The organism is Paenibacillus intestini, from assembly GCF_030803945.1.
Classification (GTDB): domain Bacteria; phylum Bacillota; class Bacilli; order Paenibacillales; family Paenibacillaceae; genus Paenibacillus; species Paenibacillus polysaccharolyticus.
Genome location: NZ_JAURUN010000021.1, coordinates 1 through 43,303 on the forward strand (window position 1 = coordinate 1; position 43,303 = coordinate 43,303).

A 43,303-nucleotide genomic window follows, 5' to 3' on the forward strand; every position below is an offset into this window, starting at 1 on the left:
ATCTAAATCGTCTTTTCATGAACACTCTCCTCATTTCATTTAGTGTATCTGAGGTAGCTTCGAGTGTCCAATTGGATTAGGGGGCTTTAAAGCTCATGTTCGTTAGATTTTGATACAGGTGATAATCGCCCAAATAAGCTCCCTGGTGACCGTTAGAGCTGGGAGGTTGAGGTAACTGGCTCTGTCACCTACCCCTGGCTCTTTTTACATCTTGTTGCTACCCGTGTCTGTCATACCTTGACTGTTAATAAGAATGTTTAATGAAAGTGTTTACATATTAGACTGGATAAGCTTTTGCGAGCAAATCGGTCAATCTGGATTTTTTTCATTTTTCTGGATGATAGGGCTTGCATTACTAACAGGGTACAGATAACATAGAGGAAGAGTTTAGGGTATGTGTTGGTTGTTTAACTATGGTGAGGAGGTCTGTCTATCCATGCTGCTTGCAGAGGCTGCCACAGCGAGTACATCGAATTTTAATGCATTTGATATTTTTGTGATCTTGTTTACGATCCTGATTTTTATCGGATTGGTTCGGCTCCTTCGGGCACCGAAGAAAAATTTGTTTGCTATCGGGTTTACAGTTGTCAGTCTGCTGGTATTTTTGATGACAGACTACGCGATGATCACAGGTTGGTTTGGTTAATAGTAATATTAAGATGCATAGAAATAAGACCATGCAATAGTCATTTCGAACACTTTCCATGATGAATATGGAAGGTGTTTTTTCATGTCTGTATTCTCCGAAGGGAGGAAACTGAGAGAGTTTGATTATGTCGAAAAATAGCGAAAATTAAAACGATTGTATAGCCATAATTTGTATGATACATTGAAGGATACCGATATTGCAGATGAGAGAGAAGATAGATTCGGCCAGGAATCGGCTGTCCAGTCGCGCAAGAAGGATGTATAGAGTAGAGAGGGTCAGGTGAAGTCATGAAAAGGTTAGTAAAACGGGCAACAGCCATGATGATGGTTGTTGTGCTCTCCATTGGTGTGATGACGGCGACGGCTGGTGCAGCAGCATCCAAGACAGGCATGCAAGCCAAGGTAATCGACGGCCAGGTGTATGTGAATACGAAAGATTTGGTGAAGATGTTCGGCGGCAGTGGACAATACGATGCCAAATCAGGAACGTATACGTATAAGGGAAGCGAAGCCATTCCCAAAGTGATTGAGAAGGTATCTCCGTCTGTGGTTGGGATTATAGGTAAGACGACGGAAAACCAGAACGGATCGGCAAACGATCGTTATAATCTGGCACATGGCACAGGCGTTATCATTCGCGCTAATGGATGGATTGTGACGAACGCCCACGTGGTTGATCAGTTAGTAGATCCGGTCGTTGTCACGACAGACGGGAATACATATAACATTACAGAATCGTTCAGTGATCCGTTAAGTGACCTTGCGCTGATTAAAATTAACGCTAAAGCACTCAAACCTGCGGTCTTTGCTAAAGCTTCGCAAGCGGCTGTGGGCGAGACGGTAATTGCGATCGGCACGCCGATCTCCTTTTCATTGCGTAACTCAGCTACGGTTGGCGTGATCAGCGGTCTGAACCGTGGGGTGGAAGCGTCCTACCGCTTAATTCAAACAGACACGGCGATTAATCCCGGAAATAGTGGAGGGCCGCTCGTTAACTTAAAGGGAGAAGTCGTCGGTATTAACTCCATGAAATTCTCTGCCGTGGGCATCGAGAGCATGGGTTTCTCTATTCCTGTAGACACCGTGAACTTTGTCATCAATCAATTTTTTAAATATGGAACGATCAAACGGGCAAGTCTCGGATTACAGATGGAAGAGAGCTGGTCGGCCATTGTAGGTCTGCCTGCGGAAGATCCGTTGACGGTTACGAGTGTATTGAGTCCGGAAGCGAAGAAAGCCAAGATCAAGGAAGGGGATGCCATCTACAGCGTTGCGGGCAAACGTGTATCTTCGGTAGTCGATATCAATGAGCTACTCAAAGCCTACTTACCTGGACAAAAGGTAAAGCTGCTGGTGCAAACGGACGGAGACATCGTTACCCGCACATTGACACTTGTGGATCGAGCCTCTCTTGAGGAGCCGTCCGATGATTCGCTTTTAACGGATGAAGAACAATAAGCTTGGCAAGCAACCCGAATTGAGAGAGGACGAATGAACGGAATGAAGAAGTCATGGTTACGCGTGCTGAGCACGGGCGTATTAGCAGGGATGTTGCTGGCAAGCACAGCTCTGCCAGTATGGGCAGCTGATGATTTGATCACCAATGAGCTGCGTGTCAAAGCAGGAAGTACAAGTGCTTTTATGAATGGCAAGAAACAAAACATCACGAAACCCCTCACGATTAAAGGCGTGACATTGGTGCCTGTCGGCGTATTCAAAAAAGCCTTTGGCAGTGAAGTGCGGCTGGAGAAAAATGATGTCATCAAAATCAAGGAAGGTCCACACGTTGTGGCCTTGAGAATAGACAGTTCTATCGCATGGATTGACGGTGCCAAAGTGGAGATGGGGACTGCCCCCAAAATGGTGAATGGTGTGTTAATGGTTCCTCTTCGCCCGGTTGCGGCAGGAATCGGTGCAACGATTGCGCCGAACAGTTCGGGAGAGATCGTCATTCGTTTGCTTCAAAAGGGTGAGGGTGTGGATGAGGAGGGCATCGACCTGGACAAAGGGAAAACGAGAATTGGCAACAGCTATTATGGCTGGTCGATTCATTATCCAGCCGATCTTCTGGTGTTGCAAACGAATGAACAGGAACGCATGATGACCTTTGGCGCTACGGATGAAAGTTATTTTCTCGAAGTGTATGTGAGTGACCAGAATGTGGTACTGGATGCGGATGACTTGCTGACACAACTCGTGCAGGTGGCCAAACAGGCAGGAGATACGGTACTGGACCGTGAAGCGGTATCTAAAGGAAACAATCCTTATGCAAGAGTTGTCGTCAAAGATGCGGATGGCGTGTTGTGGGAGTTACGCCAGTACATTCATGACGGTCGTCAATATGATGTCTACTTGGCGGATTATGAGGCGATTAATTATAAAGATCTGGGCAAACATGCTTCATTGCTCAACTCTTTTGAACCAAGCTATTCTCAGTCAGATCGAACCATTAAGGATCTTTCCACGGTGGAGGACGACATGCGTGCGGCATGGAATGATGATTACGGAATTGAATTAAAGGTTCCAGCGGGCTGGTCCATGGACAATAATAACATGGTTTATAAAGATAAAGACGGTGCTTATTTGCAACTTCGAGTGACTTCAGCCAAGTCCGGTGCAACGGTGAAGGATTGGAGTGATCAGCTCGAGAAGTGGATGCGTGAAACTTTTACAGCCGAGAGTTATCAGCAAATTGGTTCATTTACAACGGAAATCTCTGGCGAAACTGCCGAGGTGAATGAATTCCGTTATAACTTCGGGTCAGGATGGCAGACGGAATATGATGTGCTTTTGCAGAAGAACGGATATCGTTACTACGCGGAGTATACGTTCCCTGAAGGACAGGCCGCAGACCGAGCATGGTTTGAACGAATTATGAAGAGTGTAGAGATTGATTTTGACACGGTAAAAGATAATTTCGGTCAGCTGGATGAAGATCCATATCTGACAGATAAAATGAAAACAATCACGCGTACGTCCAAAAACTATCATTACAGCGTGGATATTCCGCGCTACTGGACGCCGTATAGTGATCGGTTTGAAAGCTCACCAGTCGTTTATACCTTCACGGGTGGCAACTTCTCCATTGCAGCTACAGAGGACAAGTCGATTGAGATGACGGTTAGTCAGCTGAGAGAGGCCTATGCAGAGGCAGCCAAAACGCGAAAAAGCTTCAATCTGATCCGTAGCGAGCAACTGACCTTTGCAGGTGTACCGGCATTCTCCTTCACGTACCATGAAGTGGATAAGGGTGTGCCGTATACAGGTCGTCAGATTGTGTTTGAAAAGGATGGAATTACGTATACGATCACGAGTGGTCTGAACGATGCGAACCGTACGCAAGTGCAGGCAGCCATGCTGGAAAAAGCAGTGAACTCATTTACTTTTATTAAATAACAATATAGATGTGTAGAAATTGCCGGAGGGGTAAAGAACCTTCGGTTTTTCTTTGGCTGCGACTTTACAATGAATGGAATAAGGTATGTAAATATGTTGAGAATGAGTGGAATCTCTATGGAAAAATGATGAAAATGACAAACGGTTTTTTCAGGAAACCGTAGAAGAGTCGGTGCAGAAGTGGTACACTATACTAGTTCAGGAGTTATTACTGCTGATTTGAGAAATAGAGAGACTGTAGGCCTTGATTTCAGGCAATACAGACATAATGTATAGATATAGTGATACTTGACGTTGACAGCAATGCAGGCGTACCGAAATACAGGTACCAAGGGAAGAACACTGGCTGAGGCCGGTATGGGGAGGATCTACATGAAAACAGCAACAATACGAAGAGAAGACGTTGAGCTTCTGGCACCTGCAGGGGACTGGGATTGCATGCGTTCGGCGGTAGCCAACGGGGCGGATGCGATTTTCTTCGGGGTCGAAAAATTCAATGCACGGGCACGAGCGAACAATTTCCGTATGGACGAGCTACCGGAGATTATGGCGTTTTTGCACAGTTACGGCGTAAAAGGGTTCCTGACCTTTAATATATTGATCTTTGAAAATGAGTTGAAAGATGCCAAAGAACTCATCGATGCCTGCGTAGATGCGGGTGTGGATGCTGTGATCGTACAGGATCTGGGTCTGGTCAAAATGATTCGTGAGATTTCGCCGGACTTTCCGATTCACGGTTCCACGCAGATGACGATTACGTCGCCTGAAGCGGTAGAGTTTACCAAGCCGTTTGACATGGAACGTGTCGTACTTGGACGGGAAAACAATTTGAAGCAGATTCAAAAGATTGGTGATCAAGCGAAACTTCCGATGGAAGTATTCGTGCATGGCGCACTTTGCGTATCCTATTCGGGTCAGTGTCTGACTTCCGAAATGTGGGGCGGACGTTCCGCGAACCGTGGAGAATGTGCGCAGGCGTGTCGTCTGCCGTACGATCTGATGGTGGATGGTGTTCACCAGCCGATGGGGGATGTGGCGTATCTGTTGTCTCCCAAAGACCTGGCAGCCATTGATATCATGCCGGAATTGATTGAAGCGGGCGTAACGTCTTTCAAAATTGAAGGTCGACTCAAAACGCCAGAGTACGTGGCGAACGTAGTTAGCAAATATCGCAAAGCGATTGACCGTTATTTTGACGGTGACAATACACGGACAAGCAAAGAAGAGATTCGTGAGTTGCAACAGAGCTTCTCGCGTGGATTCACACATGGTTTTCTGGACGGCACGAACAACAAACAGCTGGTAGACGGGACGTTCCCGAAAAGCCGCGGCGTTTACCTGGGTCGTGTAGATCAAGTGCTGCGTGATGGTGTTGTGCTGAAACTGGATGCACCTGTGAAACGTGGAGACGGCATCGTGTTCGACGCTGGTGATCCAACGAAAAAAGAAGAGGGCGGACGTGTATATGATGTACGCCGCAAAGGTGTGAAGATCGAAGGCGAAGCCGGCGAAGGCTGGATCGTGGACATCGTACCAGGCCGCAGTGATGTAGACTTGCGCCGCGTAAAAGTCGGCGATAAGGTATGGAAAACCAATGACCCTGCGCTCGACAAACGTTTGCGTCAAAGCTTTGAGACCGACAAACCTTACCGTGTCTTCCCGGTCAAAGTGAAAGTCATCGGCAGCCCGGGGCAACCGCTCAGCACGTGGTGGACCGACGTGCAGAAGGGAACGACCGTGCGCGTAGATTCGGAGATGGAACTGGACATTGCCCAGAAACGTCCGATGACCCATGAATTGCTCGAGGAGCAATTCGGACGTCTCGGCGGCACCGTGTTCCAGCTTGAGGATCTGGACGTCAATCTGCACGGTGACGTCATCATTCCGATGCGCGAGTTGAACAATATTCGCCGTCAGGCGGTCGAACAACTCGCGGGCGAGCGCCCGAAACCGCCCGTCTACGTGAAACGGGCGGTGGACGTGTACGGCGATGCGGCACAACCGGCATCGCCAGTAGCTCGCGGTCAAGCAGAGCTGACCGCGCTGTGCCGCAGCCTGCCACAAGTGGAGGCAGCGCTGGAAGCTGGCGTCGGCATGATCTACGCCGACTTCGAGTTCATCAAGCAATTCCCGGCAGCCGTGGATGCTGTACATGCTGCAGGTCGCAAAATCGCGCTGGCTACGCCGCGTATTCATATGCCTGGCGAGAACGGCTATCACAACAATATCTTGCGTTTGGAGCCGGATGCGGTTCTCGTTCGTAATACAGGTGCGCTTTACTTCTACCTGCGTCACCGTAGACTGAACCCGGATGCGAAGCATCCGCAGCTGATCGGGGACTTCTCCTTGAACATCGCCAACCACAAGGCAGTGGAATTGTTTCTGGAAGCAGGTTGCGACTGGATCACCCCGTCATATGACCTGAACATTCAGCAGATGGTTGATCTGCTCGGTAACTCCCGTACAAATCAGACCGAAGTGGTAATTCATCAGCATCTGCCGATGTTCCACACGGAGCACTGCGTGTACTGTACGTTTATGAGTGAAGGCACCGACTATACGAACTGCGGACGTCCTTGCGAAGAAAAGCGGGCTTCCCTGCAAGACCGAATTGGGATGTCTCACCCGGTACGTGTGGATGAAGGCTGCCGTAACACGGTATATAATGCCGTAGAACAGTCTGGTGCAGAGTATCTGACTAACTTTATGGATCTGGGTGTATCCCGTTACCGGGTCGAGTTCCTGGAAGAGACACCGGAGCAGGTGAAGGAAGTTATCGACCTGTACAACCGTGCACTACGCGGCGAGATCAGCGGAACACAAGTATGGAAAACCCTGAAAGCAACGAACCAATTGGGCGTTACACGCGGCCAACTGGTGAAATAATAAGCAACCCCAATCTCTGCTTTACGGAGCTCTTGGGGTTTTTTCTATAAAAGCGGCATCGGCAACCAAGGAGGTGTGAAGCGTGGCTCCATTTACGATGATGGATATCAAATTGCTGTGCGGGGTCACGGCATTCAAACACGGTGAAGAATATCAACAGTCTGGGAGGATTGGCAAGCTCGCTGTGAGTGAAGACCGACGTCATTATCAAGCCGTTGTCCGAGGGACAGAAGTCTACGAAGTAAAGGTAGACCTGGACGATGCGGGAGAGATTGAAGCGCATTGCAACTGCCCTGCATATGGCAACTATTATGACTACTGCAAACATATTGCGGCTGTTCTGCTTGCTATTCATGAACGTGAGGATACACCAGAGCCATCCAGCGGCAGAGGGACACCATCAAAAGTGGGCACACTGGTCGAAGAAGAGAAATGGGAACGGCCTTATTCAGATTTAATATCTACTGCACAAGGTCAGCAATCGCAGCAATTGGAGCAACCACATCAACCGAATCAACCGCAACAGCATAAGCCGCAGTCGTTGTCCCCTTCTCCTTTTGCACAGGCAGGTCGTCCGAGTTCAGCCTCAGGCTGGGGCCGCTCTGCGGACAAACCGTCCTACCGTACGGCAGACCAGATTTTATCCTTGTTTGCGAAGGATCGCAGATTGCCGCATGAACGAGAGTCAAAATACACAGCACCGGTTACCCGCTCTATGCTACGAGAAGAATTACAGATACAGTTCATCTGCAAGCTGGTACATGTGCATAAAGGCGGAGCCAAGCTGGCGCTTGAATTAAAAGTGGGCAACAAACGACTCTATGTCGTGCAGAAGGTCAAGCAGTTCCTGAACTGTATTGAAAAGGGCGAGCCCATGTCCTTCACCAAGCTGTTTCATTATGATCCGCTGCTACATGTGTTTCGGGCGGAAGATCAGGCTATCCTTTCCATGCTCATTCGTATGAGACAGAGTGAAGAGGCATACCGTGAATCGATTTCCGGTTATCTGGGTGCTTCGGACGGTCGCGATATCCTGATCGCTCCAATTGTCTGGAAGCCACTGCTGGAGTTGCTTATGCAAGCGGATAGCCGCATGGAGGGCACCGGACTGGCAAATGGTCCGTTAACCCTAAGCGAGGGAGCATTGCCTCTATTTTACCGGATCGCAGAGGGGGCGAATGAAGGGTATCAGCTGGAGGTGTCAGGACTGCGTGAGTTGATTCTGCTTCCGGCATATGATGCGGCAGTCGTTGAGGGGCAGTTCTATATGTTAGAACCGACGCAGATGAGAAGTCTGGAGGACCTGAACAGTGCGCTCACATCCTACGGCATTAAAGAAAGCATTGATATCTCGTCACAGCAGGTGGATGAGTTTGTGCAGCATGTTGTACCGGAGCTACGGACTTTGGGGCATCTGTCGATTGATTCCCATGTGCGCGAACAGATTGCCGAACCCGAGTTGTCACCGAAGCTGTATATCGACTTTTACCGGGAACGCATTACAGCACGTCTGGAATTCGATTATGGCGTCATGGTCATTAACCCGCTGGCAGAGTATTTGATTAACGAGGAAGAAAAGAAAGTCATCTTGATCCGTGACCGCTTCAAGGAACGCAATCTCATCGAGAGACTGGATCGTTCTTTTCTGGAGCGGGAGGGGAGTGTCTGGGCAAGCGAACGTGAGGACGCCATCTATGATGTGATGTATCACCTGTTGCCTGAGCTCGAGAAGCTGGCCGATATCTATATGCCGAATGCCGTGAAAGCGATGATGCCAACGTATCCGGTACCGCCGAAGGTTCGTGCTGATCTGGGAAAAGGACTGGACTGGCTGGAGATTTCCTTCGAGATGGAGGGAGTCGACGAGCAAGAGTTGCAAGAACTGATGCGCAGCATTGTGGAAAAGAAAGCTTTCTTCCGCCTGCGAAGCGGTGTCTTTCTGTCACTTGAAAATGATGGCGCGAGCAGCTTCGCTCACATGGCTGACGCGCTTGGACTGGAAGCAAAGGATATCCAGAGCAGCCATATCCGGTTGCCTGCCGTGAGAGCGTTGCAGCTTCCGGGCAGAGATGAGGTTTCGGGTCATGTGAAATGGGGAGGCTCGCTCAAACGTTTCCTCGATGATCTGCGTGATCCTGACCGGATGGACTTTCCGTTGCCTCAGACGCTGGCGCCCGTGCTGCGGGATTACCAGGCAAGCGGGTATCAGTGGCTTCGTACGCTCGCACATTACCGATTTGGCGGCATTCTGGCAGATGATATGGGACTGGGTAAAACACTGCAAAGTATCGCCTACATCACAGCTTCATTACAGGAGAGACCCGTGTATGAGCAGGGACAAGAGGCAGGGCTACCAGCTGATAAACACAACTCCATTTCTAATAATTGGACCATGGATGGGTCTAAGCAGGCTTACTTGGCTAACGTCAGTGGAACGATAGATGATGCATGGCACACCTCGCAGCAAGACGGTCTGACCATTCGCACGCGAATGACACATCCGCCGGTATTGGTTGTTGCGCCTGCTTCATTAACGTACAACTGGGCGAATGAGTTTGCACGGTTTGCTCCGCATTTGAATGTCTTAATCGCCGCAGGACAGAAGGATGAACGCGCCAGCATGCTGGCGGATATGGACAAGGCGGATGTGATCGTGACATCGTATCCGTTGCTACGACGTGATCTGGATACGTATTTGGGAAGAACTTTTCATACCCTGATTCTGGACGAGGCACAGGCAGTCAAAAATGCATCGTCCCAGACAGCGCAAGCCGTCAAACAAATTCAGGCGCCGCGCCGTTTTGCCCTGACAGGTACACCCGTCGAGAATTCACTGGATGAACTGTGGTCTATTTTTGAAGCCGTATTTCCGGGTTTATTCCCGAGCTACAGAAGATTTCGTGACTTGCCGCCAGAACGCATCTCGCGTATGGTACGTCCGTTCATTCTCCGTCGTTTGAAGAAAGATGTATTGGAAGAATTGCCGGATCGGATTGAGACGGTGCAACGCTCTGAGCTGACGGTCGAACAGAAAAAGCTTTACGCAGCGTATCTCTCTCAGCTTCAGGATGAGACAACTAAGGACATGGAGGACAACGGTTTCCAGAAAAATCGGATCAAAATTTTGGCCGGTATCACTCGCCTGCGTCAGTTATGTTGTCACCCGGCACTATTTGTGGACGGATATCAAGGGGATTCCGGGAAAATGGAGCAACTGCTGGAGACCGTCCAGGACTGTCTGGCCGCTGGCAAACGCATTCTGATCTTCTCCCAGTTTGCAAGTATGCTTAACCTCATTCGTCAGACTCTTACAGCGCAAGGCAACAGCTTGTTTTATCTGGATGGACAAACCCCTGCCCAGAGTCGTGTAGACATGTGCCGCAGGTTTAATGAGGGAGAAGCTGAACTGTTTCTGATCTCGCTCAAGGCTGGTGGAACCGGACTGAACCTGACGGGAGCCGATACCGTCATATTATATGATCTGTGGTGGAATCCCGCCGTGGAGGAACAGGCGATTGGAAGAGCTCATCGTATGGGGCAGAAACAAGTGGTTCAGGTGATTCGTCTTGTGACGGAGGGCACGATTGAAGAGAAGATTTTGGAGTTGCAACAGCGGAAAAAGGATTTGATTGCTGAGGTCATTGAACCGGGCGATGGAGGATCAACGACATTATCCGAGCAGGATATTCGCGAGTTGTTAATGGTGTAGAGAAAACTCGATTTTTATACAACGATTGTTAATAAATTTGTGGTAATGTATAGAGAAATGCACCGCTTTTACCAACTCATTAATCGTGTTATCCCTATACTATCTTGATCCAGCCAAAGGAGTGTTTCCTATACGTATCCGCAAAGCGATTATTCCAGCCGCCGGACTGGGAACCCGGTTCTTGCCTGCCACCAAGGCCATGCCGAAAGAAATGCTGCCCATTGTGGACAAGCCGACCATTCAATACATTATTGAAGAAGCCGTTGCCTCCGGAATCGAAGATATTATTATCGTGACAGGGAAAGGGAAACGGGCGATCGAGGACCACTTTGATTATTCCTTTGAACTTGAACAGAATCTCGCAGACAAACAGAAGTGGGATCTGCTGAACGAAGTGCGTAAACCTTCCGAGATGGCTGACATCCATTATATCCGGCAAAAGGAACCGAAAGGACTTGGTCACGCGATCTGGTGTGCTCGCAAGTTTATTGGCAATGAACCGTTTGCCGTCCTGCTCGGGGACGACATTGTTGAAGCGGATCACCCATGCTTGCAGCAGATGATTGAAGTCTATGACGAACTGCAGTCCCCGATTGTCGGCGTGCAACCTGTCGATTGGAGTGAAGTATCCCGTTACGGTATTATCGATGGAGAGTTGCTAACTCGTACGGATGAACGTGTTTTCAGAGCGCGACGTTTGATTGAAAAGCCGAGAACGGAGGATTCTCCTTCGAATCTGGCGATTATGGGCCGTTATATTCTTACTCCCGATATTTTTGAAATCTTGGGCAGGCAGTCTGCCGGTGTAGGCGGGGAGATTCAGTTGACCGATGCTTTATCCCGTCTGAATGAGCAAAGACAGATTCTCGCGTATCATTTTGATGGCTTGCGCCATGATGTGGGTGAGAAGTTAGGTTTTATTGAAACATCCATCCACTATGCACTCCAGCGACCTGATCTACGGGAAGATTTGCTGAAGTATTTGAAAGATATCGTGGTATCAGACTGATTAACGAATTTATTCATTACTTAAGTTATCAATCCACTATTTCTTTGGAGCGTTTCTACTATGGACAAGACGAAAAAAGGTTTGCCTTATAAGGCAAACCTTTTTTATATAACACCATAACAACAAGTGTGGATGATTCTAATTAAAAGTTAATTCAGCAATTCGTTTAATTTCGTCTGCTTCACTGGATGAGATGGCAATCAGTTTGTTATATAGAGCCTCGTCCATTTTAAATTCTCGTTTGAGCGAAGCGAGGTACCAACGAGCAATTTCACGATTTGTCGCATCCGTCAGATCTTCGGCAATTCCCGTTTTAAGTACAGCGGTAGCTCCTGGAAGATCGTTGGACATGTACTTCATTTTCCCGGCATTGAGAATCATCGTTGGTGTGACTTGAAATGGCTGACCTTGAAGCTGTCCTTTAGGGAGAGTTTTAAGGTGCTCTACTCCATCTACTACATGCTGATATGCCTCAATTCCCGAAGTGAAATAAGCATTCTTTTTTGTAGTATCCCCTTGTCCAAGTGCCTGATACCCCAGATCGAATGATCGGCTGATCAATTGCTCATACCAGTCCATATCCCAAATATAGTTGTTTGCATATTCTTTTCGTAGTGCATACGCTTGGTCATTTTCGCCTTTCAGTTCATATATGCCAATGAGTTGTTTTACCATACCTTTATTATATGGTTCTGCTTCGAGGCCACGCTGCAACAATTGCACGGCTTCTGTGTAGAATTGCTCATCTTTCGTTTGCGTGTAGCCTTGTTGATAAAGTGACGCTAGAAGCATTAGTGAATCCGGATGTGTGCTACGGATGGACAAATCCTTGTCCAGCGGAGCTTTGATTTGCCGGAAATCTTGACTGCTCCTCGCGAGCTCATTACCTTCAATCGCATAATGATTAGCTTGTAGGAATCGAACAGAAACGATGAGAAGCACAATGATCGCTATTCCAGCAATTATACTGTACACTCCGCGTGCCGCAGCTTCTCCCATTTTTAAACGACGAGTTGGTTGAGGCTCAATCGCGGCACTCATGCCTCCAAGACCAAGGAATACCAGCATTCCAATAAAGACATAACTCATGTTGAAATCAAGAAGACTGAGCACGAGGATGGACATGGAAAGAATAAAGTATACGAAATGTGATTCGCGATCCTCTTCATTCCGTCTGACATACGATCGTACATATTGATAGAAAACATATAGTATAAACGCCATAAATACTAAAAATCCGATGAGGCCAACCTCAACAAGATATTGCATGAAAAAGTTATGTGCTTGGGCACTGACATAAGGATTGTTCTGATACTTTTCATACAATGCAGTCCATGCTCCGCCACCTGCCCCGATTACAGGATAATCGGCAAATAGTTTCGTGGCATCTTTGTAGAATGTGATACGTTCAAGCACACTGTGCTGCTGGAAGTTGATATTCTCAAGTCGTGTGCTAATACTGTCCGGCAAAATGTTACGCACACCCGTACCGAGCAAAAGAACAGCAATCACAACGGTTAGAACTACAGAACCTAGCGGGATCCATACACTGGATGCTTTTCGAGCTGACCAAGATTGAAGCTTAGCTTCCAGCATAGGGGCTACAAGTCGCTGAATCGCCCAACACAACAATGCAACAACAAGCGAGGCTCCAATAAGGATGGCCCAGCTCTTGGCTGCAAGAGAACCTGTGAACTGCTTTTGAAGTTCAATTCCTGCAGTGTTAATCGGGTTTAAAACCAATAGAGTGCCAATTGCCGAAACGGCACAATAGATAAACCATAGAATTTGTTTGGTTGGTTTAAGCAAAAATAATAGGATAACAAATACGATAGGCAACATTACAAGTCCTGTACGAGAGAGCGTCAGAAGCAATGACAGAATAATGGGAACAAGCATGAAGCCATGCAACAGTTGTGTGAATATTCTTTTGGAACGAATCATGCTGAAGATGGAAATAAACAGAAAGGCCATTAGAAATGCTGCGTATGTATTGGGATACTGAAACACGGACGCAAGCCTCGCACCGTTGGAATCATTCCAGATGGCCTGGTTGTATACACCATTAATTACGCCAGCGGAAAACCATCCAACTAACTTACCTGCAAAATTGAAAGCTCCCAGCCAATTTAACATACCAAAACCGACGATAACATATGCAATACCTATTAAGGAAGATTGTATGATATGATTGATTTTGTTGTTTTGAAGCAGGTACATTGTCATCACAAAAATCATGGCATAGATACATTGGATAAGAATCATATTATTCGCCAAGTATTCTGATGCTGCATTAATTAGTGATAGTACATAAGTAAGAGGGAGTAATATAACGGCTACTTTGAGCCAATCTTGCTGTGTTTCTAACTTCATCTGTTTAAAGTAGATTGCCACCCAAAGGATGAACAGGAGGGTCGTAATGGCAACAGCCCAATAAATGGGTGCCTCAAATTGCAACAATTGACCATTAAATAGCGCAACTTGGAAAGCGGACCAGAGTAAAAATAAGATAAGCCCTATGAACAATGACCATAAGAGCACCGATGCCGAATTGGCTGTAACTTTACTCGACGTTTTCAATTGTTTTCCGTATACTGGATTCGACAAAGTTTGATTCTCCTTTTCTGGTAGATACGACATTATTTTAGCATATGTGGATCGAATGTGTTACACCAAAGATCAATATTTTTCATTAGTTAGAAGAGACAGTTATCACATGTAGCCAAATTAAAAAATTGAATATTAGAATCGAATAAACTAAAGATTGAATGGAGACTAAGAATGTTAAGATTTTTGAACTCTTTACAACAAAACAAATATCTCATTAAAAATATGGTTGTTAGAGATATAAGACAAAGGTATTCTGGATCCGCGCTAGGGTTATTATGGTTCTTTATTCAACCAATATCAATGATTCTTATCTATACATTTGTGTTTTCTTTTGTGCTCAAAGCAAAATTAGGACCAGAATTTGGTGGACTCAATTTTTCTGTTTGGCTTGTGAGTGGCCTTGTACCGTGGATGTACTTTAATGAAGTTATTGTTAGATCTACTGGTTCTCTTATTGACAATGCATCTTTAATAAAAAAAACTATATTTAACACAAAGTGGACAGTATTTTCATATTTACTAACAGGATTATTTACTTTTATCGTTTTTTTTCTGGTAGTAATATTGTTGCTGATCATTTTTAGAGTTTCGGTTAGCTGGGGAATATTGTTGATTGCTCCTTATCTAATTTTGCTAAGCGTATTTATGTTCGGTCTGTCTTTAGCTTTAGCTGCACTAAATGTTTACTTGAGGGATATAAATCAGTTTTTATCAGTGTTTCTTAATGTGTGGTTTTATCTTACTCCGATAGTGTACCCGATTAATATAATACCAGAAAAATATAGATTTTTTCTTGAAATAAACCCATTATATCATTTCATTAATAATTTTAGACTGATTGTGCTGGCTACAGGTGAGATGAATGTTTCATCGTTTCTCTATATGTCATGTTGGGCTTTTATTAGTATTTTCTTCGGTCTTAAAATTTTCAATAAGTTAAAGGATGGGTTTGCGGATGTACTTTAAGCATAAGCTAAATAACAAGACGGTATTGATTTTAATAGTATTTTTGGCACTTATTGTTCGCTGTGTATATTTTTATATGACTCCACTACCATTGAACCCAGAGGGACTATTGAGCTTTTATCCTGATGAAAATGTATACTATAACAATTATTTATTAATAGAACAAAAAGGTTTTTTTTATGCACTATTGGATGAACAATCTTTGTGGACTGCACCTTTAAATCCGATATATATTTACTTACTATCTGGAGTAACAAGTCAACCTATTCTTTTTATTAGGATATTCAATATTTTGGTAGCAGCTTTCAGCATAGTTCCAATCTACAAAATTGCTATTAAATTGTTTAATCATAAAGTTGCAGTTTTTTCTTCATTATTTATGGCTCTCTACTTTCCCTTAATTGAAATTGCTCCAACATTATTAACTGAGCCAATATATATTTTCTTTATACTTATGGCAAGTTACTGGTCGTTGCTAGCTATTAGCCAAGACGGTGTAAAGTTATATGTGTATGCTGGTTTATTCATGGCACTCGCGACATTAACAAGATCAACATTTTTACTGGCCCCATTTTTTCTGCTTCTAGTCATGTATTTAGTATTTAAGAGCAACAGAAAGATAATTAGGGGTTTAGTGGTATTATTAATTTCTTTCGGTGTAGTAGTCGGTCCATTTATTCTTAAAAACTATATTTTGTTTGACCGATTTGCTATAAACAATGGCTCAGGCGCCGTTTTGTTTCTAGGTTCAAGGGCTGATACGGAAGGAGACGAGCCGCCGTATCGGGGCAAGGAGTATTCTACCTATGAGATAACAGCACCGTATACACATCTTCAATCTGAAGGTGATGATCGTTTAAAGGAAGTGGCAATAAACAATATCAGAGATCATCTATTTGGGTATGTTTACTGGGATGTAAAAAAAATAGGACGATTGCTCGTTGGGAATAATCATTATTGGTATTTTCCTTTTAATAATATTGTTGATTATTACCACAATTTGGGTTTTGGGAAATCGGCACTTAGGTTATTAAATATGCTGGGTGTGATAATTATCGTAGTGCTGGGGTTATATGAAATGCTTGTAAGAAATATAAAACAGGTTTTAGTGAACCCTGTGACATTAATATTTATTTATCACACATTAATATATTTACCTTTCTTAGTGAATCATAGATACGGACTTCCTTTGGTGTGTTTGCTCTCTATGTTCTGCGGGATGTTTTTTTTCAGAGAAAAGGTGGGGTCTAGTTCATGAGGAAAATAATGTATTTTATCCTAATTTTGTTGATTTTCATTGTATTCTTCTATAATACAAATGTGTATCCAAAATTGTATGCTTGGTATGCATCAACTCAAATAAACTATGTTGAAAAGAGTATAAAGTTAAATACAGCAAATTATCAAAACATAAGAGACATAAAAGTCAGTGAAAGTTCAATAACGGGTGAGGGAGAGAATAATGATCCCTCAATAATTATACCTTTAGATGACGGGCCTGTAACTACTATTAATTTTGATATAACTGTCTTACAGGATGACACTGTTCAGGTTTTCTATCTCGATAAAGACAACTCTTCTTTTAATGAAATCCATTCTTTAAAAACATTAGTTCATAACGGGGATAACGTGGTGACTTTAAAAATACCGATTGAAGCATCCTTGAAGCCAATGATTTCTATTAGAATTGATCCAGTTCAGACCAATCAAAGGTTTTCAATAAAGAACTTATATATTAACAAATAAACGTATGTAGGAGTAAATAAATGGTGAAATTCGGCTTTGTATTTAGTAAAATTTCTAGATTGATTCACAATAAGGTATTGCATAATTCTATGGAGAATATAGACAGCTATAATGCGTGGAGAAAGAAACATGAAGAAAAAAGAACGATGATAAGCAGTAAGTTCTCTTATCAACCTAAAATTTCTGTATTGATGCCAGTATATAATGTAGATGTTAATTGGCTTATGAAAGCAGTAGAATCTGTAGAGAAACAAAGGTACAGCAATTGGGAGTTGTGCATTGTTGATGATTGTTCGAGTAACAAGCTGATTAGAGAATATCTCCTTATGAAAGAAAGTGAGAAAATAAAAGTTAAATTTTTAGAAAAAAATTCTCATATATCTATTACTTCTAATGAGGCTTTCGAATTGTCGACTGGAGAATTTATTGCACTGTTAGACCACGATGATGAAATTCATGAGAATGCTCTCCTAGAAGTTGTAACAGTGTTGAATCATGATAATATGATAGATTTAATCTATTCTGATGAAGATAAATTATCAATGGAATCTGAAAGGATGCAACCTGCTTTCAAAACACACTGGAATTCTGAACTTTTGTTTTCATTTATGTATGTTGGGCATCTAGGTGTTTACAGAAGGAGAATTGTTGAAGAAATAGGTGGGTTTCGTGTAGGGTTCGAAGGTGCCCAAGATTATGATCTAATACTTAGATTTACTGAGAAGACAAATCGTGTTTATCATATACCTAAAATTCTTTACCATTGGAGAATGATACCGGGTTCAACTGCTGTAGAAGTTAATAGTAAGAGCTATGCTTATGATAGAGGAAGAATAGCGCTCTATCAGTCTCTATTACGAAGAGGTCATAATTGTTCTGGAGTTGAAGAGGATCCATTTATAAGAGGGAATTATCGTCCATTGCTGAGATTAAACAAAAAAAATCCAATCGCGATTTTTTTAATCGCATTATCAAATAATAAAAGTTTGATCCAAGAAAGAATTAGGGATATTGAGTCGTTAAATACGGACATAGAGTATGATATTATTGTTTTTTCTACAGACCCAATTGATTTAATGGGAATAAAAAATATAACTTACAGTTACAATAAGCTTTTTGTTGAAATGTATAAATACCTCATCAATTTTGAACATATAGAGAGCTTTGTGTTTATTAAAGATACTATTGCTGCTCAAAATTCTAACTGGCTAGAAGGACTTCTAGTTTACTCAGAACGAGATGATGTTGGCTGTGTTTCTGGGAAAATAGTGTCACAATCAGGTAAAATAAGTTACTCGGGTTCCTTTATTGAGAATGGTTGTAAGATTTATCCTAACTTCAATGATAATAAGGATGAATTCGGGTATTTGGGGAGGATAAGAAGGGTGCAGAATGTCACATTTGCATCTTCAAACTGTTTTTCTGTAAGATCTACCTTATTTAAGAATTATATGCTTGAAAATTTGTCCCTCCATGATTTTGATGGATTTAATCTTTACTTAATCACAGAAAATATTGGAAATATTTATAATCCTTATTTTGAGTTTGTTACTTCAAACATGGATTATGATAACGATGGACAATTAGCCCCACATGGAAAAGAGTTGCTAGTCGGTTTTGAAGAAGATAGATATTTGAATCCAAACACTAAATTTGAAAATGGAAAAATACTCATTAATATTTAGTTTAATGGAAAGCGGTGTTTTTAAATGATTCGTAGTAACAGTCCAGTTGATATAATCATACCTATATATAATGCGTTTGAAGATTTGGTTGAATGTGTTGATTCGCTATTTTTAAATACAGCCGAGCATGAGTTCAGACTATTTCTTATTAACGATTGCAGCCCAGACAATAGAATAGAACATTATTTAGAGAGTTTGAATTTTTCTAATATAGTGAAAGTTTCTAATGATACGAATCTAGGATTTGTGAAAACAGTTAATAAAGGAATGAGTATTTCTAACAATGATGTGATTTTGCTTAATAGCGACACTATTGTTACAGAAAATTGGCTATCGAAACTTGTCCAATGTGCTTATTCAAATGAAAGAATAGCAACTGTCACTCCTTTCACAAATAATGGTACCATTTGTTCCGTGCCTAATTTCGGTGAAGATAATGAGGTTCCAAATGGATTTACAATTAATAGATTTGCTGAAATGATAGAAGACATATCTATGAGAAAATATCCACAGTTGCCCACTGCTGTTGGTTTTTGTATGTATATTAAACGTTCAGTTCTAGATGAGATTGGACTTTTTGACGATGAATCATATTCAAAAGGTTACGGTGAAGAAAATGATTTTTGTTGCCGAGCAACTGAATACGGCTATATTAACGTGCTTGATGATGCGACCTTTGTGTACCATAAAGGATCAATGTCATTCAAAGATGATAAAGAAACTTTAATCGTTCGAAATTCGGAAGTTTTACGAAAGAAATATCCATACTATTTTGATAGAGTTAATAGTTTTCTGGCGTCAAACATGGTTTTTCCGTTGGTAGAAAATATAAAAAAACAACTACCGGCATATTCAAAGATACCTAAAAAAAGGATTCTATTATTGACTCACAACACTGTTGATGAAGATTGGTTGTTCAAACGCGGTGGGACTGAAATGCATGTTAAAGATATAATAGACGGGTTGGAAGAATATGAGTTTTACACATTGACTACACATGGAACACGGGTGTTGCTTAAAAAATTCAGTAATAACGTCACAATGAATTATAATTTTTTTATTGAATATCCAATCGAGGCACACACTTTTTATCAAGCCGACTATGCAAAGATTCTGAATATTATAATAAAGGGTTTGTCTATAGATTTAATTCATGTACATCATCTACAAAGGCATACGTATGATATTTTTGGTATAGCTAATAATTTAAACATTCCTTTAGTTTACACTGCGCATGATTATCATCTAATTTGTCCGTCTATTCTATTAATGGATCACAATGGTGAATACTGCTACGATGATATTTCAATTGAAAAATGCAATAGTTGCCTGCAATCAAAGATGGGTTACGGCACGGCATTTAGACAACAATGGCGTAACGAGGTATTGAAAAATTTACAATTCATTAGTTTGATGATCTATCCTTCTGAATCGGTAAAAGTATATTTTGAGAAGGAATATCAAATTAATAAACTAAATATTCCCTTCAAAATTACTGAGCATGGAATAGTTGTTACAGAAGAAGAGGACAAAAATAGGGATTCTGTATCGAACAAAAGTTTTACAGATAGAGGGTTTATTAATGTTGCTTTTGTTGGTAATTTCGCGAAACACAAAGGAAGCGATATCATAAGAGAAGTTTTAGCTAAGAATAACCGCGATATCGCGATAAATTGGTTCCTTATAGGCGATATTCAAGATCGTTTGTTGGATGAATATAGTAATGGAACAGTGTATAAAATAGGTGGATACAACCGTAATAATTTATCAATGCTTTTAAAACAATATCAGATTGATATTGTTTGTTTACTGTCTGTGGTACCAGAAACTTTTTCTTATACTCTATCTGAAACTTGGGCAGGAGGGATCCCAGTAATTGTTAATGATCGCGGAGCATTAGGCTCAAGGGTAGAAGATAACAAAAGTGGCTGGCTTGTTAAGAATTTATCGAGTGATAATTTATTTAACAAGTTGTTGGAAATTAGTAAAGACTATGATATGTATTCGAATGTTAAGGATTATGTTTCAAATAATCTTAAAGTAACAACTATAGTGAATATGATCTCGAGTTATAGGAGAATTTATAAAGAGAATATTAATGATGAAGTTAGAGAGATAGCCCAAGTTGAAAAAACAACATTAAATAAGGAATTGTATGAAAGCCTAGTTGTTTTGAATCAAAATAACATTCATCTGGAAAGAGAATTACAATACAAGGATCTGCAACTTCAGGCCATATACAACACATTAGGTTGGAGATTGTTAAATTATCTTAGAAAGAACAAAGGTGTTATGGTTATAGGGAAAAAGGTGCTTACTCATTTAATTCAAATCAAAAGTAGAAAATAAAGGGGCTATATATGAATAATTATGCAGTTGAATTATCTAATGTAGGGAAAGAATTTCAAACTTATGCTAATCCTATAAATAGACTCAAGGAACTTTTATTTGAAGATAGGGAATATTCAGAAAAATTTACAGTTTTAAAAAATGTCAATTTGAGAATTCCTCGAGGTCAAACTATCGGATTAATTGGCGAGAATGGAAGTGGAAAGAGCACATTATTACAACTTATATGTGGCATTCTAAAACCAACTACTGGAGTAGTTAGTGTGGAAGGGAAAATCTCTGCGCTCTTGGAACTTGGGGCGGGCTTTAACCCCGAATTTACTGGGAGAGAAAATGTATACATGAATGGTGCCATCCAAGGCTTCACTAGAGCTGAAATGGATGTTAGAATGCCTATTATAGAGGGATTTGCAGAAATAGGAGAGTTTATTGATAAACCCGTAAAAACTTACTCATCTGGTATGTATGTAAGACTTGCCTTTGCTTCTGCTATCAATGTAAACCCTGACATACTTATTGTCGATGAAGCATTAGCAGTGGGAGATTTATATTTTCAATTAAAATGTATTGAAAAAATAAAAGAATTTAAAGAAAGTGGTAAAACCATAATATATGTATCTCATGACACTTATTCAGTGAAAAATATTTGTGATTATGTAGTTTGGATCAAGGAAGGCAATATATTTGAACAAGGTGATCCTGTACAAGTAGTGCCGCATTTTGAAGACTATATGAAACTGAAAAAAGATATAAATTCAAATGTTTCCAATAAAACCGAATCTACTTCTACGTCTGAAGAATTAATGTTGAAGATTGTTGAAACTAATTGTTATGAATATAAAACTAGAAATGTTAAACAACAGTTTGAAGTCAACGATAGTATGACCATCTCTGTTAATTATGAGCTATTAAAATCTGTCGATGAAATTGTTGCAGGGGTTGCTATTTTCGGGGCAGATGGCTCTAGTATATGCGGACTTAACACAAAACTTGACAGTATAACTATTAAACCAAATTTAGGCGAAAACGAACTATTCATTCACTATAGTGATTTGAATTTATTCCCAGGAACCTATACTATTCACGTTGGCTTCTTTGAAAGAGAGGCAGTTGGTCGTATGGATTATAAAGCAGATACCGGTTCCTTTAATATAATTAGTAGCTCTTACAAAGGTGAAGGGGTCGTACTACTAAAGCATGAATGGGAAGTGAAGTGAATGTCAAAGTATGACTATGAAGTTGATTTAACAAAAGAAACTTCTGCATCAAAAATTATTAAGCTTATTAGTGGTAATTCAAGGGTTCTTGAAATTGGTTGTGCATCCGGTTATATGACCAAAATACTTCGAGAAGAGAAAGGTTGTGTCATTGATTGTGTTGAAATCAATGAAGATGATGCCTTGAAAGCTCAAGTATACTGTAACGAAATGCTAATTGGAGACATTGAGAAAATTGATTTTAGTTTTTTAAAGAGCTGGGGGAAGTATGATTATATATTATTTGCTGACGTGCTGGAGCATCTGAAGCATCCAAAAGTAATATTGGAAAAATGCAAAGATTTGTTGAATATTAATGGCCAGGTAATCGCATCGATCCCCAACATGGCTCATTCTTCGATAGTATTTAATTTACTAAAAGGAGACTATAATTATCAAAATATTGGCTTGCTTGATAATACACATTTAAAATTCTATACGAAAAAATCAATAGTACAACTTTTCGAAGAATCAGGCTATTTTATTAAAATTGTTGATCGTGTAAAGATATATCCTCAATTTTCGGAGTTTTCTATAGATATTGAAAGCTATCCTGATGAGATTATTAATTATGTCTACAGAAATAATTCAGAAGCAGACACTTATCAATTTATTCTTTATTCAAAAGTGTTATCTGAAGAGAATCGCTATGAGGAAATTTTGAAGGAGAAGAGTCAGATAGAAACTAAAGTTTTAGAACTTCAGAATATCATTAATCACCAAAAAGATTCTTTGAAAATGCAAATTGATTACTCTGAGCAACTTGAATCTTTGGTTCATAGGAAAGATTCCGAATTCAAATTATTAGAAAATGAACTCGAAAATTCTCGAAAAAAACTCGAGTCTCAAATAGATGACAATACTAAACTAAAATTAATGATCAAAACAACAGATGAGGATTCCAAAAAGCTAGAGAGTATCGTTTTAGAAAATGAAACTTTGAAAGATCAGATTAATATGTTAAAAGATACTTTACAAAAACAAAATGAAAAATATGAAGATATAACAAGGGAATTTTCAACTTACAAAAACTCAAATTGGTTCAAAAAAATAAGCGGGAAAATATAATATATGAAAGATATTCTAATAATTTCTCCTTCTCCAATAAAAAACAAAATGTCTGGTCCAGCAATTAGGTATTGGGAGATAGCTAAAAACCTTTCACATGAAAAAAGAAGAGTAACAGTGTTAGTTCCAAATAGTGATTTCATACAGGGTGAGGGCTTTGTTGTGAAAAAACTAACAGGAATAAATTTGTGGAACAGTTTGTTGAAGTGTGATGTCGTTTTATTACAAGGGCTTTCCATTTGGAAATATCCTTTCATTAAATATTTTAACAAAGCAGTTGCAATTGACCTGTATGATCCATTTAATCTAGAGAACCTTGAAAGTTTTGAAAAGCATGGATATATAGCGAATCTGAAATATAAAACAACTATGGCAGTTATTGAAGAGCAGATTCAAAGAGGCGACTTTTTTTATTGTGCTTCCGAGAAACAAAAGGATTATTGGTTAGGTATGATTTCTGCTAAACGACTTACTCCTAAATTATATGCAAGTATCAACAAAGACATTAAAGAATTAATAGGAACTGTTCCATTTGGGATACCTAATGAGAAACCGAGAAAAACTCAGCATAAAGTGATCAAAGGGAAATGTCCAATTATAAGTGAAAACGATAAAGTTGTTCTGTGGGGGGGAGGAATTTGGGACTGGTTAGATCCCGAATCTTTAATTCAAGCTATGGCTAGAGTAAAGCGTAGTCGTAATGATATTAAGTGCTTCTTTATGGGGGTTAAACCTCCGAGTGGAGGAACACCAAGAAAGTTGAGCCAATTGATAAACCTTACAAAAGATTTAAATTTAGAAGATACTGTTTATTTCAATGATTGGGTTGATTACGATCAGCGGAGTGACTATCTCCTCGAAGCGGACATTGGGGTCTCTCTTCACGAGAATCATTTGGAAACTAGGTTTTCTTATAGAACTAGATTGCTTGATTATGTGTGGTGCGAGCTCCCAATTCTTGCTTCCGAAGGCGATGTCTTTGCAGAAACTATAAAAAAATATAATCTAGGATCAGTTGTATCTGAAAAGAATATAGATGAGATATCTAAAAGAATTATTGAAATGATTAACATAGGGAAACAGAGAGTCTATCCAGAAGAGAATCTTGAAGTTTTTACATGGTCCTCGGCAGTGTCTAATTTAATTAAGTTTTGTGACGCTCCAGTTAGAAGATCACAACGATTTAACATCATTAGTGAAGTGAAGTTTATGGTTTGGAGAGTTATGTATGTTATTATAAGACTCCAAGAAAGATATCTTAATAAATTGTGATCTTCTCATTTGAATAGCAATAATTATTTGTAATATTTTTCCGATGGGCTATTCAAAATTACGCCATTTTTATTATATATGACGCATTAGAAGGAATTAACAATTGGGAATTATAATTTTTTGAAAATTAAGTTGGTGTAAATTTAAACCCATAATCATGCGCTTTACTAGAATATATGCCACACTGCATTTCAAAATATAGTTGACTATACCTTTTAAGAATTGACTTCTGAGTTCGCAAATGTTTGATGAATCATATCTAAAGGAGGAAATACTTTGAGAATTATCGTTACTGGAGGATGTGGATTCATCGGATCGCATTTGGTAGACAGATTAATTAGTGAGAACCATGATGTTCTAGTAATAGATGCGTTATTCTATCCTGAGAGTGAAGAAAATTTGAATAAAAGTGCCGAATTGATGAAAATTGATATAAGGGATAAAAATCTAGAAAAAGTATTTATGAACTTTAGACCAGAAGTTGTATACCATTTAGCTGCACAAATCGATGTACAAACTTCACTTAATAATCCATACTTGGATGCTGAAATAAATATATTAGGCTCTATAAATGTTCTTCAAGCATGTAAAAATTCTGGTGTAACAAAAATAATATATTCTTCTTCTGCTGCTATATATGGCGAAAATTATGATCTTCCAATAAAAGAAGTTTCCCCAAGTATACCTATTTCCTTCTATGGGATTTCCAAATTTACTCCAGAATATTATATAAAAATGTTTTCTGATTCTTGTGATCTTGATTACTCAATACTCAGATATTCTAATGTTTATGGTGAACGACAAGTTACCCATGGTGAAGGGGGGGTGGTTTCAATATTTATTGATAACTTCCTCAGAGGAATTCCTTCTAAAATATTTGGTGATGGTAGTCAAACCAGAGATTTTATATATGTTAAAGATGTTGTAGATGCTAACATGCAAGTTATGACAAAGGGGAATAACCAAATTTTCAATATTAGCACAAATACACCTATTTCAATAAATGATTTGTACTATAAATTAGCAAGCATCGCGGACTCTTCATTAGAACCAGTATACTGCGATTCTCGTATGGGAGATATTACTCACAGTTATATGGATAATTCTAAGGTTTTAGAAGATCTAAATTGGAAACCAAGTTCTACAATAGACGAGGGACTGAGACTAACGTATAGCAATTTCGAAATTGCCAAAATAGTGAGTTAGAAGGCGGTAAAACCATGACTAAAACATTAATTATAATACCAGCTTATAATGAAGAAAAGAATATCCTTAAAGTGCTTCAGGAAGTAAAAGAAGACTTAGTTGGTGCGGATATACTGGTTATTGATGATTGTTCCAAAGACAGGACACGTGAAGTAGTCCAAAATGTTAAGGGAGTAAATCTTATTTCGCTTCCAGTTAACTTGGGATATTCTGGTGCATTACAGACTGGATTTAAATTTGCCGTAGAGAACAGCTACGACATTGTTATTCAATTTGATGGAGATGGGCAGCACATAGCATCTGAGGCAAAAGCGCTTATTAATGTATTAATTGAAGAAAATGCAGATATTGTGATTGGATCAAGATTCAAGAAGGAAAACGATTATAATCATAGTTTTTTTAGGAAAATGGGCACAAATTTTTTCAAAGTAATTATAAGAAGTGTTTGCAAAGTTGATATTACCGATCCTACTTCCGGGTTTCAGGTTTTAAGAAAGTCTGTTTTTCAAAATTATGCATTAATGAACAATTATCCTGAATATCCCGATGCAAATTTGATTATTGATATGTTATTAAGAGGCTTTAGAGTTTCCGAATATCAAGTTAGGATGAGGAATAGAGAATTTGGAGAAAGTATGCATAGTGGTATCATTAAGCCCGTTAAATATATGATTAAGATGTTTTATGCGATTGTGTTTGTTTTGCTGAAATCTCAAAGACTTTCAAAAGATAATAATAAATTTAAGGAGTCTGTAAGATGATTGCAAAAATATTTTTTCTAAGTTTAGGACTTTTACTGGTTATTTATGTATACATTCGTGTTAAGAAAAACTTGTTTTCTGAAAAAGAAAGTATGCTATGGATGGTGGGTTCATTATTCCTCTTGACTCTTTCTTTATTCCCAAGTATAGTTGATTATTTTTCTCGAATAATAGGGATTAGTTATCCTCCCTCTCTATTATTTTTAATATCTATGATTTTTATTTTGTTTTTGTTACTTAGACAAAGTCAACAGATTAATGTTATGCATTCAACTCTAAAAGAATTAGTTCAGAGAAACGCTTTATTAGAAAGTAAAGTTAGGAAGTATTGTGAAAATAATGAAGATAAAAATTGATAAAAACTTGGTTGTCCAGATTTTCAGTTTTGGTCTTATAGGAGTTTTGGGGACAATTATACACACCGGAAGCTTGCTGCTTCTGGTTGAATTCTATCATTATAACCCTCTAGTATCATCTGCGATTGGATTCACGTTGTCATTAATAGTCTCTTATTTTCTCAACATTAAGTTTACTTTTAATACAAGGAATGTGAAATCTTCATTTATTCGTTATTCTTATGTTTCTTTGGCTGGTTTGTTAATTAATTTAACAATACTTTTTATTTTTCAGTATTATATTGGTGGTCAATACATGATTGGTCAATTTATAGCAATTATAATAGTACCATTTTTTAATTTTGTTTCAAATAAATACTGGACTTTTAAATCAACATAGTCAGCTAACTAGTGAGGGGGTTTTTTTATGAAAGGTATAATTCTTGCAGGAGGAACGGGCTCCCGTTTGTATCCTTTAACAAAGGTCACTAATAAGCATCTTTTACCTGTAGGTAAATATCCCATGATCTTTCACGCAGTGCATAAGCTAAAAGAAGTTAAAATCCATGACATTTTAATTGTCACAGGCAAAGAACACATGGGCGATGTAGTTAGTCTCTTAGGAAGTGGTAGAGAAATGGGAGTTAATTTCACATATAAAGTACAGGATGAAGCTGGTGGAATTGCTCAAGCTCTTGATCTTGCCGAGCATTTTGTAGGTGATGATCAAATGATGGTAATTTTAGGGGATAATGTGTTTTCCGATAATGTTACCCCATATGTTGAAAATTTTCGTAATCAAGGTATAGGGGCTAAAATTCTGATTCAAAGTGTTGCTGATCCCCAACGATTTGGAGTTCCTGAGATTGAAGGTTCGCGTATTAAATCGATCGAAGAAAAACCGCAACAACCTAAAAGCAACTATGCTGTAACCGGCATATATATGTTCGATAGTCAGGTTTTCAATATTATAAAATCGTTGGAACCATCCGCACGTGGAGAGCTCGAGATAACAGACGTCAATAATGTATATATCCAAAAGGGACAATTGACCTTCGATATATTGGAGGGCTGGTGGACCGATGCTGGGACGCATACTTCTCTAGCTAAAGCAAATGAGTTAGCGCATAATATTATTTTTGAAGAAGAGTTTGGAAAGCTAAAATTATAGTAAAAGGGGAGTTCAAATAATGAAAGTGACTTCCGCCAAATTGCAGGCTGCTGTGTTACTAGAACCGGTAGTTCACGGTGATCACCGTGGCTTTTTCATGGAAAGTTATAACGATAACGTCATGAAACAAAATGGGATTCACTATGACTTTATTCAAGATAACCAATCTTTGTCTGCTCAACCCGGGGTACTTCGTGGACTACATTACCAGCTTAATCCGAAAGCTCAAACCAAGTTAATCCGTGTCCTTTCCGGCGCGATCTACGATGTTATCGTAGATATTCGTAAAGGGTCCCCAACGTTTGGTCAATGGGAAGGTTTTATTCTCAGCGAGCATAATCATCGTCAATTGTTGGTTCCAAAAGGGTTTGCTCACGGTTTTTGTACTTTGGTTCCAGACACCCAAGTCTTGTACAAAGTAGACGAATACTATTCCCCGGAGCATGATCGCGGCATATTATGGAGTGATCCGGCACTTGGAATTGATTGGCCTACGTCCAATCCTGTCTTGTCCGATAAGGATCAGAGGCATCCATTGCTGAAGGACGCGGAGATCAATTTTAATTTTTGAAGTGAAGTAATTAGGAGGTTCCCATCCCATGAAACTGCTCGTTACCGGCGGCGCCGGATTTATTGGAAGTAATTTTGTTATGTATATGCTTGAGCAGTACCCGGACTATGAAATCGTCAATGTAGATGCACTTACCTATGCGGGTAATTTAGAGAATTTAAAATCTCTTGAGGGTAACAAACGACATACCTTTATCAAAGCAGATATTACGGATGCTGCCCAGATGGATCGTTTGATAGGCCAGGGTGTAGATGTAGTCGTTAGTTTCGCAGCAGAATCACACGTGGATCGCAGCATCATGGAGCCGGACGTTTTTGTACGTACGAATGTGAATGGAACCCAGGCACTGCTTGAAGCGGCTAAAAAACACAATATCACCAAATTCGTTCAAGTATCGACGGATGAGGTGTATGGATCTTTAGGTCCAACCGGTTTGTTTACAGAGGATACTCCTCTTCAACCTAACAGCCCTTACTCTGCTTCCAAAGCAGGAGGAGATATGCTGGTGCGTGCTTACCACGAAACCTTTGGTTTGCCTGTAAACATTACGCGTTGCTCTAACAATTATGGCCCGCTTCAGTTCCCGGAGAAGCTCATTCCGCTTATGATCTCACGGGCATTGAATGATGAAGCTCTACCTGTATACGGAGATGGCTTGAACATTCGGGATTGGCTTTATGTAGAGGATCATTGCAGTGCGATTGATCTTGTTATTCACAAGGGACGTAACGGTGAAGTCTATAATATCGGCGGTAACAACGAGCGGACGAACATACACATTGTGAAGACCATCTTGGAGCAGTTAGGAAAACCTGAGTCTTTAATCCAATATGTACAGGATCGTCTGGGACATGACCGGCGTTATGGCATCGATCCAACCAAAACGATGACCGAACTTGGCTGGAAGCCTAAGCATAACTTCGAGACAGGAATTAAGGAAACAATTCAGTGGTATTTGGATAACAAGGATTGGTGGACACGTATTCAATCTGGTGCTTATCAGGAGTACTATGAGAAGCAGTATGGAGCTCGTTTGGGAGACGATAAGGCATGAAGGTTCTCGTAACGGGTGCAAGCGGCCAGCTTGGAAAGGATGTTGTGCTTCTTTTAGAAAAAGAGGGGCATGACGTTCTCGCTTGTGACCGGGATCAGATGGATATCACCAATCAAGCTCAATGTAACGAGGTTATATCTTCATATCATCCAGAGGTCATTATACATTGTGCAGCGTATACTGCGGTGGATGCAGCAGAGACCGATACGGATGGTGCATACAAGGTGAATGCAGTAGGCACACGTAACGTGGCTGTAGCTGCAGAGAAAGTCGGAGCCAAGCTGATTTACATCAGTACAGATTACGTCTTCGATGGTCAATCGACTACTCCTTATCAGGAATACGATGATACAAATCCTCAAAGTGTGTATGGCAAATCCAAACGAGCCGGAGAGTGGCTGGTACAATCATTGTGCTCTAAATGGTTTGTAGTACGAACCTCTTGGGTGTATGGCCTTCACGGTAATAATTTCGTCAAAACCATGTTGAAGCTGGGTCAGGAGAAACCGAAACTTCAGGTTGTTCATGATCAAAAAGGGTCGCCCACATATACTGTGGACTTGGCTTTGTTCCTTATCGAACTAATGGGAACAGAGATGTATGGGATATATCATGCTTCTAATCGTGGAGATTGTACCTGGTATGAGTTTACCCAAGCTATATTTGAGGAAGCTCAAACTGTTGTCGGGGTTTCCATTCAAGCTGAATTGGAACCTTGCACAACAGAGCAGTTTCCAAGGCCGGCTCCTAGACCTGTTAATTCAGTAATGGATCACTTGTCGATTCGTACTAACGGTTTGACAGATCTCCGCCCTTGGCGGGAAGGTTTACGTGATTTTATCCGTTCTATGTCATAACCAAAACAAATCTAGTACTCAATAATGAACTCTCGCTCTTGTATTTCCGGGCGGGAGTTTTCGTATATAATAAAAAGAAAAGTTTAAATTTGAGGTGCAGAGTGAACCAATCTAAAGTATGTGTCATGCTTTCTACATATAACGGTGCAAAGTATATTGAGGAACAACTTGAAAGTTTGATCGCACAACGCCACATCGAGATGGATATTTACATCCGGGATGATGGCTCTTCCGATGGAACTCTCCTGAAAATCCGTAAATTTGCTGGATCTATTCCCCAGGAGATCGGAATCCATATTTTTGAAGGTGAGAATGTAGGTGTAATCGGAAGCTTCTTTGAACTGATGTGTTTAACGCAGCCGAAATATGATTTTTACGCCTTTTGTGATCAGGACGATGTGTGGCAGCCTTACAAACTCAGCAGGGCTGTGGAACAACTTCAATCAAGGTCATCTGATATTCCGCTGATGTATTGTTCTTCTACTCAAATGGTAGATCAGGAATTGAACCATTTGAACATATGGCCTAAGCTTCCCCCTAAACCACTCAGTATGTATAACGCGTTGGTTGAAAATTGTTGTGTGGGTTGTACCATGGTTCTGAATCCAGTAGCATTTGAGCATCTCATGGCTAATTTACCCTCTGATCTCACAAGTATCCTTATGCATGATCGTTGGATTTACCTTTACGTTAGTACTTTTGGAGAGGTGATCTTTGATGAAGAGCCTTCCATTCTGTATCGGCAGCATCAGGAGAACGTTATGGGAGGTAGCAATGAAGGATGGAGTACAAAATGGAAAAGAAGATTTGATCGATTTATAAATGTAGGAAGCCTCAAATTAAGTGAGCAAGCAAGGTTATTTGATGACATATATGGACGGTATCTAACTTCAACTCAATCAAAAGACATTAAACATTTTTTGAATGGATTAGAAGATAGCTTTATTAATCGGATAAAGTATGTCCTGAATATGCCATTCTACCGTCAAGCCTCTCTGGACAACCTTGTTCTCAAACTCATATATGTAATGAAGAAGGTTTGAAGTTGCAACTTGAATCTACTTTAAGTCCCTTCTGATGCCAACATATGCTATACTTTCAATAGTTAAACATGAGACGAAGTCAGGAGTTTTCAAAATGATTCATACAACTGATGCTTCACCAAACGAAGTATCACATATAAATAAAAATGATAAGGTTGACGTTAGCATCATCATCGTTAACTACAATACACGCCAACTGACCCTGGATTGTTTGGCCTCAGTTTATGCGTCTCAGACCTCTTACCAATATGAGATTATTGTCGTAGATAATGCTTCGCGAGACGATTCGGTTGGGGCTATTCAACATGCTTATCCGAATGTGCGGATGATCGCTAACTCTGCCAACACAGGCTTTGCTGTAGCCAACAATCAAGCAATGGAAGTTGCCAGCGGACGCTACATTCTGCTCCTAAATTCTGACACGGTCGTTCAGCCAGATACGCTCCATACGATGGTCTATTTTATGGATCGCCATCCCAAAATGGGGGCCTCCGGTTGTAAAGTCATTCTTCCGGACGGCTCACTGGATAAAGCCTGCAAAAGAGGATTTCCCACACCATCTGCGTCATTCTACTACGCGTTTGGGCTTTCACGGCTTTTTCCGGATCGGCCGAAGTTTAATCAATATCAATTGGGGCATCTTAGTCCAGACGATGAATATCCAGTAGATTGTCTGGTTGGTGCATTTATGTTGGTACGTCGTGAGACCATTGAGCAGATTGGTGGATTGGACGAGACGTTTTTTATGTATGGTGAAGATATCGACTGGTGTTATCGTATTAAAGAGGCAGGGTGGGGCATTTATTACTATCCGCGTACATATATTGTGCATTATAAGGGTGGTAGTGCCCGTCGCAAACCTTTGAAAATTACGTATGAGTTTCATAGAGCAATGTGGGTGTTTCACCGCAAGCACTACGCTAAGAAATATAATCCACTGATGAACGGAGCCGTATGGATGGGCATTTCTTTAAAGTTTACGTTATCCCTCCTGCGTAACTGGGTATCTCTGCCTTCTCGTTCGAAGAGAACTGTTACACCGACGAGAACGGAAAACGAAGTATCATCCGAGGTGAAATCATGATTCGGCGTAATCAACGGTTTTTAACTCAATTGTATATCGCATCTGACTTTGGCGTTATTCAGCTTTCATTTTTGCTGGCGTGGTGGTTGAAATTTGAAAGTGATCTCTTGATAAATCAGAACCCGCTACCTATAGAAAAGTACTTGATGTGGAGCCTAGTATACGCGGTACTTGCTATATTGGCAGGTTTGTTATCTTCACTTTATGTACCTAAACGCAAAAAGCGCTTTGTTGATGAACTTTGGAAAATTGTCCAATCTCACGGTATAGCCTTCTTCATGTTGCTCAGTCTAATGTTCTTTTTCAAAGAAGTAAATATCTCGCGCGCATATCTCGCGATGTATATAATCGGTAATGTGTCCTTCACATTGATTTATCGTTACATGGTGAAGTTACAATTAAAACATTTGCGCAAAAAAGGCTTCAACCGTCAGTTTGTGCTGATCCTTGGAGCAGGTTCACTTGGGAAACGTTTCTATGACAATCTCAAAAGTTATCCTGAACTCGGGTATGAAGTTACGGGCTTTCTGGATGATTACCGACATTGGAATCAAGTGGAACAGAAGAGATACAGCCCGATTCTAGGGAAAATCGACGAACTTGAAGAATTTTTGTCTACACACTATGTAGATGAGGTAATTCTGGCTTTGCCGCTGGATGCACATGATAAATATTCGCATATTATCAATGTGTGTGAGAAGGCTGGAGTGCGCACACTAATTATTCCGGATTTCTTTGATTATCTACCGGCACGCCCTCACTTTGATAACTTTGCAGGTATGCCGATGATTAATGTGCGTGACATTCCGCTCGATATTACCATTAATCGTCTTATGAAACGTACGTTTGATATTGTGTTTTCGCTCGCGGCAATCATCTTCACATCTCCTATTATGCTCATTGTAGCGTTGGGGGTGCGTTTGACCTCGGCAGGGCCGGTTATCTTTAAACAGGAGCGTGTTGGACTTAACAGACGTAACTTCATGATGTATAAGTTCCGTTCTATGAAGGCGATGCCTGAAGGTTTGGAAGACACAGGATGGTCAACTCAAAATGATCCACGTCGTACCGCCTTTGGAACGTTTATAAGGCGTACGAGTTTAGATGAGTTGCCTCAATTTTTCAATGTGTTGTTAGGACATATGAGCGTGGTGGGTCCGAGACCGGAGCGACCGTATTATGTCAATCAGTTTCGGGATGAAATTCCTAAGTATATGATTAAACATCATGTTCGCCCAGGCATTACGGGATTAGCGCAGAGTAAGGGATTACGAGGGGATACCTCTATTGAGGATCGGATTGAACAGGATATTTTTTATATTGAGAACTGGTCTTTATTATTTGATATTAAAATTATATGGGAAACCATTCGCAATGGTTTGAAAAATGCATATTGAGTTTTATGTTAGTCTCACACCATTGAAAGTCGCCCTAGGGCGGCTTTTTTGTTTTGCCCCTGCTTGATTCGGGTAGTTAGTTACCAAAAAGTAATGTTACACAACATGTACCGTCGTTAATAGTAAGTGAACAGCAATAATTAATTTGTGATACTTGTAAACTACTTTGACTAATACGTCTGCAAAGGATGTGTAAATGATATGAAACGTATTGCCGCCGTTTTGACACTGTTGCTCGTTACCGTAGGTACACTCTTTTGGGCACATGACAGTCAAAGTGAGGAGCAACGTGATGGATTTGCAAACTACCGATTAATCGCCCATGCGATGGGCAGTATTCGGGAACAGCCTTACACCAACGCGTATGAAGCGATGATTGCCAATTATGAAAAAGGTACACGGGTATTCGAAATAGATTTCATGCTCACTTCGGATCGCGTAGCTGTAGCCAGACATGAGTGGACGGCTAATATGAGCAAAATGCTGGGACAGGATGAAGAGTTGCCAGAGCATAAGCAGGCCGGGGCGCTTACACACGATGAATTCATGAACACACCGATTCTTGGCATGTACCAGCCAATGGATGCCGATGGAATTATGAAAGTGTTATCCAAGTACCCGGATATGTATATTGTAACGGATACCAAAGAGCAGAAGGACGAAGATATCCAGCAAGTGCTTCGATCATTGGTTAATGCAGCGAAGAAACATGATTCATCAGCTCTAAGTCGAGTGGTGGTACAGATTTATAATGAACCTATGCTTGAAAAAGTAAAGGAGGTTTACAACTTCCCGTCCATTATCTACACGTTATACGCTACACAAGATACAGAGAGCCAAGTTGTTGATTTTGTGCAAAATAACGATATTGATGCTGTAACGATGCCGGAATATAAAGTAAACCAGAACTTTGTCGCTAAGCTGAAGAAGGCTGGGGCAGTCACCTATGTGCATACCATTAATGATACCCAGCAGGCGGTCAATTATGAAAAATGGGGTGTGTATGGGGTGTACTCCGATGTCCTGACAGAGCAGGAAATGGAAGATATGAATACAAGGTTTGCTTGGAAACCTTAAATCATTCAAAACCCAGAAGAGACTCAATATATGCTAAAAAACATTTGTAAGAGAATCAAATTTTAAGACATAGACTTTTTAGGGATGGATACAGCAAAAAAGTCTGTGTTTTTTCTGTTCGCCTTTTATACGAACATTGACACCTACTGTCTGCTGACTTAGACTTAGTTTACAAGCTTTTTAGGATGCAGAAGAACCTCTGGAGGAATGTTCGTTGATAGACATGATTAAGCAGTGGAGACACGTATTTAAGCTCGACCCCGACAGGGAAATTACCGATGAGGCATTGGATCAGGTATGCATGTCTGGAACGGATGCGATTATCGTGGGTGGATCATCAGGTATTACGTATGATAATACGGTAGATCTGATGTCCCGGGTGCGTCGCTATGAACTGCCGTGTGTGTTGGAAGTATCCGATCTGGAGGCAGTTGTGCCTGGGTTTGACGGGTATCTGATCCCGATGGTGCTGAACACAGCGGACAGCAGATGGATGATTGGACAGCACCAGCAGGCTATCGAGCGTTATGGCTATTTGATCCCTTGGGATTTGCTGATTACCGAGGGGTATATTGTGCTTCATGCGGACTCGACTGTGGCGAGGTTAACCGGAGCAGATACGGAACTGACGACAGAGGCTGCGGTTGCTTACGCTCAAGCTGGAGAACGGTTACTGAACCTGCCCATTATATATATGGAGTACAGCGGAACTTTCGGGGATATGGAGCTGGTTGGCGAGACACATAGACAATTGGAGCGATCGCATCTCATTTATGGCGGTGGAATCGATACAGCAGAGAAAGCAGGACAAGCTGCCCAAGTTGCGGATACCATTGTTGTTGGGAATATTGTGTACAGCCATTTGATCCAAGCATTGGAAACGGTACAAGCTGTGAAAGGCGATCAAAGTAACACCTGACCGGTTTAGTTTACCATTACCCCACATCCTCTTTAGAATCTGTTAAAATAGATCTTCGTCCCTTTATTGATTTCATTTCATTTAAGTAATATTGCTTTCATATTTTCTAAATCTCTTACCTACCCACAAAGTATAAGGCGACTATGTTTACTACACATGAACGGAGAGTACAGAAGCGATCTGAAGAAACGAAGTGTTCGTATTTATCATCGAATTTATCCCTCTGATAAGTTGATCTGTTTATTTACACTTGAACGGAGAGGACAGAAAAAAACTGGAAAAGCGTAGCGATCGCATTTATCACCGGATTTTCCCCTTACAAAATGGAATTAAAAAATTCTGGGGATAACAGCGATTGGAAGGTTGTTCTGTCATTGGAGTGGCCGGTGTAAACTACTTTGTTCAAGTTGTATAGAATTTAAATCGAGGATTAAACAGCGATCGGAAGATGCTACTGCACTCGGAGTAACAAGTGTAACCTATAGGGCTCCGTTATACGACCAACTAATGAAAGGAGCATGCATGCATGCAACCTGTAAATATACATGACGCCGTAGCACGGCTGAACACTCCTCAGCGGCAAGCTGTTGAGGCAACGGATGGGCCATTGCTTATTATGGCTGGCGCGGGCTCGGGCAAAACCCGGGTGCTGACACACCGGATTGCCTATCTGATCGCAACACGGAAAGCACCCCCGTGGGGCATTTTGGCGATTACGTTTACGAATAAAGCTGCTCGGGAGATGCAGGATCGGGTATCCCAACTGGTAGGCGGATCTCAGGGCCGCGATATTTGGGTATCCACGTTTCACTCCATGTGTGTGCGCATCTTGCGCCGTGATATTGAACGGATCGGTTTTACATCCAACTTTAGTATTTTGGACTCATCCGACCAGTTATCCGTTATTCGTAGCTGTATGAAAGATCAGAACATCGATACGAAAAAGTTCGAACCCAAAGCTGTTCAGGCGATGATGAGCACGGCCAAAAATGAACTGATCAGTCCAGAGCAATACGAGAAACAGGCGGGCGACTATTTTGAAGGCATTGTAGCCAAGGTATATACGATGTACCAGAAACGTCTCAGAGCCAACAACTCACTCGACTTTGACGACCTGATCATGGCAACCATTCAACTGTTTAAAGAAGTGCCGGAAGTGCTCGATTTTTACCAAAAGAAATTCCAATACATTCATGTCGATGAATATCAGGATACGAACCGTGCACAGTACATGTTGTGCCGTATGCTGGCTGACAGCCACCACCGTATCTGCGTCGTAGGGGATAGTGACCAGTCGATCTATCGCTGGCGTGGGGCGGATATTACCAACATCCTTAACTTTGAAAAAGATTACCCGGAAGCACAGACGATCCTGCTCGAGCAGAATTATCGTTCGACTTCCAACATCCTGAATGCGGCGAATGAAGTCATCGGCCTGAATACGGGCCGTAAACCGAAGAAGCTGTGGACGGATAAAGAAGGCGGCTCGAAGATCAAGGTATACCGTGCCGATTCCGAGCATGATGAGGGGTATTTTGTAACCTCCGAGATTAGTAAAAATGTGAAAAACGGCAAATCCTATCAGCAACATGCGATTCTGTACCGTACCAATGCTCAGTCCCGGGTTATTGAGGAAATTTTGATCAAGTCTGATATTCCGTATCAGATTGTCGGCGGCATCAAGTTCTATGATCGGAAAGAGATCAAGGACATTTTGGCTTATCTGCGCCTGTTGTCCAACCCGGATGATGATATCAGTTTGACCCGGATTATTAATGTGCCGAAGCGCAGCATCGGGGATACGACAGTAGCCAAGCTGGCTGCAGCCGCTGGAGAGCGCGGGGTTTCCATTTTCCGTGTACTGCAAGTGGTTGATGATCTCGGTTTCGCTGGCCGCACGCGTAATGCACTGGTGGAGTTCTATGATATGATCGCAGCTCTGCACCAGATGGTTGAATATCTGTCCGTGACTGAATTGACCGAGAAGATTCTGGAGATGAGCCAGTATCGTGACGAGATGCAGAAGGAAAACACCATTGAATCTCGCGCAAGACTGGAGAATATCGAAGAGTTCCTGTCGGTAACGATGGAGTTTGAGAAAAATAATGAAGACAAAACGCTCGTTTCGTTTCTCACCGATCTGGCACTCATTGCAGACATCGACAGCATGAACGATGACGAAGAGGATCAGAGCGATGCGGTCACGTTGATGACGATGCACAGTGCCAAAGGTCTGGAGTTCCCTGTTGTCTTTATCGTAGGTATGGAGGAAGGGGTCTTCCCTCACAGCCGTGCTTTTATGGATAATGAAGAGCTGGAGGAGGAACGTCGTCTGGCTTACGTGGGGATTACACGGGCTGAGGAACAGTTATTCCTCTCGTGTGCACAGATGCGGACCTTGTTTGGACGTACAACAGCCAATCCGCCATCCCGTTTCTTGGATGAAATCCCGGATGAGCTCAAAGAAGATACGTCCATTGCACGCGACCGTTACCGCCGAGGAACCAGCACAGGCGGAGCTTCATATGGAGGACGTGGTTTAGGCTCCAGTGGTGGAAGCAATTTCGGCGGTGCCGCGAGTGCATCCAAGCTGTTTGAGCATCAAAGCCGAAGTGGTTCATCCGCAACAGCTTCATCTGGGCCATCGTCCCGAGTAACTACGAGTACATCTCGTCCAACCTTTGCGGCACCAACATCGGCTTCAAAATCGGCCTCATCCGAAAGTGCGGCAGGATTTAAGGCAGGCGACAAAGTGCAACACGGCAAATGGGGGACAGGTACCATCGTTGCAGTAAAAGGCAGTGGTAATGATACCGAACTGCAGATTGCATTCCCGGCTCCAGTCGGCGTGAAACGTCTACTCGCTGGATTTGCCCCGATTACCAAAGTGGAATAAGAATAAACGGCCTATTGTATGATACTGGACTGACATGAACATCGATTCTGCCATGTCTCTCGATTACAATAGGCATGTTCGTTCTACATATATTAAATATACGGAGGGATGGCCCAATATGGACCCGATGCACCGGATGGAGCAACTCGTTACCGAGCTGAACCAGCACAACTATCAGTACTACACGATGGATCAGCCGCAGATCAGTGATAAGGAGTATGACCTTCTATACGATGAACTGGTTACGCTGGAGCAGGAGAGCGGTATGGTGTTGCCGGATTCTCCCACACAACGTGTAGGGGGCGAACTGCTCAAGGGATTCACCCCGCATCGTCATTTATCCCCATTATGGAGTTTGGACAAAGCGCAGAACATTGAACAGCTTCGCAATTGGAATACACGTGTATTAAAGCTGGTGAATGACTATAACAGCAAAAACCCGAATAATCCGTTGCCTGAACCGGGTTATGTCATTGAGCTGAAGTTTGATGGACTGACCTTGAACCTGACCTATACCAATGGTGAGTTGGTGCAGGCTTCTACGCGCGGAAACGGAACGGTGGGCGAAGGCATTTTGGCACAAGTGAAAACCATCAAATCTGTTCCGCTCAAAATTCCGTATACCGGAGGTACGATTGAAGTGCAGGGCGAGGGCATTATGAATCTTTCTGTACTGAATCGATATAATGAAACGGCTGCTGAGCCGCTCAAAAATGCACGGAATGCAGCCGCAGGAGCGCTGCGTAACCTGAATCCGAAAACGACAGCTGAGCGTCGGTTGAATGCTTATTTTTATAACATTGGATACTCGGATGATATCCAGTTTGCCAACCATCAGGAAATGATGGACTTCCTGCGTAAGAACCGTTTTAAAGTTAATCCTTCACTCACCTATTTCCAAGAATTTGATGACGTTATGGAGCAACTTGAAGAAATTCAGGAAAATCGGGGGCAACTGGATTACCTGATTGATGGAGCGGTCATTAAGCTCACGGACATGCGAACTCGTGAAGTGTTAGGCTACACGGATAAGTTCCCGCGCTGGGCAGTTGCCTATAAGTTCGAAGCGGAAGAGACAACAACCGTACTGAACGAAGTCGTGTGGAATGTTGGCAGGACGGGTAAAGTGACGCCGCTGGCGCGGGTAGAAGCCGTTGAACTCGCTGGAGTGACCGTGCAGAACTGCACCCTGAACAATGTGGGTGATATTGAACGTAAAAATCTGAAATTTGCGCTGGGTTCACGTGTCTTTATTCGTCGTTCCAATGATGTTATTCCTGAGATTCTCGGCAAAGTGACTGAGGAGAATGACGGAGAAGAGATCATCTATCCAGAGCAATGCCCGGCATGCGGATTCCCGTTAGAGCAACGCGGAGCGCACTTGTTCTGTAATAACAAGCTGGCATGCAAACCGCAGACGGTTGCTCGTATCTCTCATTTTGCTTCCAGAGATGCCATGGACATTGAGACCTTCAGTGAGAAAACAGCGATTCAGCTATATGATGAATTGAATGTGCGTGAACCAGCTGATTTATATACATTGCAGTTCGATGATCTCGTGAAGCTGGAGCGATTTGGCGAAAAGAAAGCGAATAACCTTCTCGCAGCGCTCGAGCAGAGTAAAGATCGGGACCTGGCTTCTTTCCTGTATTCCTTGGGTATCCCGAACACTGGAAAATCCACCACACGTATGCTCGCGGATCATTACCGTGATCTGCATGCCATCATGAATGCTACCGTAGAGGAACTGGTTGAACTCCCCGATGTAGGTGGGATTGTTGCGGAGAGCATCGTGAATTTCTTTGCCGATCCGTTCACACAGGCTGCTATTGAGAAAATGCTGAATTTGGGTGTGAAAGCACAGGCGCCAGAAGCGCCAGCGGTTGTGGTGGAGGATTCTTTCTTTAGTGGTAAAACGGTCGTGCTTACAGGAACACTGCATCAATTGACGCGTGAAGAAGCAACGCAGAGACTTGAAGCGCTTGGTGCGAAGGTCACGGGGAGTGTATCGAAAAAAACAGATCTTGTCATAGCTGGAGAGAAGGCAGGCAGCAAATTAACGAAAGCTCGTGATCTCGGCATTCCGACTATTGAAGATGAGGATGAACTGGTACGTCTGCTGAATCCGTAGAACGTTAAATATCTACAGCTTTGCGTCAGCACGTGTCATAGGCATTAATTAGGTACGTGATATTAGTAGCTTGTAAAGAAAGAGGCCTCCAAAAACACGCAAATGTCGTGTCAGGAGGCTTCTTTTGTATACGCCGGAGATCTGTTATGAACCCGTTATGTTAGGAAAACTCTGAGAAGCACCGGATAACCATGCATCTTTGTCGTATCCCCGTTCTTCCCAATACCCGATATGCTCGCTGTCGATGACTTCAATACGGTTCAACCACTTGACCGATTTGTAGGCGTACATCTGCGGAATAACGAGTCGTACAGGTCCACCAAGATCCGCAGGGATAGGTTTGCCATCATGCATGACCGCAATCATAATATCATCCATTTGTGCCTGCTCTAGTGTAATCGCATCGGTATATACCCCGTCTCCGGAATAAAATTTGACGCTGTGCGCTCCAGACTTTATACCGGCGTTCTCCAGAAAATGCTTCAGAGGAATGCCTTCCCATGTATTCTTGTACACGGACCAGCCAGTAACGCAGTGGAAATCACTGACTTGCACGGTGCGTGCAAGCTTGACGAACTGTTCCCAATTCCAGATCTGAGCACGTTCTACAAGACCATCTACCCGAAATGACCAGTTTGCATTAGAGAATGATGGAATGGGGGTTACCGTATATACACGAAAATGTCCCTCGGCACCCCCGCCAATTGGAGGAGATGAAGAAGATAAAGGTTGCGGAAGTGGAACCATCCGATTGGGGTCAGTCTCAAGCATGCTGTCTATGCTGTTATCAAACTTGAGATTTTTACCAACCCATGATACAAATGTAGGTCCAAGAGTAACGGCGAGTCCTATGCCCACAGCAGAACGGATGAAGGCTCGACGGGTATATACCGGTTGCGGTTTCTCCATGTTTGGGACGTTATTTCTACCAGAGTCTTTGTCTGCATCGAGAATAGAAGTGGCTGCTGGTGTGTTGCGTGTGTCCAATTCCTCTTTGTTAGCGTTGGAATCGGCAGGATTATTTACACTTGTCTTCTGTGTCGATGGTTCATTCGTTTGGATCGTACGACGTGCAGGGTCTTTTAACCAACGTGTACGTGTGATGGAGTGGTAGATGATGTAAGGTAAACCAACCCATGTGAGCAAATCGTGAATCAGAAGCGCGGCATTGGACCATCGTGGGCCGACCAGCTTGAACTGCCATAAAACGATGCCGGATAATAGCCATCCGATCAGAAGTGCAAGAACGATGATGGTATTTGCTTTTTGCCATGGTTTATTACGAAGTTGCTTCCAATGTTTACTGGCCAAAAATAAGTAATACACGACAGGCAAAAGCATGGCGATGCCCACGGTGATATGTAACCATTTTAACCAAACACGTCCGATACCCAGAGTTTCACGCCAGAAGCCACCAATTAATATGAGACCAGTAATAGAAAGTATCACAACGATCCAGGCATTCCAGGCATGAATAGAAACTAGCTTTTTGCCGTAACCTTTACGCATCATTTTTAACCACTGTTTCAAGTGTTTTCACCTCGCGTCATGGATTTAAATTAGAAATTGAAATCTTAGGTTGAAAGCAAAATCGTAATAGATCAATATTCAAAAATTCAAAAGCGGATCTCAGATGAGTGTAGGAAGGGTACGTGTAAATGTGAGCGTGCTACTGCTCAATTGGAACTGTTAACAACCTTGGGGTACTCCCTTTTATTTAAAGATACCTTATTATAAAGTTTTTGGATCACTTACTTCAAATTTGATCTTTTCCGAGCTATCACCTCTCTTGTTTGGCTTAGCAAAGGCAAAATTCGCTTCATTTCGATCACTCTCTCCAGGCAATAAGATCGATCTTATTGCAATATAATAGAAGTTGAATAAAGTACTTGCTAAAAGCATGACAGCGTGATATATTATTTATTGTCGCTTCAAACAGAAGGTAGTCGAGTAGCTTTGAAGATTGACGAAAAAGATTGTTGACAGAAACTTAGTTAACATGATATGATAAATTTCCTGTCTGGTTGACGTAAGTTGTCACGAGATAAGGTGAACAAGTTCCTTGAAAACTGAACAAATGGATAGTAACTTTTGATTCACAATGAATCGTCAGATTCAAAATGAGCTTATCGCTCTTTTCAATACCCCGATGAGTTACACAGCGTTTAACGACGCTGCGAAATTCATCTTTATTGGAGAGT

The 43,303-nt window shown here is 41.7% G+C and carries 31 protein-coding genes; 29 read left to right on the forward strand and 2 right to left on the reverse strand.

Annotated features, from left to right (window positions below):
* The first annotated feature begins 436 nt into the window (after positions 1–436).
* The 6 genes from J2T16_RS28055 to galU all read left to right on the forward strand — a co-directional run bounded on the left by J2T16_RS28055 (position 437) and on the right by galU (position 11,648).
* Positions 437–646 carry a hypothetical protein gene (locus J2T16_RS28055; RefSeq protein WP_090923015.1) on the forward strand — a complete coding sequence of 70 codons (210 nt, stop codon included), beginning with the start codon at positions 437–439 and terminating at the stop codon, positions 644–646.
* A 290-nt stretch (positions 647–936) separates the two neighbouring features.
* Positions 937–2,106 (forward strand): S1C family serine protease, encoded by a 1,170-nt coding sequence (locus tag J2T16_RS28060; RefSeq protein ID WP_221791335.1) that lies wholly within the window; start codon positions 937–939, stop codon positions 2,104–2,106.
* Positions 2,107–2,148: 42 nt separating this feature from the next.
* Positions 2,149–4,044: a stalk domain-containing protein gene (locus tag J2T16_RS28065; RefSeq protein WP_499020085.1), complete on the forward strand. Its 1,896-nt coding sequence runs from the start codon at positions 2,149–2,151 to the stop codon at positions 4,042–4,044.
* Between the two features lie 372 nt (positions 4,045–4,416).
* Entirely contained in the window at positions 4,417–6,930 is a 2,514-nt protein-coding gene (locus J2T16_RS28070) for a U32 family peptidase (protein WP_336121796.1), read from the forward strand.
* An 82-nt stretch (positions 6,931–7,012) separates the two neighbouring features.
* On the forward strand, positions 7,013–10,639 hold the full coding sequence (locus J2T16_RS28075) for a DEAD/DEAH box helicase (protein ID WP_336121797.1): 3,627 nt from the start codon (positions 7,013–7,015) through the stop codon (positions 10,637–10,639).
* A gap of 130 nt (positions 10,640–10,769) precedes the next feature.
* Complete coding sequence (galU, locus tag J2T16_RS28080) at positions 10,770–11,648, forward strand: UTP--glucose-1-phosphate uridylyltransferase GalU (RefSeq protein WP_336122779.1); 879 nt, start codon at positions 10,770–10,772, stop codon at positions 11,646–11,648.
* Between the two features lie 138 nt (positions 11,649–11,786).
* Here galU and J2T16_RS28085 read toward each other — a convergent pair whose 3' ends face one another.
* A complete protein-coding gene (locus J2T16_RS28085; RefSeq protein WP_499020089.1) occupies positions 11,787–14,255 on the reverse strand; it encodes an O-antigen ligase family protein in 2,469 nt (822 codons plus the stop codon).
* Between the two features lie 174 nt (positions 14,256–14,429).
* Between J2T16_RS28085 and J2T16_RS28090 the strand changes: the two genes are divergently transcribed.
* The 23 genes from J2T16_RS28090 to ligA all read left to right on the forward strand — a co-directional run bounded on the left by J2T16_RS28090 (position 14,430) and on the right by ligA (position 41,102).
* On the forward strand, positions 14,430–15,224 hold the full coding sequence (locus J2T16_RS28090) for an ABC transporter permease (RefSeq protein WP_123065397.1): 795 nt from the start codon (positions 14,430–14,432) through the stop codon (positions 15,222–15,224).
* Positions 15,214–16,482, forward strand: a complete 1,269-nt coding sequence (locus J2T16_RS28095; RefSeq protein WP_161556969.1) for an ArnT family glycosyltransferase — start codon at positions 15,214–15,216, stop codon at positions 16,480–16,482. Before J2T16_RS28090 ends, J2T16_RS28095 begins: the two co-directional genes overlap by 11 nt.
* Entirely contained in the window at positions 16,479–16,970 is a 492-nt protein-coding gene (locus J2T16_RS28100; RefSeq protein ID WP_123065399.1) for a hypothetical protein, read from the forward strand. The genes J2T16_RS28095 and J2T16_RS28100 overlap by 4 nt, the downstream gene beginning before the upstream one ends.
* 20 nt (positions 16,971–16,990) lie before the next feature.
* Complete coding sequence (locus J2T16_RS28105; protein WP_123065400.1) at positions 16,991–18,655, forward strand: glycosyltransferase family 2 protein; 1,665 nt, start codon at positions 16,991–16,993, stop codon at positions 18,653–18,655.
* Between the two features lie 24 nt (positions 18,656–18,679).
* Positions 18,680–21,004: a glycosyltransferase gene (locus J2T16_RS28110; protein WP_123065401.1), complete on the forward strand. Its 2,325-nt coding sequence runs from the start codon at positions 18,680–18,682 to the stop codon at positions 21,002–21,004.
* 11 nt (positions 21,005–21,015) lie between these two features.
* Positions 21,016–22,221, forward strand: coding sequence for an ABC transporter ATP-binding protein (locus J2T16_RS28115; protein WP_123065402.1), 1,206 nt, complete (start codon positions 21,016–21,018; stop codon positions 22,219–22,221).
* Positions 22,222–23,328: a class I SAM-dependent methyltransferase gene (locus tag J2T16_RS28120; protein WP_123065403.1), complete on the forward strand. Its 1,107-nt coding sequence runs from the start codon at positions 22,222–22,224 to the stop codon at positions 23,326–23,328. It abuts the gene before it with no gap.
* A gap of 3 nt (positions 23,329–23,331) precedes the next feature.
* The gene (locus J2T16_RS28125) at positions 23,332–24,600 is read left to right on the forward strand and encodes a glycosyltransferase family 4 protein (RefSeq protein ID WP_123065404.1); all 1,269 of its coding nucleotides are present in this window, start codon (positions 23,332–23,334) and stop codon (positions 24,598–24,600) included.
* 276 nt (positions 24,601–24,876) lie between these two features.
* Positions 24,877–25,806 (forward strand): NAD-dependent epimerase/dehydratase family protein, encoded by a 930-nt coding sequence (locus J2T16_RS28130; RefSeq protein WP_123065405.1) that lies wholly within the window; start codon positions 24,877–24,879, stop codon positions 25,804–25,806.
* A 14-nt stretch (positions 25,807–25,820) separates the two neighbouring features.
* Entirely contained in the window at positions 25,821–26,567 is a 747-nt protein-coding gene (locus J2T16_RS28135; RefSeq protein ID WP_123065406.1) for a glycosyltransferase family 2 protein, read from the forward strand.
* Positions 26,564–26,923, forward strand: coding sequence for a DUF2304 domain-containing protein (locus J2T16_RS28140; protein WP_123065407.1), 360 nt, complete (start codon positions 26,564–26,566; stop codon positions 26,921–26,923). The genes J2T16_RS28135 and J2T16_RS28140 overlap by 4 nt, the downstream gene beginning before the upstream one ends.
* Complete coding sequence (locus J2T16_RS28145) at positions 26,907–27,302, forward strand: GtrA family protein (RefSeq protein ID WP_123065408.1); 396 nt, start codon at positions 26,907–26,909, stop codon at positions 27,300–27,302. The genes J2T16_RS28140 and J2T16_RS28145 overlap by 17 nt, the downstream gene beginning before the upstream one ends.
* Before the next feature lie 27 nt (positions 27,303–27,329).
* Positions 27,330–28,073, forward strand: coding sequence for a sugar phosphate nucleotidyltransferase (locus tag J2T16_RS28150; protein ID WP_123065409.1), 744 nt, complete (start codon positions 27,330–27,332; stop codon positions 28,071–28,073).
* A gap of 19 nt (positions 28,074–28,092) precedes the next feature.
* Positions 28,093–28,644, forward strand: a complete 552-nt coding sequence (gene rfbC / locus J2T16_RS28155; RefSeq protein ID WP_123065410.1) for a dTDP-4-dehydrorhamnose 3,5-epimerase — start codon at positions 28,093–28,095, stop codon at positions 28,642–28,644.
* A 28-nt stretch (positions 28,645–28,672) separates the two neighbouring features.
* Positions 28,673–29,698, forward strand: a complete 1,026-nt coding sequence (rfbB, locus tag J2T16_RS28160) for a dTDP-glucose 4,6-dehydratase (RefSeq protein WP_123065411.1) — start codon at positions 28,673–28,675, stop codon at positions 29,696–29,698.
* Entirely contained in the window at positions 29,695–30,555 is an 861-nt protein-coding gene (gene rfbD, locus J2T16_RS28165; protein WP_123065412.1) for a dTDP-4-dehydrorhamnose reductase, read from the forward strand. The genes rfbB and rfbD overlap by 4 nt, the downstream gene beginning before the upstream one ends.
* A 101-nt stretch (positions 30,556–30,656) precedes the next feature.
* Positions 30,657–31,598, forward strand: a complete 942-nt coding sequence (locus J2T16_RS28170; RefSeq protein WP_123065413.1) for a glycosyltransferase family 2 protein — start codon at positions 30,657–30,659, stop codon at positions 31,596–31,598.
* 94 nt (positions 31,599–31,692) lie between these two features.
* On the forward strand, positions 31,693–32,682 hold the full coding sequence (locus tag J2T16_RS28175) for a glycosyltransferase family 2 protein (protein WP_123065414.1): 990 nt from the start codon (positions 31,693–31,695) through the stop codon (positions 32,680–32,682).
* Entirely contained in the window at positions 32,679–34,079 is a 1,401-nt protein-coding gene (locus tag J2T16_RS28180; protein WP_123065415.1) for an undecaprenyl-phosphate glucose phosphotransferase, read from the forward strand. Before J2T16_RS28175 ends, J2T16_RS28180 begins: the two co-directional genes overlap by 4 nt.
* Positions 34,080–34,280: 201 nt before the next feature.
* On the forward strand, positions 34,281–35,156 hold the full coding sequence (locus J2T16_RS28185; RefSeq protein ID WP_123065416.1) for a phosphatidylinositol-specific phospholipase C/glycerophosphodiester phosphodiesterase family protein: 876 nt from the start codon (positions 34,281–34,283) through the stop codon (positions 35,154–35,156).
* Between the two features lie 214 nt (positions 35,157–35,370).
* On the forward strand, positions 35,371–36,075 hold the full coding sequence (gene pcrB, locus J2T16_RS28190; RefSeq protein WP_499020101.1) for a heptaprenylglyceryl phosphate synthase: 705 nt from the start codon (positions 35,371–35,373) through the stop codon (positions 36,073–36,075).
* 526 nt (positions 36,076–36,601) lie between these two features.
* Positions 36,602–38,971 carry a DNA helicase PcrA gene (pcrA, locus tag J2T16_RS28195; protein ID WP_499020103.1) on the forward strand — a complete coding sequence of 790 codons (2,370 nt, stop codon included), beginning with the start codon at positions 36,602–36,604 and terminating at the stop codon, positions 38,969–38,971.
* A 118-nt stretch (positions 38,972–39,089) separates the two neighbouring features.
* The gene (gene ligA / locus J2T16_RS28200; RefSeq protein WP_336122781.1) at positions 39,090–41,102 is read left to right on the forward strand and encodes an NAD-dependent DNA ligase LigA; all 2,013 of its coding nucleotides are present in this window, start codon (positions 39,090–39,092) and stop codon (positions 41,100–41,102) included.
* Between the two features lie 144 nt (positions 41,103–41,246).
* Here the strand turns inward: ligA and J2T16_RS28205 are convergent, their stop codons facing one another.
* The gene (locus J2T16_RS28205) at positions 41,247–42,632 is read right to left on the reverse strand and encodes a molybdopterin-dependent oxidoreductase (RefSeq protein ID WP_499020106.1); all 1,386 of its coding nucleotides are present in this window, start codon (positions 42,630–42,632) and stop codon (positions 41,247–41,249) included.
* Positions 42,633–43,303: the final 671 nt, after the last annotated feature.

Excerpts from the sequence above, each read along its gene's own strand:
- J2T16_RS28055 (WP_090923015.1), top strand. The coding sequence starts at position 437 with ATGCTGCTTGCAGAGGCTGCCACAGCGAGTACATCGAATTTTAATGCA.
- J2T16_RS28060 (WP_221791335.1), top strand. The coding sequence starts at position 937 with ATGAAAAGGTTAGTAAAACGGGCAACAGCCATGATGATGGTTGTTGTG.
- J2T16_RS28065 (WP_499020085.1), top strand. The coding sequence starts at position 2,149 with ATGAAGAAGTCATGGTTACGCGTGCTGAGCACGGGCGTATTAGCAGGG.
- J2T16_RS28070 (WP_336121796.1), top strand. The coding sequence starts at position 4,417 with ATGAAAACAGCAACAATACGAAGAGAAGACGTTGAGCTTCTGGCACCT.
- J2T16_RS28090 (WP_123065397.1), top strand. The coding sequence starts at position 14,430 with ATGTTAAGATTTTTGAACTCTTTACAACAAAACAAATATCTCATTAAA.
- J2T16_RS28095 (WP_161556969.1), top strand. The coding sequence starts at position 15,214 with ATGTACTTTAAGCATAAGCTAAATAACAAGACGGTATTGATTTTAATA.
- J2T16_RS28100 (WP_123065399.1), top strand. The coding sequence starts at position 16,479 with ATGAGGAAAATAATGTATTTTATCCTAATTTTGTTGATTTTCATTGTA.
- J2T16_RS28105 (WP_123065400.1), top strand. The coding sequence starts at position 16,991 with ATGGTGAAATTCGGCTTTGTATTTAGTAAAATTTCTAGATTGATTCAC.
- J2T16_RS28110 (WP_123065401.1), top strand. The coding sequence starts at position 18,680 with ATGATTCGTAGTAACAGTCCAGTTGATATAATCATACCTATATATAAT.
- J2T16_RS28115 (WP_123065402.1), top strand. The coding sequence starts at position 21,016 with ATGAATAATTATGCAGTTGAATTATCTAATGTAGGGAAAGAATTTCAA.
- J2T16_RS28120 (WP_123065403.1), top strand. The coding sequence starts at position 22,222 with ATGTCAAAGTATGACTATGAAGTTGATTTAACAAAAGAAACTTCTGCA.
- J2T16_RS28125 (WP_123065404.1), top strand. The coding sequence starts at position 23,332 with ATGAAAGATATTCTAATAATTTCTCCTTCTCCAATAAAAAACAAAATG.
- J2T16_RS28135 (WP_123065406.1), top strand. The coding sequence starts at position 25,821 with ATGACTAAAACATTAATTATAATACCAGCTTATAATGAAGAAAAGAAT.
- J2T16_RS28140 (WP_123065407.1), top strand. The coding sequence starts at position 26,564 with ATGATTGCAAAAATATTTTTTCTAAGTTTAGGACTTTTACTGGTTATT.
- J2T16_RS28145 (WP_123065408.1), top strand. The coding sequence starts at position 26,907 with ATGAAGATAAAAATTGATAAAAACTTGGTTGTCCAGATTTTCAGTTTT.
- J2T16_RS28150 (WP_123065409.1), top strand. The coding sequence starts at position 27,330 with ATGAAAGGTATAATTCTTGCAGGAGGAACGGGCTCCCGTTTGTATCCT.
- rfbC (WP_123065410.1), top strand. The coding sequence starts at position 28,093 with ATGAAAGTGACTTCCGCCAAATTGCAGGCTGCTGTGTTACTAGAACCG.
- rfbB (WP_123065411.1), top strand. The coding sequence starts at position 28,673 with ATGAAACTGCTCGTTACCGGCGGCGCCGGATTTATTGGAAGTAATTTT.
- rfbD (WP_123065412.1), top strand. The coding sequence starts at position 29,695 with ATGAAGGTTCTCGTAACGGGTGCAAGCGGCCAGCTTGGAAAGGATGTT.
- J2T16_RS28175 (WP_123065414.1), top strand. The coding sequence starts at position 31,693 with ATGATTCATACAACTGATGCTTCACCAAACGAAGTATCACATATAAAT.
- J2T16_RS28180 (WP_123065415.1), top strand. The coding sequence starts at position 32,679 with ATGATTCGGCGTAATCAACGGTTTTTAACTCAATTGTATATCGCATCT.
- J2T16_RS28185 (WP_123065416.1), top strand. The coding sequence starts at position 34,281 with ATGAAACGTATTGCCGCCGTTTTGACACTGTTGCTCGTTACCGTAGGT.
- pcrA (WP_499020103.1), top strand. The coding sequence starts at position 36,602 with ATGCAACCTGTAAATATACATGACGCCGTAGCACGGCTGAACACTCCT.
- ligA (WP_336122781.1), top strand. The coding sequence starts at position 39,090 with ATGGACCCGATGCACCGGATGGAGCAACTCGTTACCGAGCTGAACCAG.